Genomic DNA, 45,990 nt, shown 5'->3' with positions numbered 1-45,990 from the left:
GCCCTGACCGTCCGGCCAGGTGAGCATGGACTCGGCGGTCCACCAGTACTCGGCCAGGGACTCGCCCTTCCAGGCGAACACCGGCACACCGCGCGGCTCCTCGGGGGTGCCGTGCGGGCCGACCACGACGGCGGCGGCGGCGTGGTCCTGGGTGGAGAAGATGTTGCAGGAGGCCCACCGGACCTCCGCGCCGAGCGCGACGAGGGTCTCGATGAGCACGGCGGTCTGCACGGTCATGTGCAGCGAACCGGAGACGCGCGCGCCCTTGAGCGGGTACACCTCGGCGTACTCGCGGCGCAGCGCCATCAGACCGGGCATCTCGTGCTCGGCGAGCCGGATCTCCTTGCGCCCGAAGTCGGCCAGGGACAGATCGGCCACGGCGAAGTCGATGCCGTTGCGGGTCTGGGCCAGGGCCGGGATCGTGCTGGTCACAGGGGTTCCTCCTGATCGGGATTCACCCGACAGTACCGCCAGCCACGCCGGGTTTTCGCCGTCACCGGGAAGAGTCCCCGGATGGGCGACGGGGGCTGGTCCACGACGGATCGGGCGCGGAAAACGCCGGAAGGGCGGCCCCCGCCGGGGACCGCCCTTCCGCCGAGCGCTCGGGGACTACTCGTCCCGCTTCGCGACCGGCGCGTCCGCGCCCTGCTTGCCGAGCAGCGAGTGCTTGCGCCCGTAGACGAAGTACACGACGACGCCGAGCCCCATCCACACCAGGAACCGGACCCAGGTGAGCGCGGTCAGGTTCAGCATCAGCCACAGGCAGGCCAGGATCGCCAGCACCGGGATGAACGGCACCCACGGCACCCGGAACCCGCGCTTGAGGTCCGGCCGCGTCTTGCGCAGCACCAGCACGCCCGCCGACACCAGCACGAACGCGAAGAGCGTGCCGACGTTGACCATCTCCTCCAGCTTGCCCGCCGGGAAGAAGCCCGCGGCGACGGCGACCAGCAGGCCGATGCCGATGGTGATCTTCACGGGGGTGCCGCGCGTCCCGGTCTTCGCCAGCCCCCTGGGGAGCAGGCCGTCGCGGGACATCGCGAAGATCACTCGCGTCTGGCCGAGCATCAGCACCATGACCACGGTGGTGAGGCCGGCCAGCGCGCCGACGGAGATGACCGTGGCGGCCCAGTCCACGCCGTTGTCGGCGAACGCGGTCGCCAGGGTGGCGCGGCTGCCGTCCGGCTGGGTCTTGAGCTTGTCGTACGGCACCATGCCGGTGATCACGAGCGTGACCGCGATGTACAGCACGGTCACGATCGCGAGCGAGCCGAGGATGCCGCGCGGCACGGCGCGCTGCGGGTTCTTGGTCTCCTCGGCGGTCGTGGCGACCACGTCGAAGCCGATGAACGCGAAGAACAGCAGCGACGCGGCGGCCAGCAGGCCCATGACGCCGTACGTGCTGCCGCCGAAGCCGGTGAGCAGCGAGAACAGCGACTGGTCCAGCCCGCTCGCCACCTCGGGGCCCGTCTCGGCGGGCGGGATGTACGGGCTGTAGTTGTCGGTGTTGATGTAGGTGACGCCGAGCGCGATGACCAGCAGCACCACCGCGATCTTGATCGCGGTGATGACGGCGCTGACCCGCGACGACATCTTGGTCCCGAACACCAGCAGCGCGGTCAGCACCGCGACGAGCAGCAGCGCGCCCCAGTCGACCTCGACCGACCCGGCGTCCACCGTGGTCCTCAGCTCCAGCCCGAGCTGCCCGAGCACCGTCTGGAGGTACTGCGACCAGCCCTTGCTGACCGCCGCCGCCCCGACCGCGAACTCCAGCACCAGGTCCCAGCCGATGATCCACGCCGCGAACTCGCCGAACGTCGCGTACGAGAACGTGTAGGCGCTGCCCGCCACCGGCACGGTCGACGCGAACTCGGCGTAGCACAGCGCGGCCAGCGCGCAGGCCACCGCCGCGAGCACGAAGGCCAGCGACACCGAGGGCCCCGCGAGGTTGCCCGCCGTGCTGGCGGCGAGGGTGAAGATGCCCGCGCCGATCACCACGGCCACGCCGAAGATCGTCAGATCCCAGGCGGTGAGGTCCTTGCGGAGCTTGGTGTCCGGTTCGTCCGTATCGGCGATCGACTGCTCGATCGACTTAGTTCGCCACAACCCGTTGCCCGGCACGGCCGTTCCCTTCCCCTGCTCTCCCGCTGACAAACAAGCAACTCACCCTAATGGGCTAGTGCTTCCGGGTCAGACCGTCAGGGAGCGGTCCAGATCGGGCTCCAGGTAGATGAGCCGGGCGGCCGGGACCTTGTTGCGCACGCGGTGCTCGGCGTCGTTGATGGCCTGCGCGATGTCGACGGTCTCCAGACCGGGGTCCAGGGCGATCTTGGCCGCGACCAGCAGCTCGTCGGGGCCGATGTACTGGGTGCGGATGTGGATGACCCGCTGCACCTTGCCAGCCGCCAGCTCATCGATGATCACGTCGAGCTCGGCCGGGGAGGAGCCCTCGCCGATCAGCAGCGACTTCATCTCGATGATGAGGATCACGGCGATCACGCCGAGCAGCACGCCGATGCAGATGGTGCCGATGGCGTCCCACACCGGGTCGCCGGTGAGCGTGCTCATGCCCACCCCGACGAGCGCCAGGACGAGGCCGAGCAGCGCGCCCGCGTCCTCCAGGAGCACCACCGGCAGCTCGGGCACCTTGGACTTGCGGATGAACTCCCACCAGGTGGCGTCGCCCTTGAGCGCCTTGGACTCCTTGATGGCGGTGGCGAAGCTGTAGCTCTCCAGGCCGATGGCCAGCACCAGGATGACCACGGCCACGATCGGCGAGGTGAGCTCCTCGTGGGCCTCCAGCTTGTGGATGCCCTCGTAGAGCGCGAACACCGAGCCGAGCGTGAACAGCAGCAGCGCCACCACGAACGAGTAGAAGTAGCGATCCCTGCCGAACCCGAACGGGTGATTCTGGGTGGCCTTGCGCTGCGAGGTCTTCTGCCCCAGCAGCAGCAGCCCCTGGTTCGAGGTGTCGGCCACCGAGTGCACCGACTCGGCGAGCATCGACGACGACCCCGTGATGAGGAAGCCGACGAACTTGGCCACCGCGATCCCCGCGTTCGCCAACAACGCGGCGATGATCGCCTTGGTACCGCCTCCTGCTGACACCCTGTGCTCCCCTGTGGTCCACGCGTCGTGTGAAGTGACGGTGAGACCTTAGTGGAGAGCTCTACGGAACACCGGGGGTAGCGCGGAACAGCTGGGCGTCCTCGGTCGCCTCGACGCGCAGCGCCGGGTCGGCGGCGGGCAGCCACACGGACTGGCCCCTGCGCAGTTCCAGCACGTCGGCGTGGCCGCCCCGGTGCACGGACAGCGTCGCCGAGCCCTTGGCGCACAGCACGATCTGCGGCCCGCCGTGGTCGACCTCGACGCTCTGGCCCGCCGCCAGCTCGATGCGGGACAGCTCGAACTCGGGGCACGGGGTGCGGTACACCCACAGGCCGGGCCGGGTGGGCTCGCCGACCTGCACGGGCATGTCGCCGCTGCTGAAGTCGAGCACGCGCATCAGCTCGGGCACGTCGACGTGCTTGGGCGTGAGGCCGCAGCGCAGCACGTTGTCCGAGTTGGCCAGGATCTCCACGCCGGTGCCGTGCAGGTAGGCGTGCAGGTTGCCCGCGGGCAGGTAGATGGCCTCGCCGGGCCGCAGGACGATCCGGTTGAGCAGCAGCGCGGCCAGCACGCCCGCGTCACCGGGGTAGGCCTCGCCCAGCTCCAGCGCGGTGCGGCACTCGGCGTCGAACTCGCCGTGGTCCTTGATGTGGGCCACGCACGCGTCGAGCACCTGCGGCAGCAGCCCGTCGAGCGAGTTCTGCGGCAGGGTGATCAGGGTGGTGAACAGGGCGCGCAGGCCGCTGCCGTCCGGCTGGGCGGCGAGCAGCTCGGTGTAGGGCGCGAGGTCGGGCGCGTCGAGCGAGCGCAGCAGCGCGACCGTGCGGTCCGGGGCCCGGAAGCCCGCGAGCGCGTGGAACTCGGTGAGCGCGCAGATCAGCTCCGGCTTGGCCGAGGGGTCCTTGTAGTTCCTTATCGGCGAGTCCACGGCCAGGCCCGCCGCGTCCTCGGCGGCGAACCCGAAGGCGGCCTGCTCGGCGGACGGGTGGGCCTGGAGGCTCAGCGGCTCCTCGGCGGCGAGGACCTTCAGCAGGAACGGCAGCCTGTTGCCGAAGCGCTCGGCGCAGCCCGCGCCGAGCTGCCCGCGCGGGTCCTCGGCGAGCAGGTCGAGCAGGCTCCGGCGGGCGCCGTCGGGTCCGAGGACGCGGGACGGGTCGCCGGGGTGGGCGCCCATCCACAGCTCGGCCTCGGGGTGCGGAGCGGGCACCTCCCGCCCGAGCATCTCGGCGATGGCGGTACGCGATCCCCACGCGTACGCGCGCACCGCGTTGTGCAGCAGTTCCACTTGACGTCCACTTCCCTCGGGCAGGGGCTACTCGTGCCCGCGCCGTGCTGGCGCGGGTCTCCGGGCTGGTCGGTGCTCGGGCTGGGTCGGGCTCTCGGCGTTGGCTCAGACGGCGGGCGCGTAGCGGCCCGGTCCCCCGAGGGTGCCCGCCGCGAGCCCCAGGTAGAGCGAGGCGAGCTCGAACCTCAGCGCGAGCAGCGCCGAGCACACCGCGTCCCCGCCGGACACCTCCTCCGCCGGTTCCAGCACGTCGGCCCCGGCGAGCGACCGGACGGCCGCGAGCTTGGCCTGCTCGGCCTGCTGGCCGCGGCGGACCGCGAGCAGCAGCACCCTGACCTGTCCGCCCGGCTCGTCGTCCGGGTCGGCGAAGATGTCGGCGCCCGAGGTGCCCTGCACGGCTCTGCGGTGCAGGGCGGTCCGGGTGATCGCCTGCTTGTGCGGCGCCACGTCGCACACGAGACCGGCGTGGCGGGCGAGCACGCCCGCGCCGTGGCCCGCCACCGCCGTGGCCATGTCGTCCAGCCCCCACAGCAGCGGGGTGCGCTCGGCGAGGCGCAGCGCGAGCGACTTGGCCGGGTTGACGAACGACTCGTGCATCGGGTGGTCCCGCTCGGCCTCGCGGTCGAGCTCGTCGGCGACCTGGGTGAGGTCGACCTCCAGCAGCCCGAGCGCGCTCAGCGCGGACGCCCAGGCGGCCAGCGCCCGGACGAACCCGAAGCCCTGCGGCACGGGCACCCTGGGCGGCACGAGCAGCGCGTGCCTGGCCGCCGAGGCCGCGACGGGTCCGTCGGGCTCGGCGGTCAGCAGCACGCGGGCGCCGCGCCTGCCCGCCAGGTCGACCGACTCGGCGAGCGCGTGGTCGCCGGGGTCCTCGGTGTGCGCGAGGACCACGTCGAGCGCGCCGACCCAGCCGGGGGCCTCGTCGCAGACCACGACCGGCACGGGGCAGCGCGGGCCCAGCAGGGCGGTCACCAGGTTGGCGACCGCCGGGCCGACCCCCGGCCGGGTGATGAGGACGAGCGCCCTGGGGCGCTCCCGCATCACCCGGTCGACGCCCAGCTCGGCCGCCGCCTCGGCGGTGGCCCTGACCTGGGCGCCCGCCCGCGCCGAGGCGCGGAGCAGGTCATCGGTGTCGGCGTCGGCGAGCCTGCGCTGGTCGTCCAGCAGTGTGTCGTCGAGCACGGGTGCTCACCCCGCTGCCGGCTCGACGGCTTCGCCGAGCAGCAGCACCGGGATGCCGTCCTCCACCCGGTAGGTCCTGCCGCACGACGTGCAGGTCAGGTACTCCAGAGCCGGGTCGGGGCCGGTCCCCTGCCGCAGCGGAGCGTGCTCGGGGCACGGGCAAGCGAGTACTTCGAGCAGCCGCGGGTCGAGTTGCACCAGTTCCTCCTCGTGCTGTCCGGCGCCTCAGGCGCGGACGATGGCCAGCACCTCGTCGCTCAGCGCGGCGACCGAGGCGGCGTCGGCCGCCTCGACGTTCAGGCGCAGCAGCGGCTCGGTGTTCGACGCCCTCAGGTTGAACCAGGAGCCGTCGGGCAGCGAGACGGTGAGACCGTCCAGCTCGTCCAGCTCCACGCCCTCGCGGGCGCCGAACTCGGCCTTGATCGCGGCAAGCCTGCCCGCCTGGTCGGCGACCGTCGAGTTGATCTCACCCGAGGCGGCGTACCGCTCGTAGTCCGCGGTGAGGGCGGACAGGGCGCCGTCCTGCTCGCCGAGCGCGGCCAGCACGTGCATCGCGGCGAGCATCCCGGTGTCGGCGCGCCAGAAGTCGCGGAAGTAGTAGTGGGCCGAGTGCTCGCCGCCGAAGATGGCGCCGGTGGTGGCCATCTCCTGCTTGATGAACGAGTGGCCCACGCGGGTGCGCACGGGCGTGCCGCCGTTCTCGCGGACGATCTCGGGCACGGCGCGCGAGGTGATCAGGTTGTGGATGATCGTGCCGCCGGGGTCCTTGGCCAGCTCGCGCGAGGCGACCAGGGCGGTGATCGCGCTGGGCGAGACGGGCTCGCCGCGCTCGTCCACGACGAAGCAGCGGTCGGCGTCGCCGTCGAAGGCCAGACCGGCGTCGGCCCCGACCTCGCGGACCTTGGCCTGCAGGTCGACGATGTTCTTCGGGTCGAGCGGGTTGGCCTCGTGGTTCGGGAAGTTGCCGTCCAGCTCGAAGTACATCGGGACGACGTCGATCGGCAGGCCGTCGAACACGACCGGGACGGTGTGGCCGCCCATGCCGTTGCCCGCGTCCACGACGACCTTCAGCGGGCGGATCGTCCGCAGGTCGACCAGCTCGCGCAGGTAGGCGGCGTACTCGGTGAGCATGTCGCGCTCGGACAGCGTGCCGGGGGCGACGCCCTCGGCGTCCGCCACGCCCTGCTCGGCGTCCTCGCGGATCTGGGTCAGGCCGGTGTCCTGGCCGACCGGGGCGGCGCCCGCGCGGCAGAGCTTGATGCCGTTGTACTTGGCCGGGTTGTGGCTGGCGGTGAACATCGCACCGGGCAGGTCGAGCTTGCCGGAGGCGAAGTACAGCATGTCGGTGCTGGCCAGACCGATGCTGATCACGTCGACGCCCTGCTTCGTGACGCCCTCGGCGAAGGCGGCGGCGAGGCCGGGGGACGAGTCGCGCATGTCGTGGCCGATCACGATGGCCGGACCGCCGACCAGGCGCGCGAAGGCCGCGCCGAAGTCGCGAACCACGTCGACGTCGAGCTGCTCGCCCACGACACCACGGATGTCGTAGGCCTTGACGATGCCGGACAGATCGCGCACGCCCACACTCCCAGATCAGCTCTTGACACTGCGGTCAGCAGCCTACCGGCGCGCGGGGCGTCGTCGCGCCGGGTCGCCTCAGTCTTCGCGGGGATCGGGCAGAACGCGCAGGTGGCCGCGCCTGATAGTGCCCATCGGCACCTCGGGCGGTTGGGGCGAACGGTCCACCCGACCGGCCTCCCGGACGGCCTCGGCGAGCGCGGTGAGGTCGTCGACGGTGGGTTCGGGGGGCGCGAACTCGCCCTGGTAGCGCACGACCTCCCAGCCGCGCGGGGCGGTGAGCCGGAGGGCGTGCTCCTCGCACAGGTCGTAGCTGTGCGGCTCCGACGAGGTCGCCAGCGGGCCCACGACCGCCGTCGAATCCGCGTAGGCGTACGTGAGCGTGGCGACTGCCGGGTTCGCGCACCCGGTTCGAGAGCACCGTCTCACGCTCCGCACGGCGGGCACGATATCGCGTCGCGGGGCGGCTGTGTTGGATTGCCCTCGGTGTTTCACCGGCGGGTGCGTTGGCGGAGCCAACTTCGCAGGTCGGGGCACTGGCCGCCGAAGGGGTGAACGGGCTGACTAGTCTTGGGGCGTGGTGATGGCTCGGGGTTCACGGCGGCAGGGTCCTCCTCGGCGGCGCAGGCGCGACCGCCACGGGCGAGGCCTGCGCGGTCCGCTGTACCCGGCGACCATGCCCGCGGCGCGCAGCAGGGCCGAGCGGTTCGACGCGGTGGTGCTGGAGGCGCTGGAGCCGATCGAGGCCCGGTGGCGCACGGAGCTGACCCAGCTGGACGTCGCGGTGGACGACGTGCCCGACGTGGCGCCGTCGACGTCCGGCGAGGACGACGACGTGGTGGAGGACGGGAACGTCCCGCTGGCGCGGCTGATGCAGCCGGGTCAGGACCGGAGGGCGCGGATCGTGCTGTACCGGCGGCCTCTGGAGGCGCGGGCGAAGGACGGGGCCGATCTGGCGGACCTGGTGCACGACGTGCTGGTGGAGCAGGTGGCGAACTACCTGGGGCTGGACCCGGACGTCATCGACGGGGAGTAGTCGGCGGCGGCGGAGGCGCGGCGGGTCTGCGACTCCTGCGGGCCTTGGTCGACCTGCTCACGGTCTGGTCGACCTGCTCACGGCCTAGTCGGCCTGCTCGATCCGCCGGTCGCGATCACTTCGGTTTCCGCGCTCCCACAACGGGAACCCGAACCCGATTCCCGAAGCGCCCACGGGGAAACCGCTCACTGCTTTCACCCGAATGCTTCACCCGACCGAGAAGTTCCGCTTGGGGAAAACCGGCAGGCAAACGCTTGCCCCGCTTCGGGTTGTCAGTCCAAGTCGGTTGGATTGATTTCGGGGGCTGCTTCTGAAGTTGATCACCGATGCGGCCGTTCGGGGGCTTTCGGGCAAACGCGAAAAACGCTCACGGCTTGCGGGGTGAAGTCGCGGGGTGAAGTGGGCGTGCGAAATCCGGGGGCGCCTGCTGAATTTCGGGCTGGGCAAGAGCTCTCCGGGAGCGGGAGACGGCGCGGAGTGCTGTTGGCTGTTCGCGGGGCGACCCGGCGCGAGGCGGGGCCAGCGGTTGGACGGGCCGGTGGAGCGAACTGGCTCCGCAGGGAGGTTCTGGGGCACCGGCAGGCAAGCGCTTCCCAGGTGGGGGTTGGCAAGCGTTTGCCTCTCATCGGCGGCGGGTGGGCAGTGCGGTGAGCAGGGTGAACAGCACCGCGGCGGCCTGGGTGAGCAGGAGGAGTTCGCGGAGCAGGGTCGGTGCCTCCAGCCGCACGTCCGACGCCTGCGCGGGCACCGGCACGGCCACCAGGTGGCCCCACGCGCGCAGCACCGGGACCGGTCTGCCGTCGACGGTCGCCCGCCAGCCCGGTTCCTCCTCGGCGGCCAGCACGAGCACCCGGCCTGCGGGGCCGTCGGACACGCGCGCGCCCGCGTCGGGCAGTTCCGCCGCCACCGGCACGACACCGGGTGCGCCCTTGGCGGTCGGCGGGTCGCCGCCGGTCCTGGCGGTTCGGGCCAGCTCCGGGGACAGCAGGACGGCGGTGCCGCCGGTGAGCAGGACCCGCAGCACCGGTCGCCCGTCCGAGAGCGGCTGGGTGGTGGTGAGCAGGTCGCCCGCCGCCACGCGCATCCGATCGGCCTCGGCGTGGTCGCGCGGCACCACGAACGACACCCCGGACGCCGCCGCCTGCGCCAGGGCGGTCCGGGTGCGCCGCTGGTCGCCGCCGGTGAGGTCGCGGGTCCAGCGCGCCAGGCGCACCGGGCTGGACGGGGTGGGCGGGGTGTCGTCGTCGCCGAAGGCCGGGAGCCTGCCCGCGACCTGCCTGGTCGGCTCGCCGAGGACCAGCACCGAGCGGCCGGTGGCGGGCAGTTCGGCGGCCAGGGTGGACGGCAGGCGCACGGGGTCGGCGCGCAGGGGGCCGTCGCGCAGCCCGAGGACCCCGGCCGGGGCCAGGACCAGCAGCAGGGCGACCAGCGCGGCGACGGGGAGCAGTCGCGGCAGTGCGCGGAGGGGGAACTTCGGCAACCGGCCTTGGGCGGTGGGCAGCACGTCCAGACGTGGCGCACCAGGCGGCACGGGTGGCGAGGACCGGTGCCGAGCATCCGTTGGGCCGGACGGCGCACCTGCGCCAGGCGCACCCGCCACCCGGTCCTGCGCACCCGGCGGCGCGGACCGGCGCAGTGGTCGCGGCGGCGGAGGCGGTGCGGGCGTTCGGCATTCGGCCGGTGCCGCGCTGGAGGTGGTGGCCGGTCGGCGCGAGGTGTGGAAAGCAGCCTGCAGGACGTGCACCAAGCCCCAGCCCGCCAAGATCAGCGGGGCGCCGGTCCAGCCCGTGTGGGCGTCACCGCCGCCCATCGGGGTGACCGGGAACGCGATCAGGGCCACCGCCGCGAACCCGGCCAGCACCACTGCTGCCAGGCCCGGCAGCATCGCGCGCGTCGGGCGGAGCAGGGCGGCGACCAGTGCGACCGGCAGCACCAGCGCGCCCGCCCACGGCAGCGCGCCCTCGCCGCCTGGGTTCAGCGCGAGCAGGCTCGTCACTGAGACGGGTGGGGTGGGTTGGTGAGCCCCGACGCCGTGCAGGAGGACCACCGGGTTCTCCACGACCACGGCGGGCCACGGGAGCAGCAGGACCACGGGGAGCAGGACCACGGCGAACAGGCCCGCCACCCGTCGCCTGCCGTCGCCGACCAGGGCGGGCACTGCCACGAAGCCGATCAGCGCGGCCAGCGCCACCAGTGCGTGGACCAGCGGCGAGAACGCGCCGAGCGCGGCCAGGCCCAGCGCGGTCCCCGAGGCGACCGGCAGCCAGGCCGGACCGGTGCCCCCGCGCAGGACCGCCGCCACACCGGCCAGCACCGGGGGTAGCAGGACGTGCACGACCACCACGTCCAGGCGACCTTGGGCTACCGCTGCGGTGGCGGCTGGTAGCAGGGCGTAGCAGGCCGCCAGGAGGGCTCTGGTCGGTCTGGGCACGGGGGCGCGCCTGGTCGCGGCGTAGGCGGCCAGGCCGGCGAGCGGGGCGTCGCCGAGCAGGAGCAGCGCGGTTGCCGCGGCCGGACCGCCCAGAACGGCCCCCGCGGCGCCCAGGACGGCCAGCGCCGCGGGTGCGGGCGCGGTGGTGCCGCCCGCGACCGGGTGCCACGGCGACAGGTAGGCGGACCACAGGTCGGACAGCGCGGGAACGGGCAGGAGGCGGCCACCGGCCAGGTCGAGGCCTAGGCGGCCGGAGTTGGCCACCAGCGCGAACAGGACCAGGGCCAGCGCCAGCAGCAGCGGCGGGCCGAGCAGGACCGAGCGCAGCACGGCCGCCCGGTCGACCTCGACGAACAGCGCGCGGGGCAACGGGGGTGGCAGCGGGGTTCCCCTGGGCACCGGGGACGGGCGGCGTGGGGTGGGGCCGGAGGGCGGGACGGGAGCACCGGTTGGGGCGGAGACGGTGGCCGGGAAGAGAGCACCGGTTGGGGTGGAGACGTCGCTCAGGGCTGGGGCACCAGTTGGGACTGGGGCAGCGCTCGGGACGGGAGCACCAGTTGGGGGCGGGGCAGCGCTTGGGGCGGGAGCACGGCTTGGGACTGAGGTGCCATCGGGAACCACGCTGCCGTCCGGAACCGGGCCACCACCAGATATGGGGACGCCATCCGGGATGGGGACGCCTTCGGAAACGGGGTCGCAGCCCGGTGCGAGGGTGCCATCGGGGATCGGGACGCCACCCGGAACAGAAGTGCCGCCCGGAAGAGAGGTGCCGCCTGGGACAGAGGTGCCGTCCGGGATGGAGGTGCTGCCTGAACTGGGGGTGCTGCCTGGACTGGGAGTGCTGTCCGGAGCGGGGAGGAGGATCGCTGCGGCGGGTTTGCGCAGGCCACCGGCGGTGCGGACCGGTCTGCGGCGGGACAGCGTGCCTGCGGGGAGTGCGTCCGGGCCCACTCGCCCGGAGAAGGCCTCGGAGGCGGGAGCGCGCCCTTGGTCCTGGACGTCAGCAGCCTGCGGACCGGCGGACGCGGGGAGCCTGCCCAGAGCGGCGTCGGCTTCGACCCTGCGGCGGACCAAGTGGGTCGCGGCGGCACGGGCGGCGTTGCGGAGGCGGGTGGTGCGGCTGGTGAGGAGGCCGGGGAGGTGGCCCCGGTGGGGGCGGGACGCTCGGGCGGCGCGCAGGGCGGCACGGCCGGTGAGCAGGTGGTGGAGGGCGGTCAGCTCGGCTCGGGCGTCCGGGAGGCGGCGGAGCAGGAGCAGGCCCGTGGCGCGCAGGACGGACAGCGCGGCCAGGCGGGGAACGGCCAGGGCGAACGCGGCGGAACCGGAGTTGATCAGCAGGACGCGCATCCCGTGCGTCCGCTCGACCACGCGCAGGGCGAACCGCGCCTTGCGGCTCGCTAACGCCGCGCCCCGCGAACCAGCACCAGCACCAGCACCAGCACCAGCACCAGCACCAGCACCAGCACCAGCACCAGCACCAGCACCAGCACCAGCACCAGCACCGACAAGGCTCGCGGATCCACCCGCGAGCGCAACCGGCCCACCCGGTTCCAGGACCCGCTCCCCGGTGGTCAGGGCCCTGGCGTGGCGCAGGCGCGCTGCGGGCACCAGCAGGACCGAGTGCCCCGCCAGGTTGGCCCGCCAGCCCAGGTCGACGTCCTCGCCGACCAGCCCGAAGGCGCGGTCGTACCCGCCCAGCCCGTTCCACGCCGAGCGCCGCACCAGCGCGCCCGCCGAACCGACCGCCAGCGCCTCCGCCGTCCGCTCGAACGCGCCCACCGGCTCGGCGCGGCCCACACCGGCCTGGCGCTGCCCCGACGCGTCGGTCGACACCCCGGCCTCGACCACCACCCTCGGGTCGGCCCAGTCCACCACCAGCGGACCGAGCACGGCCGAGGACGGCGCGACCTCGGCCGTCGCCAGCAGCGCGGCCAGGCAGCCCGGTTCGGGGGCGCTGTCGTCGTGCAGCACCCACACCCACGCGCCCGGATCGCCCCAGCGCTCCTCGGCGCGCGCCACGGCGGCGTGCACCGCCTCCCCGAAACCGGTGGCCCTGGGCAGCGTCAGGACACCGCTGACCAGCCCACCCCCGGCCTGAGCGGGAACGGTCCCTGCGGCTGGCACGGACCCAGCAGGCGCCGACGCGGCGGCCAACAACGCCGCCGTGCCGTCGCGCGAACCGGTGTCCACGGCCAGGACGTGCCTGGGTGCGGGACGCTGGGCGCGCAGCGCGGCCAGGGCCTCCCCCAGCCAGCGCTCACCGTCGTGGCACACCAGCACGGCCAGCACCGGCGCGGTGCGCGGAGCAGGGGTGCCGCAGGTCACCTCGCAGGCCCCCGTTCGTCCCGACCAGGTCTGGACGATCAACGCTAGGGCACCACAACCACCTCGGCACACCAACGGGTGACGCTGAAGCGGCACCACCGGTCACGCCGAGCACCTGACGACACCGACCCCCGACGTCAACCGCGCCGACAACCAGCCCAAATTTCACTCCTCCGGGGGACACTTCGCACCGCGAAGTCCGCCCCTCCGGGCCCCTGGATCACACCGCGCGCTTCTTGAGCTTCCTCCGCTCGCGCTCGGACAGGCCGCCCCAGATGCCGAAGCGCTCGTCGTGCGCCAGCGCGTACTCCAAGCACTCGGAGCGCACCTCGCACCCCAGGCAGATGCGCTTCGCCTCCCTGGTCGATCCACCCTTCTCGGGGAAGAACGCCTCCGGGTCGGTCTGCGCGCACAGGGCGCGCTCCTGCCAGTCCTGCTCATCTGCCGGGTCGAACGAACCGCCGATCACCACAAGCTCACGCGCCTGCCCGTCGACCCCGTCAACCCGACCCCCGTCGAATTCCTGCAACCGTCCGCCTCCTCGCCTTCCGCTCTCCCCGGTTGGCGGACACCACTCGCCGTCCCCACAACGTCGAATGACACCGATGTGATTACACCTGTGTCACAACACCCGGTCAAGCCGAGTACACAGGACGGGGGATATTCGCGCGATCGGCGGCAAAAGGCTTGACTAGCAGCACAGACGGTGATTGTCGGGCTGCTCCGTGCGATAAGCCCTGCGCGGATGGCCCACGGACTGCACGGGGGTCACGGCACACTGGACCCGTGAAGAGTTCCGCAGTGCGACCCAGCCCACTGTTCCTCGGTCTCCTAGCCGCGACGGTGGCGGGTGCAGTGCTCACCGTTCTCGATTCAGAGATGGCGGTCACCACGGGCACCGTGCTGCTCGTCCTGGGCGGCTGGGCGGTGTCGCTGTGCCTGCACGAGTTCGGCCACGCCATGGTGGCCTACAAGGGCGGTGACTTCGAGGTCAGGGACAAGGGCTACCTGACCCTCGACATCCGCCGCTACACCGACCCGGTGCTGAGCCTGGTCCTGCCGCTGCTGCTGCTCGCGTTCGGCGGCATCCCGCTGCCCGGCGGCGCGGTGTGGATCAACCACTACGCGCTGCGGTCGCGGCGGGTCGAGTCGTGGGTGTCGCTGGCGGGCCCGCTGAGCAACCTGGTGCTCGGCCTGCTGCTGGCGCTGTCCGTTGCCCTGTTCAGCCCGCCGCTGGGCCTGGCCGCCGGGCTGTCCTACCTGGCGATGCTCCAGGTGTTCGCCTTCACCCTGAACATCCTGCCCGTCCCCGGCCTGGACGGCTGGGGCGCGATCGAGCCGTGGCTGCCCCCGAACGTGCGCGCGTTCGGCGCGAAGGCCCGCCCGTGGGCCCCGCTGGTGCTGTTCGCCGTCCTGATCGGCCTGCCCGCGCTCGCCACCCCCCTCTTCGACCTCGCCCGCTGGGTGTTCGGGCTGGTCGGCGGCGACCCGCTGCTGACCTACATCGGACAGGAGACCTTCCGGTTCTGGCTCTGACCCCCGGTGGGAGGATGGCCCCCCGTGAAGGTCGTCGTGGTTGTGGGCGGGGTTGGCGGAGCGCGGTTCCTGGTGGGGCTCAAGTCCCTGCTCGGCGGTTCGGAGCACGAGATCACGGCGGTGGTGAACACCGGGGACGACGTGTGGATGCACGGTCTGCGGATAACCCCCGACCTGGACACCTGCATGTACACCCTGGGCGGCGGCATCGACGCCGAGCGCGGGTGGGGCCGGGCCGGTGAGTCGTGGGTGGTCAAGGAGGAGCTGGCCGCCTACGGGGCCGCCCCGGAGTGGTTCGGGCTCGGCGACCGGGACATCGCGACCCACCTGGTGCGCACCCGGATGCTGAACGCGGGCTACCCGCTGTCGGCCGTGGTCGAGGCGCTGTGCCACCGCTGGCAGCCGGGCGTGCGCCTGCTGCCGATGAGCGACGACCGCGTCGAGACGCACGTGGTGGTCGAGGACGACGGCGGGCGCAGGGCCATCCACTTCCAGGAGTGGTGGGTCAAGCACCGGGCGAAGCTGCCCGCGCTGTCGTTCGCGTCGGTCGGCGCGGAGAAGGCGAAGCCCGCGCCGGGCGTGCTGGAGGCGATCGCCGAGGCGGACGCGGTCGTGCTGGCCCCGTCGAACCCGGTGGTGAGCGTGGGCACGGTGCTGGCGGTGCCGGGCATCCGGGACGCGCTGCGCAAGACGTCGGCGGGCGTGGTGGGCCTGTCGCCGATCATCGGCGGCAAGCCGCTGCGCGGCATGGCGGACGCGTGTCTGTCCGCGATCGGCGTGGAGACCTCGGCCGAGGCGGTCGGGCGGCTGTACGGGTCGCGGCGGATGTCGGAGGACGGCGTGCTGGACGCGTGGCTGGTGCACAGCGGCGACCGGTGCGACGTGCCGGGCGTGGCGGTGCGGGCGGTGCCGCTGCTGATGTCGTCGCCGGAGGCGACCGCCGAGATGGCGCGGGCCGCCCTGGACCTGGCCGGAGCCGACGTTGACTGAGCGGGCGTCGACTGAGTTGAGAACAACCGGGCGCGGAACACCCACCGCGTTCGTGGAGCCCTCCGGGGCCGACCACGCGGCGGCCGGGGGCGTCACGATCCTGCCGGTTCCGGGCCTGCCCGAGTTCCGACCGGGCGACGACCTGGCCGCCGCCCTCGCGACCGCCGCGCCGTGGCTGGCCGACGGCGACGTGGTCGTGGTCACCAGCAAGGTCGTCTCGAAGGTCGAGGGCAGGCTGGTGCGGGTGCCCGACGACCCCGAGGAGCGGGACGCGGTGCGCAGGCACTGGGTCCGCGCCGAGGCGGTGTCGGTGATCGCGCGGAAGAACCGCACGCTGATCACCGAGAACAAGCTGGGCATCATCCAGGCCGCCTCCGGCGTGGACGCCTCGAACGTCGCGGGCGACGAGATCGCCCTGCTCCCCGTGGACCCGGACGCGTCGGCCGCCGCGCTGCGGGCGAGGCTGGCGGAGCTGCTGGGCGTCGCGGTGGCCGTGGTGGTCACCGACACGATGGGCCGGGCCTGGCGGGTCGGCCAGACCGACGCGGCGATCGGCGCGGCGGGCCTGGCGGTGCTGCACCGCTACGCGGGCTCGGTGGACCGGCAGGGCAACTCGCTGGTGGTGACCGAGGTCGCGGTGGCCGACGAGATCGCCGCCGCCGCCGACCTGGTGAAGGGCAAGCTGGGCGCCGTCCCGGTGGCCGTGGTGCGCGGCCTGCCGACCACCGACGACGGCTCGAAAGCACGAGACCTGGCCCGCCCGGTCGAGGACGACCTGTTCCGCATGGGCACGGCGGAGGCGATCGCGAAGGGCCGCGCCGAGGCCCTGCTCGTGCGCCGCTCGGTCCGCGCCTTCACGGACGAGCCGGTGGACCCGGACCTGCTCCGCAGGGCGGTGGGCGCGGCCCTGACCGCGCCCGCGCCGCACCACACCCGCCCGGTCCGGTTCGTGCACGTGCGGGAGCGCCGCAAGGCCCTGCTGGACGCCATGCGGGAGCGCTGGCGCGCGGACCTGCGCGCCGACGGCCTGTCCGAGGAGGCCGTGGCCAGGCGCACCGCGCGCGGCGACTTCCTGCGCGACGCCCCGGAGATCGTGCTGCCGTTCCTGATCAGGTCGGGCGCGCACGCCTACCCGGACGCGCGCAGGGCCGAGGCCGAGCGCACCATGTTCACGATCGCGGGCGGCGCGGCCGTGCAGGGCCTCCTGGTGGCGCTGGCCGCCGAGGGCGTCGGCTCGTGCTGGGTGTCGTCCACGATCTTCTGCCCGGACGTGGTCCGCGCCGCGCTGGACCTGCCGTCGTCCTGGGAGCCCCTGGGCGCGGTGGCGGTGGGCCACCCGGTGGAACCGCTGGAGGCCAGGCCGCTCGTGGAGGAAGGGTTCGTGGAGCTGTGACTGTGGACGGGCTGCGCGCGAGCGCGCTGGCGGTGCTGGGGGACTGGAAGCCGGGGACGCCGGAGCAGGAGGCGCTGCGGCAGGCCTACCTGGGCTTCCTGCTGGCCAGGCCGGACGCGTGCGCCCGCACGTGCGAACCGGGCCACCTGACCGCGTCGGCCGTGGTGCTGGACGCGAGCGGCGAGCGGGTGCTGCTGACCCTGCACCCCAGGGTCGGCCGGTGGTTGCAGCTGGGCGGGCACTGCGAGGAGACCGACGCGACCCTGCCGGACGCCGCGATGCGCGAGGCGACCGAGGAGTCCGGCATCCACGGGCTGCGGTTGGACCCGGTGCCGGTGCACCTGGACGTGCACCCGATCACCTGCTCGCTGGGCAAGCCGACCAGGCACTTCGACGTGCGGTTCGTGGTGCGCGCGCCGGAGGGTGCGGTGCCGGTGATCAGCGCCGAGTCGAAGGACCTGCGCTGGTGGCCGCTGGACGCCCTGCCGGAGGACACCGAGGACCTGCGCCCACTGATCGAGGCGACCCGGACGCGGGTGGGCAGCTAACGCGGGAGTGGGGCGAAAGCGCCGGTCAACACGGCATCCGGCGCTCCAACTCGGCCACCAACGACCACAACTCGTCGATCCCGCCCACGAGGGGAACCTGCACGTCCCGCTTGCCCTCCAGCCCGGACACCGGAGCAGACCGGTCGACCGAGACCCCGGCACGCTCGGCCAGCACGACGACCGTCGCGGTGAACCCGAGGGAGAGCGACCGAATCACGGCGTGGCCGGTGTCGCGGTAGCGGCCGACCAGCGCCGTGGCGAACGCACCGAGCGCAACCGAATCCACACAACCAGCCACCCGCGCTCGTGGGCTCACCGCTTCGCGGGCTGCGGGGCGAGCGCAGCGAGCCCGCAGCACCCCGTTCCGCGCGTCCCTCGTCTCCGTTTGGCCTGGCGAAGCCCGAGCGCAGGTGTCAAGACGCCGCCGCACCGCCCGGGCGGCCTGCCTGGTCAAACGGCGTCTTGACGCCTGTGCTTGCCTGAAAGGAGGCCAAACGGAGACGAGGGACCCCGACCACCGCAGTAGTTGTCCGTAAACCGCACCACCAGCGGAACAGCCACCGGCCGGCAGAGCCCGTCCCCCCTCGTTTTTGGAGGCCTGCCCCGCCGGCGAGGCGAGCTCTTCAGCTCTTGATCTTCAGCTCTTGCCCTTCAGCCCTTGCCCGTCACCCCTAAACCCGCCGGTAATCCCGAGGCGAGAACCGAACCCCACGCCGAGCCGCCCGAACCCCGCTGAGCAGCAAGAACACCACCGCCCGATGCCGCTGCGGCGAGTACGGCGCCAACAACCCAGCCATCCCGTCGTCATCCACAGCCCCACCGGTCAACGCGTGCCCAACCGTCTTGGCCAGGTGAAAATCCCCAAAGCTGACCGCGTCCGCGTCCCCCCAAGCCCGCTGCGCGACCTCAGCGGCAGTCCACACCCCAACCCCAGGAACCTTCCGCAGCAGCTCACGCCCCAGCACGCCCTTGATCCCGGCCGCAGCCTCCAACCGGTGCGCGACCTGCGCCGCAGCGACCAGCGTCCGCCGCCGAGCCCCGTCGACCCCGGCCGCGTGCCACTCCCAATCCGCCAACCGCAGCACCCCCCGAGGCCCGACCGGCACGTGCAACGGCACCGGCGTAGGCCCAGGCGCACGCTCGCCGAACCGCACGCACAACTGCCGGTACGAACGCTGCGCCTCGGTCCCGGTGACCTTCTGCTCCAGCACCGCAGGCAGCAACGCGTCCCACACCCGCCCCGTGGAGCACAACCGCACTCCCGGCCTGCGCCGCCTGCTCTCGGCGACCAGCGGGTGGTGCGAGACGAACCCGGAATCGTCGTCCTCCGCCCCGAGCAGCGCAGGCACCCCGTCCAGCAGCCACTCCGCGCCAGGCCCCCAGGCCCGCGCGTCGACCGCACCACCGACGAGGGCGAGCCGGACCGTCCCCACCCCACCGGGCGTCCCGGCCGCCAACCACACCGCCCCACCAACCTCCCGGTGGAACGACGGATCCCCAGGCCCCCGCCGAAGCGGTGCGAGCACCGCGCCGACGTCGACCGGGAACGGCGGTGACCAGGACCGCTCCGGGAAAGCGGCCCCGGTCACCTGACGACTCCGACCACTACACGTCGGCGGAGAAGCGGACCCCCGCCTCCGGCAGCACGACCCCCGGCCACACCCGGACCCCGTCGCGCAGCTCGCACCGCGCCCCGATCACCGCGCCGTCCCCGATCACCGCGTCAACCACGACCGCGCCCGCCTGCACGAGCGCACCCGCGCCGACCACGCTCCGCTCGACCACCGCACCCTCGCCGACGACCGCGCCCTCGAACAGCACCGCCCCGTCGAGCACCGCGCCCTCGGCGACCGTGCAGCCCGCGCCGACCGTCGTGCCGCCGCGCAGCACCGCGCCCTCGTGCACGGTCGCACCGGCCTTGATCAGCGCCTCGCCGGTCCCCTCGGTCAGGGCGGCGGACGGCGCGATCCCGCGCACCAGGTCCGTGGACCCCTGCACGAACGCCGCGGGCGTCCCCAGGTCCAGCCAGTACGAGGTGTCCACGTGCCCCTGCAACCGGGCGCCGCCCGCGAGCAGGCCGGGGAACGTCTCGCGCTCCACCGACACCGGTCGACCGGCCGGGATGGCCTCGATCACCTCGCGCTTGAAGACGTAGCAGCCCGCGTTGATCTGGTCCGTCGGCGGGTTCTCGGTCTTCTCCAGGAACGCCGTGACCCGCCCGTCCGCGTCGGTGGGCACGCAGCCGAACCGGCGCGGGTCGTCCACCTTGACCAGGTGCAGGGTCACGTCCGCCTCGGCCGTGCGGTGCGTGTTCAGCACCCCGCGCAGGTCGACGCCGGAGAGGATGTCCCCGTTGAAGATCATGACGTCGGGCTCGCGGAGCAGGTGGGCGACGTTGCGGATGGCGCCCGCCGTGTCCAGCGGCTCCTCCTCCACCACGTACTCCAGCTCCAGCCCCAGCTCCGCCCCGTCGCCGAAGTGCTCCTCGAACACCTCGGCCTTGTAGGACGTGCCCAGCACCACGTGCTTGATGCCGACCTCGCGGATGCGCGACAGCAAGTGGGTGAGGAAGGGCACCCCCGCGGTCGGCAGCATGGGCTTGGGGGCGGACAGGGTCAGGGGGCGCAGGCGGGTCCCCTTGCCCCCGACCAGAACCACCGCCTCGGCGCCTTGCAGCTCCGACATGCCGTTTTTCCTCCTCCGCTTACTTCCGCTCGTGCTTGCGAATACTCTGGCAGAAACGCCCCGCTGACAGGGCCGGTGGTTCCGGGTCGGTGGAGCGTCACAGATCGCAGCGCCGGCGACCCCGCCGGCCCGACGGACAAGCTGGAGTGAGCCGGATGGATCCCCGCGCTAGGGCTGATGCCGTGCTCGCCCGTGCCCGTGCACGCGGCGGTGTCCACATCGTGACGCCGAACAACATGACCTCGCCGATGGACTCGTCGTCGACCCAGCAGATCCCGCGCAGCGTCGTGGAGGCCGCCGAGCCCAAGGGGCCGGACCCGGACTCCACGATGATCCTGACCACGAGGATCGCGAACGGGCTGCAGGATGTCCCGCCTCCGCCGCCCGCCGCGAAGCTGCCTCCGCCTGAGCCCGAGGAGCGGGTCGCGCCTGGGCCGGTGCCGACGGTGCAGCAGGTGGCCAGCAGGCCGTCGCTGTCCCAGCGGCTGTCCGGTGGGCAGGGGCAGCAGGGCGGGTTGGCGGGGCGGTTGAACGGCGAGGGGTGAGCTGGTCGTCGCCCGGTCTTGATCGGGTGACAGCCCGACCGCGCGTGACGGTGGTCACGGGTGCGGCCGGGCGTGTCTTGGTTGTCCGATTGTCCCGGTGGTCAGGCCCGGCGGGTGAGCAGCTTGAGGCGCAGGCCTAGACCGAGGCGGACCGCCAGCAGGACCGGAGCCCAGGCGATGCCCCGGTGGCGGTCGGAGAGGTAGCGGTAGGCGCTGCTGTGGTGGGCGGCGAGCATCCGGGCGGAGGCCTTCTTGGTGGACGCGCCGCCGATGTGCACGACCTCCGCGGTCGGGACGTAGACGTTCAGCCAGCCCGCCTTGGCGATGCGGTCGCCGAGGTCGACGTCCTCGAAGTACATGAAGTAGCGGGCGTCGAAGCCGTCGACCGAGTCGAACGCCTCGCGGCGCAGGAGCAGGCACGAGCCGGAGAGCCAGCCCGCGGTGCGCTCGGTGATGCCGGTGCGCTCCTGGCGGTACTCGCGGGTCCAGGGGTTCGACGGCCAGACCTTCGCGAACAGCGCGTGCCCGACACCCCGGCCGAGCGAGGGCAGGAGTCGGGCGGAGGGGTAGACCTCGCCGTCGGGTTCGCGGACGAGCGGGCCGAACGCGCCGCCCCTCGGCCAGCGGGTGGCTGCGTCGAGGAGCTGGTCGAGGCTGCCCGCGCCCCATTCGAGGTCGGGGTTGGCGATCACGATCCAGCCGATCGAGTCGTCGAGCGCGGCTACCCCTCGGTTGGCGCCGCCGCCGTAGCCGAGGTTGCCGCCGGTGGGCACGAACTCGACGTCGTCGCGTGCGGCGGCTGCCTGTTCGGGGACGCCGTCGGTGGAGCCGTTGTCCGCGAGCACGACCCGGACGGGCCGGGTGGTCGCCCCGGCGAGGGTGTCCAGGAAGCGGTCGAGCGTGTCACCTGGCGAGTAGGTGACGGTCACCACCGCCAGGTCGTCTCCGTAGCGCGTCACGCGGCACACCCTAGTGGGGTGGGTGGGCCGGTTGGCGGGGGTGGGGGTGTGGTGGCGGTGGGTGTTCGCGGTGGTGGCGGTGGGTGGTTTTTGGGGGTGGGGGTGGGGGGTGAAGGGACAAGGGCGAAGAGCTTAAAAGCTCGCCTCGCCGGCGGGGCAGGCCTCCAAAAACGAGGGGGGACGGGCTCTGCCGGCCGGTGGCTGTTCCGCTGTTGGTGCGGTTTACGGACAACTACTGCGGTGGTTGGGGTCCCTCGTCTCCGTTTGGCCTCCTTTCAGGCAAGCACAGGCGTCAAGACGCCGTTTGACCAGGCAGTCTGCCGTGGCGGTGCGGCGGCGTCTTGACACCTGCGCTCGGGCTTCGCCAGGCCAAACGGAGACGAGGGACGCGCGGAACGGGGTGCTGCGGGCTCGCTGCGCTCGCCCCGCAGCCCGCGAAGCGGGTTGGCCTGTGGGGTGGGAGTGCGGTCGGCTGGCAGTTCGGTGGTGGGCTGACCCGCCGGTGAGCGCTGTGGGCGGTCACCGGCGGGGTAGGTCACCGGCGGGGTGGGGCACCAAGTGGGTTGGTCAGCGCTTGGACTGGTGGGCGTGTGCGGCTCGGGCGTACGCGAGGCGGTGGCGGGCCGCTGAGGTTTCCCAGGAGAAGTCCTTTGCCCGGACCAGGGCCGCTGTTGCCAGGGCGTGCCTGCGGGACGGGTTGTCCAGGAGTTCCGTCAGGGCCGCTGCGATGTCGCCCGCGCCCACGCCGCAGTACGCGACCGCGTCGCCGCCCACCTCGGGCAGGCTGAGGCGTCGTGTGGTCAGCACCGGGGCGCCGCAGGCCATCGCCTCCAGGACCGGTAGGCCGAAGCCCTCGCCCAGGGACGGGTAGGCGACAAGTTCCGCGCCGCCGAGGAAACCGGCGAGGTCGTCGAACGGGAGGTAGCCGGCGCGGATGACCCTGATGCGGTGCGGGACCGAGTCCAGGGCGCGTTCGACCTGGCCGTCCCAGCCCGGTTGACCGGCCAGGACCAGGGCGGGTGGGTTGGGGCGGTTGTGGCAGGCCCTCGCGAAGCCCCGGATGAGGGCTGGGACGTTCTTGCGCGGTTCCAGGGCGCCCAGGAAGGCCACGTACGGGGTTGAGCCCAGGCCCAGGGTGGCGCGCACGGACGCGATCTGCTCCTGGGTTGGCGGGTGGAAGCGGTCGGTGTCCACGCCGTGCTGCGCGATGTGCAGCGCGGTGCGGTCGGCGCCTGCGACGCGGGCCAGCTCGTCGGCGGTGGCGTGGCTGGGCACGACGCACAGGGACGCCCTGCGCAGGGACGCCCGCGTCCAGGACCGGAAGAACCGGGCCTTGACCGAGGAGTGCAGGGCCGGGTCGGTGAAGAACGTGGCGTCGTGCAGGGTGACCACGGACGCGGCGCGGCTGGCCAGGGGCAGGGTGTAGTGCGGTGAGTGCACGACGTCCACGCCCAGCCGGGCGACCAGCCTCGGCAGCGAGGCCTGCTCCCAGGTGAGCCGGGCGGTCCGGGTGGCCACGGCCTCGGCCGCCGCGATCACGCGGGAGGTCGGGGCCAGGCGGCGGTAGTGGGACGCGTCGCGCGGCTGGCACACCACGCTGACGCCTGCGCCGTCCGCGTCGAGGGCGGCCACCAGCGAGTCCACGTACCTCCCGACCCCGCCCCGATCCGCGGGGACGGCAGTGGCGTCGATCAGCACGCTGGGTTCGACGGGTGGCACGCCGTGAAGGGTACGACCAGTGTTCACAGCGTCGTGGGCGAATGCCCCGAACGATTCGACAACGCTCGCCTGGCGAATGTCGCGGGAATGTGTTTCCGCTGGTGGGAGCGCGCGTGGGAAAGCGCTGCCCCGGAACGGGTGCTCTTCCCCGCTCATGGCAGGTCGCGTTCGGCGGAACGGGTGGCGGACTGCGCGAGGTGCAGCTCCCAGACCGCTCGGGCGGCCCGCTCCCAGGTGAAGACCTCGGCCCTGCGGCGGCCCGCCTCGGCGAGCTCGGCGGCTCGGGCCGGGTCGGTCAGCACCGAGCGGAGCGCGGTCTCCAGCGACCTCGGGTCGCCCCGCTCGGCCACCACCCCGGCTCCCCCCGCGACCTCGACCAGCGCGGGCGCGTCCGAGTGCACGACGGGGACGCCCTCGGACATGGCCTCCACGACCGGCAGGCCGAAGCCCTCGGCCAGGCTCGGGGCGGCCAGGGCGGTGGCGCGGCGCAGGACGTGGGCCAGCTCCGCGTCCGGGAGCTTGCCGAGCAGGCGCACGTGCGGGGCGGTCAGGTCGACCTCGCCCCAGCCCCGCTGGCCCACCACGAGCAGCGGGACGCCCAGCGCCGCCGTGGCGGTCACCAGGTCGGCGAAGCCCTTGCGGGGCTCGACGGTCCCGATCGCGAGGACGTAGCGGTCGGGGACGTCCACCGGGGACGACCCGCCGAGCGGGGTCACCCCGTTGGGGACCACGACCGGGGGCGCGGCGCAGGGGACCCTGGTCAGCAGGTCGTTGGCCACGGCCCGGGTGGGCACGACGAGGGGGGTGGGGCGGGCTGCCGCGCGGGCGATCACCCGCCGGTGCCAGGTGACGCCGCGCGGGGTGAGGGTCTCCGGGTGGGTCCAGGGGACGGTGTCGTGGACGGTCGTCACGACCCGGCCGCGCGGCGGGGCCAGCGGGGTCGGGGCGTGCACCGCGTCCCCGCCCGGCCAGTACGGCACGCCCCGCTCCCAGGCGGCGATCAGCGCCCTGCGGGGGATCGGGAGCACCCTGGGCGCCCCCACGCCGGGTATCTCCGCGGCGGAGGGGTCGGGGGTCCTGCTGACGGCGGTGGTCACGGTCCAGCCGGGCGGGGCGGTCGCGGCCAGGGCCGCGGTGAGTTCTCGGGTGTAGCGGCCGGTGCCGCCGGGGACCGGGGCCAGCAGCTGCTCGGCGAGCACAACCAGGTTCGGCACGGCGGGTACGTTCTCACGGGCGGTGTCAGCGGGCCGTGGGGGTTCGCGCGTTCGTGGCGGAGATCGGGAGCCGACGGCTCGCCGAGGCCCCTGCACCACCCGCGTACCGTCTCCGGCCGTGTCGAACCCGAGCGCGCCGCCCAGCCCGAGCACGACGGTGGTCGTGGTGACCTGGCGGGGGCGCGAGCACGTCACCGACTGCCTCGACGCGCTCTCCGCGCAGCGGCGGGCGCACCGGCTGCTGGTCGTGGACAACGCCTCCGACGACGGCACCGCCGAGCTGCTCGCCGCGCACCCGAGCCGTCCCGAGGTGGTGCGGCTGCCCCGCAACGCCGGGTACGCGGGCGCGCTCGCCGCCGTGCTGCCGCGCGTGGGCACCGAGTTCGTGGCCTGGCTCAACGACGACGCCGCGCCGGAGCCGACCTGGTTGGCCGCGCTGGAGGACGAGCTGCGGCGCGACCGGGGGGCCGCCGCCGCCACCTCGTCCATGCTGCTGCCTGACGGGTCCACCCAGTCGGTCGGGGTGCGGATCACCGCCGACGGGCACGGGGCGGACCTGGTGCTCGCCGGGCGGGACGTGTTCGGGTTCTGCGGCGGGGCCGCGCTGGTGCGGACCGCCGAGCTGGTGGGCGCGGGCGGGGTGCCCGGCTCGTTCTTCTGCTACTACGAGGACACCGACACCTCGTGGCGGCTCCGGTTGTCCGGTCACCGGATCGTGTCGGTGGGTCCGGCGCGGGTCCGGCACCGGCACGGGGCGAGCAGCGAGCCGGGATCGCCGCTGTTCCACCGGTGGAACGAGCGGAACCGGCTGCTCATGCTGCTGCGCTGCGCGCCCGCCGGGGTGGCGCTGCGCGAGCTGGGCCGGTTCGCCGCGATCACCGCGCTGCTGCCGGTGCGCGGAGGACGACCCGAAGGAGCGAACTTCCGGGTGGGGCTGCGACTGCGCGTGATCGGCGAGGTGCTGCTGCGGCTGCCGTCCGCACTCGTGCAGCGCGCCGCGATCGGTCGGCGTGCCAAGGTGTCCAGGGCGGTCGTCTGGCGGGAGTGGGCCGGGCGCTGACCGCACCGCGCCGACAGCACGGGAGGGCCTGTGACCGAGTACGTCGAGGTGCGCACCGAGGACGGCGACTTAGTGCCGTTCGAGATCGACGAGGAGCACGACGGGCCGGTCCGGGTCGGCAGGCGGTGGGACCGGACCAAGGAGCTGGCCGAGGACACCCTGGAGGGCGGCATCGAGCTGGCCAGGTCCGTCGCCGGGACGGTCGCCCAGCGGATCGGGTCGCTGCGCTCCCCCGCGCCCGACCGGGTCGCCGTCGAGATCGGGCTGAAGGTGGGGGCCTCCGGGCTGTTCGCGATCGCCCGCTCCACCGCCGAGGCCCACGTCAAGATCACGGTCGAGTGGCAGCGGGAGAGCCTGGCCACCGTGGAGGCCGAGCGCGACGAGGACGACGAAGAGCCTGGTGACGGTGACTGAGGGCGAGCGCGGACGGCGCGCGGGCGGCGGTCGCGGCGGGTCCCGGTTGAACTCGTCGGAGGCATAAACCACCGTGACCGCCCGCTGCGGAGCGTGATGAGGCAGGCTTAGCGCGTGGAGCGAGGGAGTCTGCCTGTCGTGACGGTCGTCGTGGTGAACTACCGCGGCGCCGAGGACACCACCACGTGCCTGCGGGCGCTGTTCACCGACGTCGACTACCCGCCCGACCTGCTCCAGGTCGTCTGCGTGGACAACGCCTCCGGTGACGGCAGCGCCGAGCTCATCCGCACGTCCGTGCCCAGGGCCGAGGTCGTGGAGGCCCCGGAGAACCTGGGCTTCGCGGGCGGCTGCAACCTGGGCGCCAAGCGCGCCAAGGGCTCCGTGCTGGCGTTCCTGAACAACGACGCGCGCCCCGACGCGGGCTGGCTGCGCGAGGCCGTCCGGGTGCTGCGCGAGGACCCGGCCGTCGGCGCGGTGGCCAGCAAGGTGCTGGACTGGGACGGCAAGGTGGTCGACTTCGTCGACGCCGGGCTGACCTGGTTCGGCATGGGCTACAAGCGGCACGCGGGCGAGGTCGACGACGGCAGCCACGACGCGCCGCGCGACGTGCTGTTCGCGACCGGCTCCGCGATGGTCGTGCGCACCGAGCTGTTCGCGCGGCTGCGCGGCTTCGACGAGCGGTTCTTCATGTTCTACGAGGACGTCGACTTCGGCTGGCGGCTGAACCTGCGCGGCTGGCGGGTGCGGTACGAGCCCAAGTCGCTGACCTTCCACAAGCACCACGCGTCGATGAAGTCCGTGGACACCAGCCGCGAGCTGTTCCTGCTGGAGCGCAACGCGCTGGCCGCGCTGTACAAGAACCTGTCGGACGACGTGCTCGCCAAGGTGCTGCCCGCCGCGCTCGCGCTGGTGGTGCGCAGGGCGACCGCGCGCGGGGACATCGACCCGACCCAGCTGGAGATCACCCGCCGCCCCGCCGACCCGGCGGACGACGCGGCCCCGGTGCCGATCGCGCGGCAGGCGCTGGCCGGGTTCCTGGCGATCGACCAGTTCGTGGAGCTGCTGCCCTCGCTGGCCGAGTCCCGCAAGGCCGAGCAGGCCGCGCGCAGGCGCACCGACGCCGACCTGCTGCCGCTGATGCGCAAGGCCATGGAGCCCGCGTACCCGCTGCCGCGCTACCTGGCCGCGCACGAGGTCCTGGTCGACGTGTTCGGCCTGGAGGGCGTGTTCGGCCGCCCCCGCCGGGTGCTGGTGCTCACCGGCGACGCGATCTCGCCGAAGATGGCGGGCCCGGCGATCCGGGCGTGGAACATGGCCGACGTGCTGGTGGCCGAGCACGACGTGCGGCTGGTGACGGTGAACCCGCTGTGCGCGCCGCCGGACGCGCCGTTCCCGGTGCTGCGGGCGCGGCAGAAGGAGCTGGGCGAGCACGTCGACTGGGCCGACGTCGTGGTGCTGCAGGGCCACGCGCTGGAGTACCTGCCGCAGGTGAAGGAGCGCTCCTCCACCAAGGTCGTCGTGTGCGACATGTACGACCCGATGCACCTGGAGCTGCTGGAGCAGGGCAAGGACGGCACCGACGAGCAGCGCGCGCTGGACCTCGTGGGCGTCACGCGGGTGCTCAACACCCAGCTGGCGCGCGGTGACTTCTTCCTGTGCGCGTCCGAGCGGCAGCGGCACTTCTGGCTGGGTCACCTGGCCGCGCTGGGCAGGCTGACGCCGTCGCTGTACGACACCGACCCGACCGTGCGCTCGCTGCTGGCCGTGGCCCCGTTCGGGCTGTCCGCGAAGCCGCCGACGCGCACCGGTCCCGGCCTGCGCGACGTGCTGGGCATCGGCGTCGACGACAAGGTCGTGCTGTGGGCCGGTGGCGTCTACAGCTGGTTCGACCCGCTCACGCTGGTGAGCGCGGTGGACGAGCTGCGCGAGCGGCGGCCGGACGTGCGGCTGGTGTTCCTGGGGATGAAGCACCCCAACCCCGAGGTGCCCGACATGGACGTCGCCGGGCAGACGCGGGCGCTCTCCGGTCGGCTCGGGCTGACCAACGAGCACGTGTTCTTCAACGAGAGCTGGGTCGCCTACCAGGACAGGCAGAACTGGCTGCTGGACGCGGACTGCGGCGTCACCACGCACTACGAGCACGTGGAGACGACGTTCGCGTTCCGCACGCGGGTGCTGGACTACCTGTGGGCCGGGCTGCCGATCGTGACCACCGACGGCGACTCGTTCGCCGACCTGGTCGAGCGCGAGGGCCTGGGCGTCGTGGTGCCGTCGGAGGACCCGGTGGCGCTGGCGGCGGCGCTGGAGAAGGCCATGTACGACGAGGAGTTCGCGGCGGCGTGCGCGGAGCGGATCGCCGTGGTGCGGGAGCGGTTCACCTGGGAGGTGGCGCTCGCGCCGCTGGTGGAGTTCTGCCGCAACCCCAGGCCGTCGGCGGACCGGCTGCCCGGCTCGTCGCCGATGGTGCGCAACAAGCCGCTGGGCACGCGGGAGAAGGTGGAGCGGGACATCAAGCTGGTGCGCGAGTACCTGGACGCGGGCGGCCCGAGCGAGCTGGCCAAGCGGGCCACCGGCCGGGTGCTCAAGAAGCTGCGCGGCCGTGGCTAGGCGCCCGCTGACGGTCCTGCTGGACGGGACCCCGCTGCTCGGGCAGCGCACCGGGATCGGCCGCTACACCGCGGCGCTGGCCGAGGAGCTGGCGTCGATGGTGGACGAGGTGGACGTGCGGGCGGTGGCGTTCACGCTGCGCGGGTGGCGGGCGCTGCGGACGGTGCTGCCGCACGACGTGGTGGCGCGCGGGCTGCCGGTGTCGGCGCGGCTGCTGCGGCAGTTCTGGCTGCGCGCGCCGTTCCCGCCGGTGGAGGTGCTCGCGGGGCTGGCGGACGTCATGCACGCGACGAACTTCGTGCTGCCGCCGTCGGTGCGGGCCGGTGGTGTGGTGACGATCCACGACCTGGCGATGCTGGACCACCCCGGCGACCTGCCGCCGTCGGACGCGCGGCTGCCGGAGCTGGTGCGGCAGTCGGCCGCGCGGGCGGCGGTGGTGTGCACGCCGACGCGCGCGGTCGCGGACCAGGTGGTGGAGCGGCTGGGCGTGCCGGAGGACCGGATCGTGGTGACGCCGCTGGGCGTGGACCCGGCGTGGTTCGCGGCTCGGCCGCCGTCCGACCCGGTGCGGGCGCGGCTGCGGCTGCCGCTGGAGTACCTGCTGTTCGTGGGCGCGGGCGGGCCGCGCAAGGGGCTGGACCGGCTGATCGCGGCGCACGCCGCGCGTCCGGAGCTGCCGCCGCTGGTGCTGGCCGGGCCGGGCGAGTCCGGGGTGGACGGCCGGGTCGTGCGGACCGGGTACCTGACCGAGATCGACCTGCGGCGCGTGGTGGCGGGCGCCTCGGCGCTGGTGCTGCCCTCGCGGGACGAGGGGTTCGGGCTGCCGGTGCTGGAGGCGTTGGCGTGCAACGTCCCCGTGGTGTGCTCGGACGTGCCCGCGCTGCGCGAGGTGGCGGGCGGGCACGCGGTGCACGTGCCGGTGGGCGACGTGGAGGCGCTGGGCCAGGCGCTGGTGGAGACCGTGGAAACCCCGCCGAGCCCGGCCGCTCAGGCGGCCAGGCGGGCGCACGCCTCCGAGTTCACCTGGCGGCGCACCGCGGAACTCACCGTGAAGGCTTACGAAAAAGCGGCTAGGCGTCGTCGTTAAGGCTTTTTCTTGGGAAAGAGGTCTTCCTCGGAAACCTGCCGCGATCCGCTGATCACGACCGCCCTGCGCAGGAAGCGCTGGCGCTCTTCCTGCTGCTGGGCCGTGGTGTTCTGGGTGCGCCCACGTTCGGACATGGCGGAAAGGCTGCACCAGCACGGGGCCGCCGAACCAGACCAGTCGGGAATTCCCACCCCTTTGGCGCAGCGCTCGCCACTGAAGTGGTGGACGGTCTACTGCGCGCAATCCGCTGTGGTGCGGAAAAGGGCCCCGTTTTTGCGGAAAAGTCCGGCTGGAGCGGGGCTTCCCGGTCGAGCCGGGCGGTTCGGACTCCCACCCGTGTGCGCGCCGGGACCACCCGAGTGGTGACGGGGTGGTCCCGGAGCGATCGGGACCACCCCGCCACGAGCCACTACCCCGCGACGCCGTCGCGCACCGCGACGGTCAGCGCCTCGCGCCACGGCCGCAGCGGCGTCAGCCCGGCCGACTCCCACGCCTTCGGCGAGAGCACCGAGTACGCGGGCCTCGGCGCGGGCCGGGGGAAGTCCTCGGTGCCGCAGGGCCGCACCCGCTCCGGGTCGAGCCCCAGCTCCTCGAACACCGCCCGCGCGAAGCCGAACCAGGTCGTCTCGCCGCCGCCGGTGGCGTGCAGCACCCGCTGCGCGGGCGCGGAGGGGCCGGTGGTCGCGGCGGCCAGCTCGACCAGCCCGGCCGCCAGGTCGGCGGACCAGGTGGGTGAGCCGCGCTGGTCGTCCACGACGGACAGCGACTCGCGCTGCCCGGCCAGCTTCGCCATCGTCTTCACGAAGTTCGACCCGCCCGCGCCGTAGACCCACGCGGTGCGCACCACCCAGGACCGCTCCCAGGCGGCCAGGACGCGCTGCTCGCCCGCGAGCTTGGTGCGCCCGTAGGCCGAGCGCGGCCCGGTGGCGTCGTCCGGCTCGTAGGGCGCGGTGGCGTCGCCGGGGAAGACGTAGTCGGTGGAGACGTGCAGCAGCGGCACGCCGTGCTCGCGGCAGGACAGCGCGAGCAGCTCCGGGCCGAGCGCGTTGACCGCGAGCGCGCGGTCCTCGTCGGTCTCGGCGTCGTCCACGGCCGTGTAAGCGGCGGCGTTGACCACGACCGGGGCGAGGCCCTCGGCACGCGCCCACGCGGAGAACTCCGACACCCGGTCCGCGACGGCCGCCGCGTCGGTGATGTCCAGCTCTGCCGACGACAGCGCGCGCACGTGGCCGCCGATGGCGAGCAGGTCCTGCCCGAGCTGGCCGCGCCCGCCGGGAACCAGCAGCGCGACGCCGCCGGTCAGCAGGTCGCCGGTCAGCGGGCCGCCCGTCGGCGGGCCGCCCATCAGCGGGCCAGGGAGGCGCGCTGCTTGAGCGGCTCCCACCAGTCGCGGTTGTCCCGGTACCAGGCCACGGTGCTCGCCAGGCCCTCGGCGAAGTCGACCCTCGGCGAGTAGCCGAGCTCCTGGTTGATCTTGGTGATGTCGACCGAGTAGCGCCGGTCGTGGCCCTTGCGGTCGGTGACCGGCTCGACCGACTCCCAGTCGCGACCGGTGGCCTCCAGCAGCTTCTCGGTCAGCTCGCGGTTGGTCAGCTCGGTGCCGCCGCCGATGTTGTAGATCTCGCCGCCGCGCCCGCCCTCGAGCACCAGCTGGATGCCCCGGCAGTGGTCGTCGACGTGCAGCCAGTCGCGCACGTTCAGCCCGTCGCCGTACAGGGGCACCTTCTTGCCGTCCACCAGGTTGGTGACGAACAGCGGGATGACCTTTTCCGGGAATTGATACGGACCGTAGTTGTTCGAACACCGGGTGACGCAGACCGGCAATCCGTGCGTCCGGTGGAAGGCGCGCGCGAGGAGGTCCGAGGACGCCTTCGACGCGGAGTAGGGGGAGTTGGGCTCCAGCACGTGGTCCTCGGTCCACGAGCCCTGCTCGATCGACCCGTAGACCTCGTCGGTCGACACGTGGACGAACCGCGAGACCTCGGCCTCCAGCGCCGCCTGGAGCATCGTCTGGGTGCCGAGGACGTTCGTGAGCACGAAGTCGGCGGACCCCGAGATCGACCGGTCGACGTGCGACTCGGCGGCGAAGTGCACGACCGCGTCCGCGCCCTTGACCAGTTCGGTCACCAGGTCGCGGTCGCAGATGTCGCCCTGCACGAAGCGCAGCCGGGGGCTGTCCGCGACGGGCGCGAGGTTGGCCTCGTTGCCCGCGTAGGTCAGCTTGTCCAGCACCACGACCTCGGCGTCGGCGTAGGCCGGGTAGGCGCCGCCCACCAGTTCCCGCACGTAGTGCGAGCCGATGAAACCGGCACCGCCTGTAACCAGCACCCGCATGGTTGTCCTCTCCAGTCCGAACCCAGTCCGACTCCTGCGAAGTGTGTCACCGTCTTAACCGTGCAACCCACCGGGTTGTTACCCCGTATCCCGTATAAGGGGTGAAGTCGGGTCGAATTAGCCACCCGCGATTAACCTTGGTTGACAGGACCTGACTCTGGGGAGGCAGCGCAAGTGGACGGGAGTCCGCCCGGTCGAACCGGGGGTTCGGCCGCACTGCGCGTGCTGGTCGGCACGGGGAGGACGCTGGTCGCGCTGGTCTCGGCGGCCGTGCTCGTGGTGACCTGGTACGGATGGCACCAGCTGCGCACCCTGAACCAGGGTGTGACGACAACGGACGTGTTCGGCGAGGCGTCTTCCACGGTCTCGCCGGAATCCACGCGCAAGCCCCTCGACGGGGCGATCGACATCCTGCTGGTGGGCAGCGACAGCCGCACCGACCAGCAGGGCAACCCGCTCCCGGACGAGGCGCTGGCCCTGCTGAACGGCGGGGTCGACGAGGGCACGCTGAACACCGACACGATCATCCTCGTGCACGTCCCGCAGGACGGGACGCGCGCCGTCGCGATCTCGTTCCCGCGCGACTCGTACGTGGAGATCGCCGACGGGTTCGGCAAGCACAAGATCAATTCCGCGCTCGTGCGGCAGAAGAACACCACCTCCGCCGAGCTCCAGGCGCAGGGGGTGACCGACCTGGCGAGGATCGAGCAGGAGTCGATGCTCGCCGGGCGGCGCACGCTCATCAAGACGATCGAGGACCTGTCCGGCGGCGCCATCAAGATCGACCGGTACGCGGAGGTGAACCTCGCGAGCTTCTACGAGGTCACCAAGGCCATCGGCGGCGTCGAGGTGTGCCTGAACAACCCGGTGGACGACGAGTACTACTCGGGGGCGAAGTTCCCTGCGGGCGTGCAGACCCTGTCCGGCCGGGAGGCGCTGCAGTTCGTCCGGCAGCGGCACGAGCTGCCGAACGGCGACCTGGACCGCATCGTGCGGCAGCAGGTGTTCATCGGCGCACTGGCCCGCAAGGTGCTGTCCACCGGCACCCTGACCGATCCGACCAAGCTGACCGACCTGGTCAGCGCGGTGCAGAAGTCGGTGGTGCTCAGCCAGGGCTGGGACGTCACCGAGTTCGCCAGCCAGATGCAGGGGCTGGCGTCGGGCAAGCTGGAGTTCCGCACCATCCCGGTCGGGCCGCCGACCGACACCTACAGCGACGGCAACGTCCTGCCGGTGGACGCGGCGGAGGTCAAGGCGTTCCTGGGCGACCTGGCGTCGGACAAGCCCAAGCCGTCGTCGTCGAGCTCGCCGTCGGGGTCGCCGTCGCCGTCCTCGGGCCCGCAGCCCTCGGCGATCACGGTGCAGGTCTACAACTCGTCCGGCGTGTCCGGCGTGGCGCTGAAGGTGCTGAACGCGCTCGGCGAGCAGGGCTTCCGCAAGGGGCAGGCGCTCAACGCCTCGGTCAACGACACCACCGTGGTCCGGTACGGAACGGGCCAGGAGGCGTACGCGGACCGGGTGGTGCAGGCGCTCGGCGGTAACGCCACGACCGAGTTGGACGACTCCGTGCCGAGGGGCCAGGTGTTGATCTACGTGGGCGCCGACAACGCGGAGCTGGGCACGACCGACGACACGTCGTCGGCGCGCTCGGAGACCGGGTCGTCCAGCCCGGCGAGCAGCACCGCGCCCATCACGGCCAACGGCGTGGTCTGCGTGGACTGATTTCCCGCTACCCCAGGTCCGAACGGGTGCGGGGAGTTAGCCTGTTCGGACACGGGGGTAGGTGGAGGGGGAAGTCTCGGTGAAGGCCGTCGTCGCAGCGGGCAGAACCGCGTTGGCGCTGCTCTCGGTGGTGGTCCTGGTGGTCACCGGCTACGGCTGGTCCACGCTGCGGCGGGTCCAGGAGAGCGTGAACACCACCGACGTGCTGACGTCGCTGGCGGACGTGCCGAACGCCCCGCCCGCCGACGACGGCGCGATCGACCTCCTCCTGGTGGGCAGCGACAGCCGCACCGACGCGCAGGGCAACCCGCTGCCCGCGTCGGTGCTGCGCCAGCTGCGCACGGAGGCGACCGACACCCTCAACACGGACACGATCATCGTGCTCCGGGTGCCGCGCGACGGGTCGCGGGCGCACGCGGTGTCCATCCCCCGCGACACGTACGTGCCGATCCCCGGCGATCGCGAGGAGAAGATCAACGGGGCCTACGGGGTCACGAAGTTCCGCACCATGGAGCGGTTGCAGTCCGAGGGCGTCCCGCTGGCCGAGCGGGAGAAGCGCGGCGACCAGGCCGGGCGGGCGGCGCTCGTGCAGGTCGTGCAGGAGCTGACCGGGGTGCGGGTCGACCACTACGCCGAGGTGAACCTGTACGGGTTCTACCGGCTGACCGAGGTGATCGGCGGGGTCGACGTGTGCCTCAAGGAGGCGACCAGCGACCCGGACTCGGGGGCGAACTTCCGCGCGGGCGCGCAGACGCTGTCCGGCGGGGACGCGCTGGCGTTCGTGCGGCAGCGCAAGAACCTGCCGAGCGGGGACCTGAGCCGGATCACCCGGCAGCAGGTGTTCCTGTCGTCGGCGATGTCGAAGCTGCTGACGGCGGGGACGTTCGCCGACCCGTCGAAGCTGTCCGGGCTGCTGGAGGCGGTGAGCAAGTCGGTCGTGGTGGACGACGGGCTGGACGTCGCCACGCTGGCCGGGCAGCTGGGCGGGATCTCCGGCGGGAACGTGGAGTTCGCGACGATCCCGGTGACGGCGGTGGGCGCGGTCAACGACCGGGGGCAGAGCGTGGTGCTGGTCGACCGGGAGCAGGTGAAGGCGTTCGTGGCGCGGACGCTGGGCGAGAAGACGCCGTCGGCGACCACCCCGGCGCCCTCGGACACCGCTCCGACCACCTCGGACGCGGCCCCGACCACCACCGAGCGGTTCTCGGGTGGCAAGGTTGTCGCGTTGGACGGGACGGCGCGGTGGGTAGTCCAGCGCCAGGCACTCCAGCAAGGTCCCCCCTGCGTCGACTAGCGAGGTTGACTTGACCGTCACGGAAGCTCTGCTCACGCCACTGCTGGCCGAACCGGGACGGCCGCTGATCACGCACTACGACGACGCCGAGGGCACCCGCGTCGAGCTGTCCAGGGCCACCGCGGCGAACTGGGCGGCGAAGACGGCGAACTGGTTGCGCGACGAGCACGACGTCGAGCCCGGCGACCCGGTGGCGGTGCTGCTCCCCGCGCACTGGCAGACGCTCGGGGTGCTGCTGGGGGCCTGGTGGTGCGGGGCCTCGGTGGTGGACGCGCCTGCCGGGGCGAAGGTCGCGCTGATCGCGCCGGGTGGTGAGGCGCCCGGTGCGGAGGTCACGTCCGTGGTGTCCCTGCACCCGATGGGGTTGGGCACCGGCACGCCCGGTGACTTCCTGGACGAGGTGCGGATGTTCGGCGACGACTTCACCCCGTACGCGCCCGTGCCCGGCGGCACGGCGGCGCTGGGGTGGTCGACGGTGGACGAGGTGGTCGCGGAGGCGAGATCCAGGGCCGGGGTGCTCGGGATCGGGCCGGGGACGCGGGCGCTGTCCACGGTGGAGTGGACTCAGCCGGACGGGTTGCTGAACGGGGTGCTGGCGGTGCTGGCCGGTGGCGGGTCGCTGGTGCAGTGCAGCAACCCGAACCCGGACCTGCTGCCCGCGCGGCGGGCGAGCGAGCGGACGACGATCGACCTGGTGGGCTGACGTTTCCCACCCGGACGTGGAAGAGCCTGAGGTCGACGGTGACCTCAGGCTCTTGGTTTTCCGGGGGACTTCGGGCCGGTCAGGTCCGGGCGGGTTCGGAGCGCTTGCCCCGGATCAGGTGGTCGACGGAGAAGCGACCGCCGTTGAAGCCCAGCGCGAGCGCCGAGACGGCGAGCACGAGGACCAGCTCGTAGCCGCCCTCGCCGAGGAGGCCGTTGGGCAGGTGGACCAGGAACAGCGCGCCGAGGACGGGCACCGCCAGCAGGACGCCCACGAACGGCAGGCCGGCGCCGACGATCAGCAGGGTGCCGCCGATCAGCTCGACGAGCGCGGCGAACCAGGCGGACAGGGCGGGGGCGGGGATGCCCATGCCCTCGAAGGCCGCGGCCGTGCCGTCCATGCCCCACTCGGAGACCTTCTGCCAGCCGTGCGCCACGAAGACGGCGCCCACGCCGATCCGGCCGATGAGCGCGGCGGTGTCGCGGATCGTGTCGGACTTGTTCATGGGGCCGAAGGTATATGAAAGTTCAACTAATACTGCCCCGAACGGGGGGCCTGACAGGAACCCGACAGGATGAGCGCCCCGGACGTGGTTAACTTAACCGGGTGGTTAACGAAGGGGGCACGCCGTGGCCGACGACCCGCTGAGCACGACCTTCGCCGCACTGGCGGACCCGACCAGGCGCGCGATCCTGGCGAGGCTGACCGAGGGCCCGGCGACGGTGAAGGAGCTGTCCGCGCCGCTGCCGATGAGCGGCCCGGCGGTGTCCAAGCACCTGAAGGTGCTGGAGCGGGCGGGCCTGATCACGCGCGGCCGTGACGCCCAGTGGCGCCCGTGCGAGCTGTCGGCGGAGCCGCTGCGCGAGGTGGCGGAGTGGGCGGAGGGGTTCCGGGGGTTCTGGGACGCGAGCTATCGGAAGCTGGACGCGTACCTGGTGGGGATGGCGGGCGAGGCGGAGCGCGCGAAGCCGGACCGGCCCTGACCCCCTCGGCCGCCCACCCGCGCCCGGTGACCGGGGTTCGCGGGTGGACGGGCCGGGGAGCGGCTCAGCCCTTCAGCAGCGCCCGCGACATCACCACGCGCTGCACCTGGTTCGTGCCCTCGTAGATCTGCGTGATCTTCGCGTCCCGCATCATCCGCTCCACCGGGAAGTCCCGCGTGTACCCGGCCCCGCCGAACAGCTGCACCGCGTCCGTCGTCACCTCCATCGCCACGTCGGACGCGAAGCACTTCGCCGCCGCCGTGATGAACCCGAGGTTCGGCTCGCCCCGCTCGGCCTTCGCCGCCGCGACGTACACCATGTGCCGCGCCGCCTCGACCTTCATCGCCATGTCGGCCAGCATGAACTGCACGCCCTGGAAGTCCGAGATCGACCGGCCGAACTGCTTGCGGTCCTTCACGTACGCGATCGCCTGGTCCAGCGCCCCCTGCGCGATGCCCACCGCCTGCGCGCCGATCGTCGGCCGGGTGTGGTCCAGGGTGCGCAGGGCGGTCTTCAGGCCCGTGCCGGGCTCGCCGATGATCCGGTCCGCCGGGATCTCGCAGTTCTCGAAGTGGATCTCGCGGGTGGGCGAGCCCTTGATCCCGAGCTTGCGCTCCTTGGACCCCACCGAGAAGCCGGGGTCGTCCTTGTGCACCACGAACGCCGAGATGCCCTGGGACTTCTTCGGCGCGTCGGGGTCCGTGACCGCCATGACCGTGTACCAGGTGGACTCGCCCGCGTTGGTGATCCAGCACTTGGTGCCGTTGAGCACCCACCGGTCGCCCTCCAGCCGCGCCCGCGCGCGCATCGACGCGGTGTCCGAGCCCGCCTCGCGCTCGGACAGCGCGTACGACGCCATGGCCTCGCCCGCCGCGATGGACGGCAGGACCTGCCGCTTCAGCTCCTCCGAGCCGGCCAGGATGATCGGCATCGTGCCGAGCTTGTTGACCGCCGGGATGAGCGAGGAGGACGCGCAGACCCGCGCGACCTCCTCGATCACGATGCACGTGGCCACCGAGTCGGCGCCCTGACCGTCGTAGGCCTCGGGCACGTGGACCGCCGCGAACCCGGCCTTGACCAGCGCCGACAGCGCCTCGGACGGGAACCGCTCCCGCTCGTCGACGTCCGCCGCGTGCGGGGCGATCTCCTTCTCGGCGAGCGAGCGGATCGCCTCGCGCAGGGCGTCGTGCTCCTCGGCGAGCTGGTAGGTGCCGAAGCTCGGGTCCACTTGTTACCTCCCAGTAAGTTCCACTGGGAGGATGTTAGCGCGCGTTCACCCCCGTGTCCGGGCGACCGTCGACCAGCGCCTTCAGCGCCGCGTCCTTGCCGAGCACCATCTCCTCCAGCGAGGCCTGGTACGCCGCCATCCGCTCCCGCAGCTCCGGGTCGGACGCGCCGAGCACCCGCACCGCGAGCAGCCCGGCGTTGCGCGCCCCGCCGACCGACACCGTCGCCACCGGCACCCCGGCGGGCATCTGCACGATGGACAGCAGCGAGTCCATGCCGTCCAGGTGCTTGAGCGGCACCGGAACGCCGATCACCGGCAGCGGCGTCGCCGAGGCGACCATGCCGGGCAGGTGCGCCGCGCCGCCCGCGCCCGCGATGATCACCTGAAGGCCGCGCCCCGCGGCCGACGTCGCGTAGTCCAGCATCCGCTGCGGGGTCCGGTGCGCGGAGTACACGCCGACCTCGAACGTCACGCCGAACTCGGCCAGCGCCTCGGTGGCGGCCCCCATCACGGGCCAGTCCGAGTCGCTGCCCATGATCACGCCTACCTGCGTCACGCCTGTCCTCCGTGGATGTCGTACCCGTCCAGCCACACGCCGTCGGACAACCAGTGCGCGGCGAGCCTCGCCCGCTCCCGCACGTCCGCCATGCGCTCCCCCAGCAGGGTGACGTGGCCGATCTTGCGGCCCGGCCGCTCCTCCTTGCCGTACAGGTGCACGCGCGCGTCGGGGAACCGGGCGAACAGGTGGTGCAGCCGCTCGTCGGGGCCGAACGCGGGCGCGTCCGAGGCGCCGAGCACGTTCGCCATCACGACGGCGGGCGCGACCAGGTCGGTCGAGCCGAGCGGGTAGTCCAGGACGGCGCGCACGTGCTGCTCGAACTGGGAGGTGCGGGAGCCCTCGATGGTCCAGTGGCCGGAGTTGTGCGGGCGCATCGCCAGCTCGTTGACGACCAGGCCGTCCTCGGTCTCGAACAGCTCGACGGCGAGCAGGCCGACCACGCCCAGCTCGTTCGCGACCCGCAGCGCGAGGTCCTGGGCCTGCGCGGCGCGGTCGGCGTCCGGCGCGGGCGCGAGCACCTCGACGCAGATGCCGTCCTTCTGCACCGTCTCGACCAGAGGCCACGCCGCGCCCTGGCCGAACGGGGAGCGCGCGACGAGCGCGGCCAGCTCGCGGCGCATCGCCACGCGCTGCTCGACCATCAGCGGGGTGCCCGCCTCCAGCAGCCCGGCGACCAGGCGCTCGGCCTCCTCGGCGGAGTCGAGCATCCACACGCCCCGGCCGTCGTAGCCGCCGCGCACCGCCTTGAGCACGCACGGCCAGCCGTGCTCGCCGCCGAACGCGACCGCGTGCGCGGGCTCGGTGACCTCGGCGAACGGCGGGACGGGCAGGCCCAGCTCGGCGAGCTTGACGCGCATGACGAGCTTGTCCTGCGCGTGCGCGAGCGCGTCCGGGCCGGGGTGCACGCGCACGCCCTCGGCGACCAGGGCGCGCAGGTGCTCCTGCGGGACGTGCTCGTGGTCGAAGGTGACGACGTCGCAGGACTTGGCGAACCCGCGCAGCGCCTCCAGGTCGGTGTGCGAGCCGAGGTCGACGTCGCGGGCGACCAGGGCCGCCGGGTCGGACTCGCGCTCGGCGAGCACGCGCAGCGACTGGCCGAGGGGGATGACGGCCTGGTGGGTCATCCTGGCGAGCTGGCCGCCGCCGACCATGCCGACGACGGGAAGACGGGTTCGGGAGTCCACGGATCGGGGAGTCTAGCTGCGCGAACGGGGAACCCCCGCACGCACCTTGCGGCGTGCGGGGGCACCCGGTGCCGGGCGTTCGGCCCAGCCGGTCGCGAGCGGGTCCGGCCGGGTCAGGCGACGGACTTCTTCACGCGGTGCAGCGCGAAGGCGAACAGGGCCGCGGCGAGCACCAGGAACAGGGCGACCTCGATCAGCCGGAACGTGCCGAGGCGCTCGGCGGGGTGGTACTGCTCCATGAAGTGCGTGAGGCCGTTCTCCTTCAGGCAGCCCCGGAACCAGTCCATGTCACCGGACTCGGGGCCCGTGCACGCGTCGGGCACCCTCGGGATGATCCCGTCCGGGGTGGCGTAGCCGCCCTGGAAGTACATGGCCTGCCCCCTGCCCTCCCCCAGCGGTCGCGCCTCGTCCACCGGCACGAGGGAGGTGAACGGGCTCTGGTAGCGCCCGCGCAGCCAGAGCTCCACGAAGCCCTTGGTGAGCAGGCCGACGACCATGGTCAACCCGACCGCGAGCACCGTGCGGCGGACCAGCGCGGAGATCGCCAGGCCGAGCGCGAAGCCGAACAGCGCGTACGCCGCCTGAAGCGCCGGGTGGTACTCGAAGCCCTCCTCGAACATGTTGATCCAGACGTAGCGCGGGACGCCGTTGATCGTGTTCGCCATCATCTGGGCCACGGCGCCGAGCCCCGCGCCGATGAGCGCGGCGACCGCGCCGAGCATCGCCGCCTTGCCGACCAGCCAGCGGGTGACCGACAGGTCCTGGGTCCAGGCCACCACGTGCGTGCGCTGGTCGTACTCCCAGGCCAGCATCGGCGCACCCCACACGGCGCCGATGAAGGTCCCGTAGAGCACGAGCCCGGTGGGGAGGGTGTGGCCCAGCTCGGTGTAGTCGCCGACCCAGGTCCGCACCGGGTAGCCGGACGCCGCCTCCTCCAGGAAGATGGCGCGGACCCAGAGCATCCCGACGGCGCCGACCAGGGCGATCGCGAGGGTGGCCAGGACCGTCCAGCGGTGCTGGCGCCAGGTCAGCCAGGCGAGGTCGCCCCAGCCGACGCCCGCCCTGGTGCGCACCCCCGGTCGGTCGGCGGCGCGCCCCCCGGCCTTGCCGCTGGTCCCGGTGGTGCTGTCGGTGGTGGCGCTCACGCCGCACCGCCCTTCCTGGTCTCGGCGAGGCGCGCGAGCACGTAGTCCTCCAGGGTCACCGCTCGTTCCACCCACGGCCCCGCGACGGGCGGGCGCGGGCCGTCCGGCAGGCGCACCAGGAAGGTGGACTGGTTGGCGCTGTGCCTGGCCTGCACGACCTGGCCGGGCACGGGTGGCGCGTCCGAGCGCGGGCCCGCGTAGGCGGCGTGGCGGGCGAGCAGCGCGTCGACGTCGCCGTCCGCGAGCAGGCCGCCGTTCGCGAGCAGGAGCAGGTGGTCGGCGACGCCCGTCAGCTCGGTGATGACGTGCGTGGACAGCACGACGGTCATCCCGGTCTCCGCGACCTCGTCGAGCAGCGCGGCGGCGACCTCGCGGCGGGCCAGCGGGTCCAGGTTGGCCAGCGGCTCGTCGAGCAGGAGCACGTCCGGGCAGGAGCCCAGTGCCAGCGCGAACGCGACCTGGGCCTGCTGGCCGCCGGAGAGCTTGCCGCAGGCGCGGTCGCGGGGGACCTCGAAGCGGTCCAGCCAGGCGTCGGCCTTGGCCTGGTCCCACGCGGTGTTCAGCCTGGTGCCCATGGTGAGGGTGTCGCGGGCGGTGAAGCCCTTGTAGAGCGGCTTCTCCTGCGCGACGAACGCGACCCGGCCGGTGACCTCCACCTCCCCGGCGTCGGCCTTGAGCAGGCGGGCGAGGACGCTCAGCAGCGTGGTCTTGCCCGCGCCGTTGGCCCCCACCAGCGCGGCCACCCGGCCTGCGGGCAGCTCGAACGAGCAGTCGCGCAGTGCCCGCGTGCCGCCGTAGCTCTTGCCGAGCCCGGACGCGCGGACGGCGCTCTTCACAGCGGTCGTCATCCGACCACCTCCCCCTTGTCTGCGAGGACCGAGCGCACGAGCGCCTCGACGTCCTCGACGTCCAGCCCCGCCGCCCGCGCGTCGCGGACCCACTCGGCCAGGCGGGCGCGCAGGCGCTCCATGGCCTCGGGGTCCGCGCTGCCCAGGGCGGCTTTCACGTAGGTCCCGGAGCCCTGGCGCGCCTCGACCAGTCCCGACATCTCCAGCTCGCGGTAGGCCTTGAGCACGGTGTTCGCGTTGACGCCACTGGTGGTGACGACCTCGCGCACCGGTGGCAGGCGGTCTCCCGGTGCGAGCCACCCCATCCGCAGGGCCTCCCTGACCTGGCGGACGAGCTGGAGGTAGGCGGGGAGCCCACTGGTCCGGTCTATGCGGAACTCCACTGGCACCTCCCAAAGTGTTCTACTGTTGTAAGACACTAGATAACAGGTACACCTTGGGCGGCGTCAAGTTGGGACCGGGGGTGGGGCGGCGGGGTGATTTCACCCGATCTGGGGGCCGGTGAAGGGCGTGCGAGTGGGGCGCTCCAACTGCCAGACTTTGTTGTGCGGGCAGCGAGCAGACCGTTTGAGCAGGGGTTATCGAAGCGTTGAGGAAGGGGGGTGGTCGGTTGGTCGATCAGGTTTTTGGCCGGGTGTTCGGTCAGACGCTTGGCCAGGCGTTCGGTCGGACGTTCGGTCGGGACGTCAGGCCCCATTCGACATCCAGTGGTCGGGAACGGAGTCCGGAACCCGTTCCCACACCGAGATGCCGAACTCCCCCAACTGCAAGAAGTCCGGTTCGGGCAGTGCGGCACCCACCCGCACGGCCACGACCAACCGGGCGACCTCACCAGCGGCGTCACCTTCAGGCAGATCAGCCAGAGCCGCCTGAAAACACCGCCGCGCCCCAGCCAGATCCCCCTGCTGCCACCGAGCCCGCCCGAGCAGCACCCGGCACAGGGCGCGCTCCTCGGCGATCGCGACGGCCGTCGCACCCACACCCGACCCCGACCCGACACCCGTCCCAGGATTGGAGCCAGAACCAGCACCCACCCCTGACCTGACACCCGAACCCGAACCGGTGCCAGCACCCACTCCCGACCGTGGGTCGGCACCAGCCTCCGAACCAGCGTCGACACCAGCTCCGGAGTCGGCATCAACATCCGCCCCCGCACTGGCGTCGGAACCTAGGTCGACACCAGCGCCGGAGCCTGTTCCCGAGCCAGTACCAGCGTCCGGGCTGACGTCGGAACCTGCTCCCGAGCCGGTACCAGCGTCCGCGCCAGCGTCGGGACCTGCTCCTGAGCCGGTAGCAGCGTCCGCACTGGCATCAAAACCTGACTCAGGATCGGCGTCAGAACCAGCACCGGTGTCGGGGTTGCTCCCGGCACAGGTGTCCGCCGACCTTGCGCCCGGTTCAGCGATGCGTTCGCCGGTTTCCTCACCTGCCTGCGAGACGGTGTCGGCGTCCCCACCTGCACCGGCAGTAGAGGTGGCGGAGGCGGCGGTGGAGGCGGTGCCCGCCGGGTTGGTAAGCGCTTCGGTGATCGCTTCGTCGTAGGTCGCCTCGGCTCGGGCCAGGTGGTTGATCGCGCCTGCCCAGTCACCGGCCTGGTAGGCGAGGACGCCGAGTTCGCGGCCCGCCCAGGCGACCCCCAGGGCGTTGCCCGCCGCGAACTGCCACTCCATCAGTTCGACCAGGCAGCGGGCGACACCGGCGGCGTTCCCGCGCGTCCGCTGAACGCTGGCCAGGGCGTCAAGGGCGAACAGGTGGCCGTCCAGCGACTCCGGGGTCGGCCCGGCCTGACAGCGGGCTCGCCACACCGACAGCATTCGCTCGGCCATCAGTTCGGCCGTGTCGTACACGCCCACCTGGGCGTAGGTGAGCATCGCGCAGTGCAGTGCCGCCGACGCCTCGGGTGCCAGCGGGAAGCGGTCGGCGAGTTCGATGGTCGTCGCGCGCAGCCTGCCGACCTCCTGGGTGGTGCTGTCCACGGACAGGTTGGCCCACAGGTGACCCAGCAGTGTCGCCGCGTCGCCCACCTCGCCGTAGGTCATGAGGGTTCGGACGGTCGACAGCGGACCGGAGAACGGTTGCATCTGGAAGCACTTCCCGTTTGTTGCGATTCTTTGGATTTGGAATCAGGGTTCACGTGATTCACGAGCCTCGAAAGGAGGACAACCGCATCGACTCTTCGACCGATCGGCACGACCTGCGGCCACCAGGCACGACATTCCGGCGACCGGAACATCGGGATGCCGGTCGAGCAGTTAGGGGACCCCGAGGTCCGCCGAGTTTCCCAACCCATTTCCGGAGTGTCTTTCCGCAGCGACCCTACAATTCACCGGCCACGAAAGCAGGGGTCACAAACGGGTGGTTTTTGTAGCGATCGAGTTACTCAGAGTGGTTATGGTGGGAGGCATGGCGGTAGGGACCACGCGCGCCAAGCGCAGACTCGGCAGGCACGTGCGGCCCATCATGGAGCGGGCCGGGGTTGCGGCTCCCGAGGTCGCCCGGCTGGTCAGGACGTCCAAGGACACGGTTCACCGGTTGCTGTCCGGCATCCACCTGCCGCACTACCCGACGTTCCTCGCGATCATGACGGTCCTCCGGGCCACCGACGACGAGATCGCCGAGGGAACCTCCCTGTGGGAGCGCGCCTCGCAGGACGCGGTCAAGGTCGAGCACGCTTCGGCGCTCTCCCCCGGTTACCTGCGCTTCCGCCGCGACGAGGGCGAGGCTCACCGGGAGCGGGCCCTCGACCCCATGCTCGTCCCCGGACTGCTCCAGCTCGGCGAGTACGCGGACGAGCTGGGCAGGCGCGCGCCCGCGTTGACCCTGGGCAAGGGGTGGACGGCTCGGGCGACGGCGGAGCGGCTGGACCGGCAGGCGCTGCTCAGCCGGTCACCGGTCCCGCTGGACTACCGGCCGCTCATCGACGAGGGCGCGCTCCGGCGGGTGGTGGGCAGCCCGGAGCTGATGGTGCGGCAGCTGGAGCACCTGCTGCTCGTGGGCGAGCAGGAGAACGTCACCATCCGGGTGCTGCCCTTCGCCGCGGGCGCCTACGGGTCGCACTTCGGCGCCCTGAACCTGCTGGAGTACCCCGAGCCCGACGAGCCGCTCTCGGTCTACGTCGAGAGCTACGAGGGCGTGCGCGCGGTGGAGGACGAGCAGGTGGCGAGGACGCTGGTCGCGGCGTGGGACGACGCGGCCCGGCACGCGCTCGACCCCGAGGAGAGCGCGCGGCTCATCCGGGAAGTGAGGGACACCAGCCATGGCTGAGGCCGACCAGCGGTGGCGGAAGTCCAGCCGCAGCACGACGAACCCCGACTGCGTCGAGCTGCTGATCACCCCGGACACCACGTCGGTCCGCGACAGCAAGAACCGCGCGGGCGGGCGACTGAGGTTCGGTCGGAGCAGCTTCAGCGGATTCCTCGACGGGATCAGGGACGGGAGCAGGGACGGGAGCAGGGACAGGACACCGGACCACTGACCGCAGACCGCAGACCGCTGAACGCTGAACGCCGACTGCGGCGCCCCGGCAGAGGACCTGAGCGCGGGGATCACCGCAACCCGGTAGGCCTCACACCCGCTGGTTTCACGCCTGCCGGTTTCACGCCTGCGAGCCTCGCACTCTCCGGTCTCGCACCCGTCAACGTCACAGGTCCTTCGACGCCGCCACCAACTGCATCCTCGGGTGGTCCGGCGGGATCACCCCACCACCCGCCAGGTACGCCGCCAGCACCTCGCGCACCGCTTCCAGCGGCACCTCCTGGTCCGCAGGCACGGAGGTCGCGTGGGTGGTCAGGTCGTACACCACCTCGCCCTTCGCGGTCGGGTCGCCCAGGGTCGCGCGCACGGGGTGGCCGTGCTCCTGAACGAAGCCGCGCTCGCGGCCGATGCCCGCGTACAGGATCGGGTAGCTCCACTCGTCGCCGGTCACCGAGAACTCGACCACGACCGGGCTGCTGCCCACGTGCAGGCCGCGCACCCGGTCGACGAGAGCGTCCAGCTCCGCCCTGGTCCGGATCTCGACCGGGCTGCGCCCCGTCTCCCGGTCGTAGATCGCCGTCAGCGCCACCGCACCCCACCCCTTCCACGTGCGCGGACCTGAAAACCACCGGCCCGCTCGGATGGTCGCCGAAACGACCCGAAGACCACAATGGGGCTGTCCCCACCTCACACCGCCCTCAGCACAGCCCTCCTCGCCCCAACACCGCCCTCTACGCTCAGCACCGCGCTGCCGGACCACGCTGCCGGACCACGCTGCCGGACCACGCTGCCGGACCACGCTGCCGGACCACGC

At 72.7% G+C, this 45,990-nt stretch carries 44 protein-coding genes; 16 read left to right on the top strand and 28 right to left on the bottom strand.

What is annotated here, in order from left to right:
- The 8 genes from LV78_RS38720 to LV78_RS38685 all read right to left on the bottom strand — a co-directional run.
- Positions 1-432, bottom strand: a 432-nt coding sequence (locus tag LV78_RS38720) for an adenosylhomocysteinase (protein WP_253851165.1), incomplete at its 3' end; no start/stop codon positions are given.
- A 177-nt stretch (positions 433-609) separates the two neighbouring features.
- The gene (locus tag LV78_RS38715; protein WP_253851164.1) at positions 610-2,121 is read right to left on the bottom strand and encodes an amino acid permease; all 1,512 of its coding nucleotides are present in this window, start codon (positions 2,119-2,121) and stop codon (positions 610-612) included.
- 69 nt (positions 2,122-2,190) lie between these two features.
- Positions 2,191-3,108: a cation diffusion facilitator family transporter gene (locus tag LV78_RS38710; protein ID WP_253851163.1), complete on the bottom strand. Its 918-nt coding sequence runs from the start codon at positions 3,106-3,108 to the stop codon at positions 2,191-2,193.
- A gap of 61 nt (positions 3,109-3,169) precedes the next feature.
- Positions 3,170-4,393 (bottom strand): mannose-6-phosphate isomerase, class I, encoded by a 1,224-nt coding sequence (manA, locus tag LV78_RS38705; RefSeq protein WP_253851162.1) that lies wholly within the window; start codon positions 4,391-4,393, stop codon positions 3,170-3,172.
- A 105-nt stretch (positions 4,394-4,498) separates the two neighbouring features.
- Positions 4,499-5,575, bottom strand: a complete 1,077-nt coding sequence (locus LV78_RS38700) for an SIS domain-containing protein (RefSeq protein ID WP_253851161.1) — start codon at positions 5,573-5,575, stop codon at positions 4,499-4,501.
- A gap of 6 nt (positions 5,576-5,581) precedes the next feature.
- Positions 5,582-5,773 (bottom strand): Trm112 family protein, encoded by a 192-nt coding sequence (locus tag LV78_RS38695; RefSeq protein WP_253851160.1) that lies wholly within the window; start codon positions 5,771-5,773, stop codon positions 5,582-5,584.
- A 27-nt stretch (positions 5,774-5,800) separates the two neighbouring features.
- Positions 5,801-7,153, bottom strand: coding sequence for a phosphomannomutase/phosphoglucomutase (locus LV78_RS38690; protein ID WP_015805012.1), 1,353 nt, complete (start codon positions 7,151-7,153; stop codon positions 5,801-5,803).
- Positions 7,154-7,231: 78 nt separating this feature from the next.
- Positions 7,232-7,591, bottom strand: coding sequence for a DUF3499 domain-containing protein (locus LV78_RS38685; RefSeq protein ID WP_253851159.1), 360 nt, complete (start codon positions 7,589-7,591; stop codon positions 7,232-7,234).
- Between the two features lie 145 nt (positions 7,592-7,736).
- On the opposite strand from LV78_RS38685, the gene LV78_RS38680 reads away from it, so the two are divergent.
- Positions 7,737-8,189 (top strand): metallopeptidase family protein, encoded by a 453-nt coding sequence (locus LV78_RS38680; RefSeq protein WP_015805014.1) that lies wholly within the window; start codon positions 7,737-7,739, stop codon positions 8,187-8,189.
- 622 nt (positions 8,190-8,811) lie between these two features.
- Here LV78_RS38680 and LV78_RS38675 read toward each other — a convergent pair.
- A complete protein-coding gene (locus tag LV78_RS38675; RefSeq protein ID WP_253851170.1) occupies positions 8,812-12,945 on the bottom strand; it encodes a glycosyltransferase in 4,134 nt (1,377 codons plus the stop codon).
- A gap of 220 nt (positions 12,946-13,165) precedes the next feature.
- Positions 13,166-13,417, bottom strand: coding sequence for a WhiB family transcriptional regulator (locus tag LV78_RS38670; protein ID WP_177154679.1), 252 nt, complete (start codon positions 13,415-13,417; stop codon positions 13,166-13,168).
- Between the two features lie 314 nt (positions 13,418-13,731).
- Between LV78_RS38670 and LV78_RS38665 the strand changes: the two genes are divergently transcribed.
- From LV78_RS38665 to LV78_RS38650, 4 genes are read left to right on the top strand one after another with little or no spacing between them, the layout of a single operon-like run.
- On the top strand, positions 13,732-14,481 hold the full coding sequence (locus LV78_RS38665; RefSeq protein ID WP_253851158.1) for a site-2 protease family protein: 750 nt from the start codon (positions 13,732-13,734) through the stop codon (positions 14,479-14,481).
- A 24-nt stretch (positions 14,482-14,505) separates the two neighbouring features.
- On the top strand, positions 14,506-15,471 hold the full coding sequence (cofD, locus tag LV78_RS38660; protein WP_253851157.1) for a 2-phospho-L-lactate transferase: 966 nt from the start codon (positions 14,506-14,508) through the stop codon (positions 15,469-15,471).
- Positions 15,472-15,523: 52 nt separating this feature from the next.
- Positions 15,524-16,864 carry a coenzyme F420-0:L-glutamate ligase gene (locus tag LV78_RS38655; protein ID WP_253851156.1) on the top strand — a complete coding sequence of 447 codons (1,341 nt, stop codon included), beginning with the start codon at positions 15,524-15,526 and terminating at the stop codon, positions 16,862-16,864.
- 2 nt (positions 16,865-16,866) lie between these two features.
- A complete protein-coding gene (locus LV78_RS38650; RefSeq protein WP_372495045.1) occupies positions 16,867-17,412 on the top strand; it encodes an NUDIX hydrolase in 546 nt (181 codons plus the stop codon).
- A gap of 25 nt (positions 17,413-17,437) precedes the next feature.
- On the opposite strand, the gene LV78_RS41910 is transcribed toward LV78_RS38650, so the two are convergent.
- The 3 genes from LV78_RS41910 to manB form a co-directional block, all read right to left on the bottom strand.
- Positions 17,438-17,698: a DUF6086 family protein gene (locus tag LV78_RS41910; protein ID WP_253851155.1), complete on the bottom strand. Its 261-nt coding sequence runs from the start codon at positions 17,696-17,698 to the stop codon at positions 17,438-17,440.
- Positions 17,699-18,083: 385 nt separating this feature from the next.
- A complete protein-coding gene (locus tag LV78_RS38640) occupies positions 18,084-19,001 on the bottom strand; it encodes a DNA-3-methyladenine glycosylase family protein (protein ID WP_253851154.1) in 918 nt (305 codons plus the stop codon).
- 16 nt (positions 19,002-19,017) lie between these two features.
- A complete protein-coding gene (gene manB / locus LV78_RS38635) occupies positions 19,018-20,097 on the bottom strand; it encodes a mannose-1-phosphate guanylyltransferase (protein ID WP_253851153.1) in 1,080 nt (359 codons plus the stop codon).
- 221 nt (positions 20,098-20,318) lie between these two features.
- Between manB and LV78_RS38630 the strand changes: the two genes are divergently transcribed.
- Positions 20,319-20,642, top strand: coding sequence for a hypothetical protein (locus LV78_RS38630; protein ID WP_253851152.1), 324 nt, complete (start codon positions 20,319-20,321; stop codon positions 20,640-20,642).
- A gap of 101 nt (positions 20,643-20,743) precedes the next feature.
- On the opposite strand, the gene LV78_RS38625 is transcribed toward LV78_RS38630, so the two are convergent.
- From LV78_RS38625 to LV78_RS38615, 3 genes are all read right to left on the bottom strand, one after another.
- Positions 20,744-21,601 (bottom strand): glycosyltransferase family 2 protein, encoded by an 858-nt coding sequence (locus tag LV78_RS38625; protein WP_253851151.1) that lies wholly within the window; start codon positions 21,599-21,601, stop codon positions 20,744-20,746.
- Positions 21,602-22,168: 567 nt separating this feature from the next.
- A complete protein-coding gene (locus LV78_RS38620; protein WP_253851168.1) occupies positions 22,169-23,299 on the bottom strand; it encodes a glycosyltransferase family 4 protein in 1,131 nt (376 codons plus the stop codon).
- Positions 23,300-23,472: 173 nt separating this feature from the next.
- Positions 23,473-24,534 carry a glycosyltransferase family 4 protein gene (locus LV78_RS38615; RefSeq protein WP_253851150.1) on the bottom strand — a complete coding sequence of 354 codons (1,062 nt, stop codon included), beginning with the start codon at positions 24,532-24,534 and terminating at the stop codon, positions 23,473-23,475.
- Between the two features lie 118 nt (positions 24,535-24,652).
- Here LV78_RS38615 and LV78_RS38610 point away from each other — a divergent pair, with 118 nt between their 5' ends.
- From LV78_RS38610 to LV78_RS38595, 4 genes are all read left to right on the top strand, one after another.
- The gene (locus LV78_RS38610; RefSeq protein WP_253851149.1) at positions 24,653-25,594 is read left to right on the top strand and encodes a glycosyltransferase family 2 protein; all 942 of its coding nucleotides are present in this window, start codon (positions 24,653-24,655) and stop codon (positions 25,592-25,594) included.
- A 30-nt stretch (positions 25,595-25,624) separates the two neighbouring features.
- Positions 25,625-26,008: a CU044_2847 family protein gene (locus LV78_RS38605; protein WP_253851148.1), complete on the top strand. Its 384-nt coding sequence runs from the start codon at positions 25,625-25,627 to the stop codon at positions 26,006-26,008.
- A 138-nt stretch (positions 26,009-26,146) separates the two neighbouring features.
- Positions 26,147-28,615 (top strand): glycosyltransferase, encoded by a 2,469-nt coding sequence (locus LV78_RS38600; protein ID WP_253851147.1) that lies wholly within the window; start codon positions 26,147-26,149, stop codon positions 28,613-28,615.
- On the top strand, positions 28,608-29,702 hold the full coding sequence (locus tag LV78_RS38595) for a glycosyltransferase family 4 protein (protein WP_253851146.1): 1,095 nt from the start codon (positions 28,608-28,610) through the stop codon (positions 29,700-29,702). The genes LV78_RS38600 and LV78_RS38595 overlap by 8 nt, the downstream gene beginning before the upstream one ends.
- Here LV78_RS38595 and LV78_RS38590 read toward each other — a convergent pair.
- From LV78_RS38590 to rfbB, 3 genes are all read right to left on the bottom strand, one after another.
- The gene (locus LV78_RS38590; protein ID WP_253851145.1) at positions 29,699-29,836 is read right to left on the bottom strand and encodes a hypothetical protein; all 138 of its coding nucleotides are present in this window, start codon (positions 29,834-29,836) and stop codon (positions 29,699-29,701) included. The genes LV78_RS38595 and LV78_RS38590 overlap by 4 nt on opposite strands.
- A 275-nt stretch (positions 29,837-30,111) precedes the next feature.
- Positions 30,112-31,047, bottom strand: coding sequence for a dTDP-4-dehydrorhamnose reductase (gene rfbD / locus LV78_RS38585; protein WP_253851144.1), 936 nt, complete (start codon positions 31,045-31,047; stop codon positions 30,112-30,114).
- Positions 31,047-32,036 carry a dTDP-glucose 4,6-dehydratase gene (rfbB, locus tag LV78_RS38580; RefSeq protein ID WP_253851143.1) on the bottom strand — a complete coding sequence of 330 codons (990 nt, stop codon included), beginning with the start codon at positions 32,034-32,036 and terminating at the stop codon, positions 31,047-31,049. Before rfbB ends, rfbD begins: the two co-directional genes overlap by 1 nt.
- Before the next feature lie 174 nt (positions 32,037-32,210).
- Between rfbB and LV78_RS38575 the strand changes: the two genes are divergently transcribed.
- The 3 genes from LV78_RS38575 (at position 32,211) to LV78_RS38565 (ending at position 35,755) form a co-directional block, all read left to right on the top strand.
- On the top strand, positions 32,211-33,758 hold the full coding sequence (locus tag LV78_RS38575) for an LCP family protein (protein WP_253851142.1): 1,548 nt from the start codon (positions 32,211-32,213) through the stop codon (positions 33,756-33,758).
- A 79-nt stretch (positions 33,759-33,837) separates the two neighbouring features.
- Positions 33,838-35,052: an LCP family protein gene (locus tag LV78_RS38570; protein ID WP_253851141.1), complete on the top strand. Its 1,215-nt coding sequence runs from the start codon at positions 33,838-33,840 to the stop codon at positions 35,050-35,052.
- Between the two features lie 10 nt (positions 35,053-35,062).
- The gene (locus LV78_RS38565; protein WP_253851140.1) at positions 35,063-35,755 is read left to right on the top strand and encodes a TIGR03089 family protein; all 693 of its coding nucleotides are present in this window, start codon (positions 35,063-35,065) and stop codon (positions 35,753-35,755) included.
- A gap of 79 nt (positions 35,756-35,834) precedes the next feature.
- Here the strand turns inward: LV78_RS38565 and LV78_RS38560 are convergent, their stop codons facing one another.
- Positions 35,835-36,260, bottom strand: coding sequence for a DoxX family protein (locus LV78_RS38560; RefSeq protein WP_253851139.1), 426 nt, complete (start codon positions 36,258-36,260; stop codon positions 35,835-35,837).
- Between the two features lie 124 nt (positions 36,261-36,384).
- On the opposite strand from LV78_RS38560, the gene LV78_RS38555 reads away from it, so the two are divergent.
- Entirely contained in the window at positions 36,385-36,738 is a 354-nt protein-coding gene (locus LV78_RS38555) for an ArsR/SmtB family transcription factor (RefSeq protein WP_253851138.1), read from the top strand.
- Between the two features lie 64 nt (positions 36,739-36,802).
- Here LV78_RS38555 and LV78_RS38550 read toward each other — a convergent pair whose 3' ends face one another.
- The 7 genes from LV78_RS38550 to LV78_RS38520 all read right to left on the bottom strand — a co-directional run bounded on the left by LV78_RS38550 (position 36,803) and on the right by LV78_RS38520 (position 43,726).
- On the bottom strand, positions 36,803-37,966 hold the full coding sequence (locus tag LV78_RS38550; protein WP_253851137.1) for an acyl-CoA dehydrogenase: 1,164 nt from the start codon (positions 37,964-37,966) through the stop codon (positions 36,803-36,805).
- Between the two features lie 34 nt (positions 37,967-38,000).
- Positions 38,001-38,522: a 5-(carboxyamino)imidazole ribonucleotide mutase gene (gene purE / locus LV78_RS38545; protein ID WP_308208807.1), complete on the bottom strand. Its 522-nt coding sequence runs from the start codon at positions 38,520-38,522 to the stop codon at positions 38,001-38,003.
- On the bottom strand, positions 38,519-39,709 hold the full coding sequence (locus LV78_RS38540; protein WP_253851136.1) for a 5-(carboxyamino)imidazole ribonucleotide synthase: 1,191 nt from the start codon (positions 39,707-39,709) through the stop codon (positions 38,519-38,521). Before LV78_RS38540 ends, purE begins: the two co-directional genes overlap by 4 nt.
- Positions 39,710-39,822: 113 nt before the next feature.
- Positions 39,823-40,854 carry an ABC-2 membrane transporter-related protein gene (locus tag LV78_RS38535; protein ID WP_253851135.1) on the bottom strand — a complete coding sequence of 344 codons (1,032 nt, stop codon included), beginning with the start codon at positions 40,852-40,854 and terminating at the stop codon, positions 39,823-39,825.
- Positions 40,851-41,702 (bottom strand): ABC transporter ATP-binding protein, encoded by an 852-nt coding sequence (locus LV78_RS38530; RefSeq protein ID WP_253851134.1) that lies wholly within the window; start codon positions 41,700-41,702, stop codon positions 40,851-40,853. Before LV78_RS38530 ends, LV78_RS38535 begins: the two co-directional genes overlap by 4 nt.
- Positions 41,699-42,085, bottom strand: coding sequence for a GntR family transcriptional regulator (locus LV78_RS38525; RefSeq protein ID WP_253851166.1), 387 nt, complete (start codon positions 42,083-42,085; stop codon positions 41,699-41,701). The genes LV78_RS38530 and LV78_RS38525 overlap by 4 nt, the downstream gene beginning before the upstream one ends.
- Positions 42,086-42,388: 303 nt before the next feature.
- Entirely contained in the window at positions 42,389-43,726 is a 1,338-nt protein-coding gene (locus tag LV78_RS38520; protein WP_253851133.1) for an MSCRAMM family adhesin SdrC, read from the bottom strand.
- 379 nt (positions 43,727-44,105) lie between these two features.
- Between LV78_RS38520 and LV78_RS38515 the strand changes: the two genes are divergently transcribed.
- Both LV78_RS38515 and LV78_RS38510 read left to right on the top strand, forming a co-directional pair.
- Complete coding sequence (locus tag LV78_RS38515; RefSeq protein ID WP_253851132.1) at positions 44,106-44,966, top strand: helix-turn-helix domain-containing protein; 861 nt, start codon at positions 44,106-44,108, stop codon at positions 44,964-44,966.
- Complete coding sequence (locus tag LV78_RS38510) at positions 44,959-45,177, top strand: DUF397 domain-containing protein (RefSeq protein WP_253851131.1); 219 nt, start codon at positions 44,959-44,961, stop codon at positions 45,175-45,177. The genes LV78_RS38515 and LV78_RS38510 overlap by 8 nt, the downstream gene beginning before the upstream one ends.
- A gap of 165 nt (positions 45,178-45,342) precedes the next feature.
- Here LV78_RS38510 and LV78_RS38505 read toward each other — a convergent pair whose 3' ends face one another.
- Complete coding sequence (locus tag LV78_RS38505) at positions 45,343-45,765, bottom strand: Imm1 family immunity protein (RefSeq protein ID WP_253851130.1); 423 nt, start codon at positions 45,763-45,765, stop codon at positions 45,343-45,345.
- Positions 45,766-45,990: the final 225 nt, after the last annotated feature.

It is taken from the genome of Actinosynnema pretiosum, assembly GCF_024171695.1.
GTDB classification, from domain to species: domain Bacteria; phylum Actinomycetota; class Actinomycetes; order Mycobacteriales; family Pseudonocardiaceae; genus Actinosynnema; species Actinosynnema pretiosum.
The sequence above is the reverse complement of the archived record's forward strand: the minus strand, read 5'-3'. Positions and strand labels throughout refer to the sequence as shown.

Coding starts and splice junctions, on each gene's coding strand:
- LV78_RS38515 (WP_253851132.1), top strand. CDS start 44,106: ATGGCGGTAGGGACCACGCGCGCCAAGCGCAGACTCGGCAGGCACGTG.
- rfbB (WP_253851143.1), bottom strand. CDS start 32,036: ATGCGGGTGCTGGTTACAGGCGGTGCCGGTTTCATCGGCTCGCACTAC.
- LV78_RS38510 (WP_253851131.1), top strand. CDS start 44,959: ATGGCTGAGGCCGACCAGCGGTGGCGGAAGTCCAGCCGCAGCACGACG.
- LV78_RS38680 (WP_015805014.1), top strand. CDS start 7,737: ATGGCTCGGGGTTCACGGCGGCAGGGTCCTCCTCGGCGGCGCAGGCGC.
- LV78_RS38530 (WP_253851134.1), bottom strand. CDS start 41,702: ATGACGACCGCTGTGAAGAGCGCCGTCCGCGCGTCCGGGCTCGGCAAG.
- LV78_RS38560 (WP_253851139.1), bottom strand. CDS start 36,260: ATGAACAAGTCCGACACGATCCGCGACACCGCCGCGCTCATCGGCCGG.
- LV78_RS38590 (WP_253851145.1), bottom strand. CDS start 29,836: ATGTCCGAACGTGGGCGCACCCAGAACACCACGGCCCAGCAGCAGGAA.
- manB (WP_253851153.1), bottom strand. CDS start 20,097: ATGTCGGAGCTGCAAGGCGCCGAGGCGGTGGTTCTGGTCGGGGGCAAG.
- rfbD (WP_253851144.1), bottom strand. CDS start 31,047: ATGGGCGGCCCGCCGACGGGCGGCCCGCTGACCGGCGACCTGCTGACC.